Below are 57,671 nucleotides of genomic sequence, written 5' to 3'. Positions count from 1 at the left end.
TTACCGAAGAGTGGTACGACGGCCTGTTCCGTCTGGCCGAAGGCGAAAGCATGAACGACGAGTTCTGGGCCGAGCTGCTGAAAGTGCGCGGCGAAGTCAACAAGGTGCTGGAGCAGGCGCGTGCCGACAAACGTCTGGGCGGTTCGCTGGAAGCGTCCGTCACGCTGTACGCCGACGATGCGCTGGCCGCACACCTAAACAACCTGCAGGATGAGCTGCGTTTCGTACTGCTGACCTCCGGCGCGCGCGTCGCGTCGCTGGCGGATGCGCCGGCGGATGCGCAGCAGAGCGAACAGCTGAAGGGGCTGAAAATCGCCTTTGAAAGCGCTGAAGGTGAAAAATGTCCGCGCTGCTGGCATTACACCACGGATATCGGCAAGGTGGCGGAGCACGCAGATCTTTGCGGCCGCTGTGTGAGCAACGTAGCCGGCGACGGCGAAAAACGTAAATTTGCCTGATGAGTAAACCGATCTGTTCGACCGGCCTGCGTTGGCTGTGGTTAGTGGTTGTGGTGCTGGCGTTGGATTTTGTCAGCAAGCAGTGGATTCTGAGCCATTTCGCGCTGGGCCAGTCCCAGCCGTTGGTGCCGTTCTTCAACCTGTACTACGCGCGTAACTATGGCGCGGCGTTCAGCTTCCTGGCCGACCACGGCGGCTGGCAGCGCTGGTTCTTCGCCGGCATTGCCGTCGCCATCGTGGCGGTGCTGCTGGTGATGATGTACCGCAGCCAGGCGCAGCAAAAGCTGAACAACATTGCCTATGCGTTTATTATCGGCGGCGCGCTGGGCAACCTGTTTGACCGCCTGTGGCACGGCTTTGTGGTCGACTTTATCGATTTCTACGTCGGCAACTGGCATTACCCGACCTTCAATCTCGCAGACAGCTTTATCTGCGTGGGGGCGGCGATGATCGTACTGGAAGGCTTCTTGCCTTCCGGCAAGCGTGCAACGAGTAAAGGTGAGTAACATGACGGTCCAGGTACAACCCAACAGCGCAGTGCTGGTGCATTTCACGCTGAAACTGGAAGATGGTTCAACGGCGGAATCCACCCGCGGCAACGGCAAACCGGCGCTGTTCCGCCTTGGCGACGGCAGCCTGTCTGCGCCGCTGGAGCAGCAGCTGCTCGGCCTGGCTGCCGGCGACAAGTGCGCCTTTACGCTGCAGCCGGAAGACGCGTTCGGCGCCAACAACCCGGATCTTATCCAGTTCTTCCTGCGTCGTGACTTTGCCGAAACCGGCGTGCCTGAAGTCGGCACCATCATGCTGTTCACCTCGATGGACGGCAAAGAGATGCCGGGCGTGGTGCGCGAAGTGGCTGAAGAGTCGGTCACCGTTGATTTTAACCATCCACTGGCGGGACACCCGATCACCTTCGACATTGAGGTGCTGGAGATCGATCCGCAGCAGGAGGAGACGCATGCAAATACTGCTGGCTAACCCGCGCGGTTTCTGTGCCGGAGTCGATCGCGCAATCAGCATCGTTGAACGTGCGCTTGAGATTTACGGCGCGCCGATCTACGTGCGTCACGAAGTGGTGCATAACCGCTATGTGGTCGACAGCCTGCGCGCGCGCGGCGCGGTGTTTATCGAAGAGATTGCGGAAGTGCCGGACGGTTCGATCCTGATCTTCTCGGCGCACGGCGTTTCTCAGGCGGTGCGCGCCGAAGCCAAGGCGCGCGATCTGACCATGCTGTTTGACGCCACCTGTCCGCTGGTGACCAAGGTGCATATGGAAGTGGCGCGCGCCAGCCGCAAAGGCGTTGAAGCGATTCTGATCGGCCACGCGGGTCACCCGGAAGTGGAAGGCACCATGGGCCAGTACAGCAACCCGGAAGGGGGAATGTATCTGGTCGAATCGCCGGACGATGTGTGGCAGCTACAGGTCAAGAACGAAGAAAACCTGTGCTTTATGACGCAGACCACGCTGTCGGTGGATGATACCTCGGACGTGATCGACGCTCTGCGTCAGCGCTTCCCGAAAATCATCGGGCCGCGTAAGGACGATATTTGCTACGCCACCACCAACCGTCAGGAAGCGGTGCGTAATCTGGCCGGCGATGCGGACGTGGTGCTGGTGGTGGGGTCGAAAAACTCCTCTAACTCCAACCGTCTGGCGGAGCTGGCGCAGCGCGTCGGTAAGCCGGCTTACCTGATTGATTCAGCGATGGATATTCAGGAGCAGTGGCTGAAGGACGCCAGCAATATCGGCGTAACCGCCGGCGCCTCGGCGCCGGACGTGCTGGTGCAGGAAGTGATCGGCCGGCTGAAGGCCCTGGGCGGAAAGAACGTGCAGGAAATCAGCGGCCGTGAAGAAAATATCGTGTTCGAAGTGCCGAAAGAGCTGCGGGTCGATATCAAGCAGGTCGATTAAGACAGAGAAATGCAGTAACAGCGGGGAGCCATGGCTCCCCGTTTTTTTTCAGCGCCGCTGCTGCGCGATGTCGGTATCGACACTGGCCGTTGCCATCAGGCGTGGCTCAATGCTGGATGTGAGGTCGCCTTCACCGCTGCGCCAGGCGCTGGGGGAGACGCCGTAAAACTGGCGGAACGCCTTGCAGAAGTGCAGCTGATTGTCATACCCCACCGACAGCGCCACTACCTTAATCGCCGCGCTGCCGTGACGCAGCAGGCTGGCGGCGACGTTCATGCGCACCTGCAGCAGATACTCTTTCGGCCCCAGGCCAAACTCCGCTTTAAACAGACGGCTCAGATAGCTGCGGTTAAGGTTGCAGTAAGCCGCCAGCTGGCCGATAGAGAGCGGTTCGTGGTAGCGGCTTTCCAGGTATTTCACCGCCTTGCTGAGGTGGCGGGTTTTTTCCGCCGGCGCGGCCGGCTGTTCCCGCTGTGCATTGGCGATCAGCGCAGCGAAGAACTGGTAGCTTAAGCCAATGATTTTCAGCCAGGCGTCGTTTTGCTCATGGGCGACGATCTCCGCCAGACAGCGCCGTTCTTCGGCTTCCGGCCGGTAGTGCTGGGGCCGACAGACCGGCATCTGGCGGCTGAGACGGCACTGTTGGAAAATGGTTGCGGCCATCAGGCCGTCGACCTCAATCCACATGTAATGCCAGGGATCCTGCCGGTCCGCGCAATAGGTGGTGACATCGTGGGGGTAGATCAGAAAGCCTTCGCCGGGGCGAATCGTAAACTCGCCGCTGTCGGTGTACAGCGTCCCGCTGCCGGATATCACATAATGAAATAGGTAATGCTGACGCACCGCCGGGCCGAAACGATGGCCGGGCGCGCAATCCTCATGGCCGAACTGAAACACGTTCAGTTCGATACCGGAGGTGTTGGTCAGGGTAAAGCTCTTGTGCATCGCTGCCTACCGCCATTTTTCGCACCGTTTGGCCATAAGATAGCAGCCGAGCTGAATCTGCAACGCCAGCGGAGGCGTGGAGTAGGAGCCAGCTCACACTTTTTTTTTACCGTCGTTTTTACCCATAATGAGGTCACATTTCTACATATACAGTCCGGCGCGCAGCCACTACTTTCACTACAGACCTATCGTTAACCCAGTTCAGGCATGTGGAGAAACAGTATGATCAAAGTGACGTTTATGGGCGCAGGCAGCACAATTTTCGCGAAGAATGTGTTGGGCGACATTATGTGTACGCCGGCGCTGCGGGAAGTGGATATCGCGCTGTACGATATTGACAGCAACCGTCTGAACGAGTCGCTGGCGATGCTGAATAATATCAATCAGAACGTCAACGACGGCAAGGCGATCATTACCCCGTATCTGGGGGAGGAGAACCGCCGCGCGGCGCTGCAGGGCGCTAACTATGTGGTGAACGCCATTCAGGTTGGCGGCTACGATCCGTGCACCATCACCGACTTTGAAATCGCGAAAAAATTCGGCCTGCGGCAGACCATCGCTGATACGCTGGGGATTGGCGGCATTTTCCGCGCGCTGCGCACCATTCCGGTACTGTTCTCTTTCGCCCGCGATATGGAAGAGGTGTGCCCGGACGCCTGGCTGCTGAACTACACCAACCCGATGGCCTCGCTGACCGGCGCCATGCTGCGCCATACCGGCGTGAAAACCGTCGGCCTGTGCCACAGCGTGCAGGTGTGCGCCGACACATTGCTGAAAAGCGTCGATATGCCGACCGACGACGTGCAGTTCCATATCGCCGGCATCAACCATATGGCTTGGCTGCTGGATATCCGTCGTCACGGGCAGGATCTCTACCCGGAAATCAAACGGCGCGCTGCGGCGCTGCAGGGCAAACATGACGATATGGTGCGCCATGAAATCATGAAAACCTTCGGCTATTACGTCACCGAGTCTTCGGAGCATAACGCCGAATATATGCCGTACTGGATCAAGCGCAACTACCCGGAGCTGATCGAACGGTTCAATATTCCGCTGGATGAGTATCCGCGCCGTTGTGTTGAACAGATTGCCCAGTGGGAACAGCAGAAGCAGGAACTGACCCACGACGCGCATCTTACCCATACGCGTACGCACGAATACGCCTCTTACATTATCGAAGCCATGGAGACCGACCGTCCGTACAAAATCGGCGGCAACGTGCTCAACACGGGCCTTATCACCAACCTGCCGAACGAAGCCTGCGTCGAGGTGCCTTGTCTGGTAGACGGTCAGGGCATTACGCCGTGCTACGTGGGGAACCTGCCGGAGCAGCTGGCGGCGCTCAACCGTACCAACATCAATACACAGCTGCTGACCATTGAGGCGGCGGTGACTCACAAACGCGAGGCGATCTACCATGCTGCGCTGCTCGATCCGCATACCTCGGCGGAACTGTCGATCGACGATATCCGCCAGCTGTGCGACGCCCTGATCGAGGCGCACGGAAACTGGCTGCCGGCCTACCACTAATTTATCCCGAGCATCACTTCCACCAATAACATCCCGGGCGCGCGCGTCACGCCCGGGTACAAAGGGATGGCGAGCTATGTTTTATCTAAAAAACAAGAATTTCTGGATATTCAGCGGCTTTTGCTTCTTCTACTTTTTTATTTTGGGTTCTATCCTGCCTTTTTTCCCGCTCTGGCTGCATGACGTCAACCAGCTCGATCAGCGACAGACCGGCATTGTGTTCTCCTTTATGGCGTTCTTTGCGCTGGTGTGCCAGCCGGTGTTCGGCTTTATTACCGACCGCTTCGGCCTGAAGAAACATCTGTTGTGGTTGATCATCGTACTGCTGATGTTTTTGGCGCCGCTGTTTATCTACGTGATCTCGCCGCTGCTGCAGAGCCATTTTATCGTCGGCGCGCTGCTGTGCGGCCTCTATCTAGGGCTGGTGGCCAGCGGCGGCTCGCCGGCGATCGAAGCCTATGTGGAAAAGGTCAGCCGGCGCAGCCAGTTTGAATACGGGCGGGTGCGGCTGTTCGGCTGTATCGGCTGGGCGATTTGCGCCTCAATCGTCGGCTACACCTTCACCATTAATAATCAGTTTTCGCTGTGGCTGGCTTCCGGCTGCACGCTGATTCTGGCGCTGCTGCTGTGCCTGTTTCGGCCGGAAAAAAGCGGCACGGTCGCGGTGGCGGAAGGGTTGGCGCTGAACAAGAACCCGGTCAGCCTGCGTTCAGCGTTGCGGCTGCTGCGGATGCGCAAGTTCTGGTTCCTGGTGATGTATATCGTCGGCGTCGCCTGCGTGTATGACGTGTTCGATCAGCAGTTCGCCAACTTCTTCACCTCTTTCTTCCGCGACCGCCACAGTGGTACGCAGGCATTTGGCTATGTCACCACGCTGGGCGAATTCCTCAATGCCTTCATTATGTTTTTTGCACCGCTGATCATTAACCGTATCGGCGGCAAGAATGCGCTGTTGATCGCCGGGGCAATCATGTCGCTGCGCATTATCGGCTCTTCGTTTGCCGATTCGGTGACGGCGGTGATCGTGCTCAAGACGCTGCATATGTTTGAAGTGCCGTTCCTGCTGGTGGGCATTTTCAAATACATCACCACCCAGTTTGACGTGAAGCTGTCCGCGTCGATCTACCTGTTCGGCTTCTGCTTTTTCAAACAGTTTTCCGCCATCGGTATGTCCTATGCGGCGGGGATGATGTATGTGGCGTACGGCTTTAAAACCGCCTACCTGATGCTCGGCTGCATTGCGCTGCTGTTTACCGTGATTGCCGCCTTCACCCTGAGCGGCAGCCCGCTAACGGCGCGGGCGGGTAAACCTCTGGTGGCACCGTCGCAAACTGCATGATTATGTAGCCGTGGGGATATAGCGTTACTGATAACCCCCCGGCGATATCATAAATTTCTTATCATGATGGAAATCCTCTGGCGATGAACCGGCGGGGCGGTTAACCTGATCCGATAGCCTGGGATAGGCATTTCATTGATAAGAGAGCGAAGTATGACTGATTCACAGATCCGCATGGCGGTTGTGGGCGCCGGCGGCCGTATGGGGCGTCAATTGATTCAGGCGGTGCAGCAGGCGCAGGGCGTGGTGCTCGGGGCGGCGCTGGAACGCGCCGGCTCCTCGTTAGTCGGGGCGGATGCGGGCGAACTGGCCGGCGTCGGCGCGCTTGGCGTTATCGTTAACGACGATCTGGCCAAGGTGGCGGATGACTTTGATGTGCTGATCGACTTTACCCGTCCGGAAGGCACGTTGGCGCATCTGGCGTTTTGCGTTTCCCACCATAAGGCGATGGTGATTGGCACCACCGGTTTTGACGATGCCGGCAAGGCGGCCATTAACGCCGCTGCGCAGCAGATCGGTATTGTGTTCGCCGCCAACTTCAGCGTCGGGGTCAACGTGGTGCTGAAGCTGCTGGAAAAAGCCGCCAAAGTGATGGGCGACTATACCGATATTGAAATTGTTGAAGCTCACCACCGCCACAAGGTGGATGCGCCGTCCGGCACCGCGCTGGCGATGGGCGAAGCGATTGCCGATGCGCTGGGGCGCGACCTGAAGCAGTGCGCCGTCTATGCGCGCGAAGGCCACACCGGCGAGCGCGATCCGCAGAGTATTGGCTTCGCCACCATTCGTGCCGGCGATATCGTCGGTGAACATACCGCGATGTTTGCCGATATCGGCGAGCGGGTTGAGATCACCCATAAGGCCTCCAGTCGGATGACCTTTGCCAATGGCGCCGTTCGCGCGGCAGTTTGGCTGTCTGAGCGTGATAATGGGCTGTTTGATATGCGAGATGTGCTGGGATTAGACCAGTTGTAATGGTTTTTATATCCGTGTGATGTGGTTATATTGATCGTATGGCTATGATACTGGGACAATATTTTTATTGTCCTTTTTTTTAACATGATAAATATGGTGTTGGTTGTATTTTTGCACCATCATTTCTATTTTTGTAAGTTTGTTCCTTTAAAACATCCATTTTCTTCACTGTTAAACGATTAAAGCCTGTTTTTAGCGTATTAAATCGCCCGTTTTACCACATCCTATCTGGCAACCGTTTACTCGCTCGGGTTTAGCTGTATTTTTGTGGCTGTGAAGCCTATTAAACCGCGTAGTCAGTAAAAATAAGTGAAAAAATGGCGCTTTAAGTAGACAAACGGGGTGCCCATCATTAAAATGCGCCCAATTTGCCAAAAATTAGCCTTGAGGGCGGTTTTTGCATTGATTTAGATCGCGATATCTGAATTAATATGCAAATATTGTGATTTATTATTCCTCGGAGGGTGTTTTGATTAAGTCAGCGCTATTGGTTCTGGAAGACGGAACCCAATTCCACGGTCGGGCCATTGGGGCAGAGGGTACGGCAGTGGGGGAAGTGGTCTTCAATACGTCGATGACCGGTTATCAAGAAATCCTCACTGATCCTTCCTATTCCCGCCAGATCGTTACTCTTACTTATCCTCATATCGGCAATGTCGGCACCAATGCTTCCGACGCAGAATCCTCCGCTATTCACGCTCAAGGCCTGGTCATTCGCGACCTTCCGCTGATTGCCAGCAACTACCGCAGTGAAGAAAACCTGTCCGACTACCTCAAGCGCAACAATATTGTGGCGATTGCCGATATCGATACCCGCAAGCTGACGCGTCTGCTGCGTGAGAAAGGCGCGCAGAACGGCTGCATCATCGCCGGCGACGCGCCGGATGCCGCGCTGGCGCTGGAGAAGGCCAAAGCCTTCCCGGGCCTGAAAGGCATGGACCTGGCAAAAGAAGTGACGACGCAGGAAGCCTACGGCTGGCGTCAGGGCAGCTGGACGCTGGCCGGCGAGCTGCCGGAAGCCAAAGCGGAATCCGAGCTGCCGTTCCACGTGGTGGCCTATGATTTCGGCGCGAAGCGCAACATCCTGCGCATGCTGGTCGATCGCGGCTGCCGCCTGACGGTGGTGCCGGCGCAGACCCCGGCGGATGAAGTGCTGAAAATGAATCCGGACGGCATCTTCCTGTCCAACGGCCCGGGTGACCCGGAGCCGTGCGACTACGCGATCGCCGCCATTCAGCAGTTCCTGACCACCGACATCCCGCTGTTCGGCATCTGCCTGGGCCACCAACTGCTGGCGCTGGCCAGCGGCGCGCAGACGGTGAAAATGAAGCTCGGCCACCACGGCGGCAACCATCCGGTGAAGGATCTGGACAGCAATACGGTGATGATCACCGCGCAGAACCACGGTTTTGCGGTGGATGAGAACAACCTGCCGGCCAACCTGCGCGTGACGCACAAGTCGCTGTTCGACCACACGGTGCAGGGCATTCACCGCACCGACAAAGCGGCGTTCAGCTTCCAGGGCCACCCGGAAGCCAGCCCTGGCCCGCACGATGCCGCGCCGCTGTTCGATCACTTTATCGAACTGATTGAGTCTCACCGTTCCAACGCTAAATAATCAGGAGCCATAACAACCATGCCAAAACGTACTGATATAAAAAGCATCCTGATCCTCGGCGCTGGCCCGATCGTTATCGGCCAGGCCTGTGAATTTGACTACTCCGGCGCGCAGGCGTGTAAGGCGCTGCGCGAAGAGGGTTACCGCGTTATTCTGGTGAACTCCAACCCGGCGACCATCATGACCGACCCGGAAATGGCCGATGCGACCTACATTGAGCCGATCCACTGGGAAGTGGTGCGTAAAATCATCGAAAAAGAGCGCCCGGATGCGGTGCTGCCGACCATGGGCGGCCAGACCGCGCTGAACTGCGCGCTTGAGCTGGAGCGTCAGGGCGTGCTGGAAGAGTTCGGCGTGACGATGATCGGCGCGACCGCCGATGCGATCGACAAGGCTGAAGACCGCCGCCGTTTTGACGTGGCGATGAAGAAAATCGGCCTGGACACCGCACGTTCCGGCATTGCGCACACCATGGAAGAAGCGCTGGCGGTAGCCGCCGATGTCGGCTTCCCGTGCATTATCCGTCCGTCCTTCACCATGGGCGGCACCGGTGGCGGCATCGCCTATAACCGCGAAGAGTTTGAAGAAATCTGCGAGCGCGGCCTGGATCTGTCGCCAACCAACGAGCTGCTGATTGATGAATCGCTGATCGGTTGGAAAGAGTACGAGATGGAAGTGGTGCGTGATAAGAACGACAACTGCATCATCGTCTGCTCGATTGAAAACTTCGACGCTATGGGCATCCACACCGGCGACTCGATTACCGTCGCGCCGGCGCAGACCCTGACCGACAAAGAGTATCAAATCATGCGTAACGCCTCGATGGCGGTACTGCGTGAAATCGGCGTGGAAACCGGCGGTTCTAACGTGCAGTTTGCGGTGAACCCGAAAACCGGTCGCCTGATCGTCATCGAAATGAACCCGCGCGTATCGCGCTCCTCGGCGCTGGCGTCGAAGGCCACCGGCTTCCCGATCGCCAAGATCGCCGCCAAGCTGGCGGTGGGTTATACGCTGGATGAGCTGATGAACGACATCACCGGCGGCCGTACTCCGGCGTCGTTTGAGCCGTCCATCGACTACGTGGTGACCAAAATCCCTCGCTTCAACTTTGAGAAATTCGCCGGCGCCAATGACCGCCTGACGACGCAGATGAAGTCGGTCGGCGAAGTGATGGCGATTGGTCGCACCCAGCAGGAGTCGATGCAGAAAGCGCTGCGCGGCCTGGAAGTGGGCGCCACCGGGTTTGACCCGAAAGTGAGCCTGGACGACCCGGAAGCGCTGACCAAGATCCGCCGCGAGCTGAAAGACGCCGGCCCGGATCGCATCTGGTATATCGCCGACGCGTTCCGCGCCGGGCTGTCGGTGGACGGGGTGTTCAACCTGACCAATATCGACCGCTGGTTCCTGGTGCAGATTGAAGAGCTGGTGCGCCTGGAAGAAGAGGTGGCGACGAGCGGCATCAACGGCCTGACGGCGGAATTCCTGCGCACCCTGAAGCGCAAAGGCTTTGCCGACGCGCGCCTGGCAAAACTGGCCGGCGTGACCGAAGGCGCGGTGCGCAAACTGCGTCAGGGCTATGGCCTGCATCCGGTGTACAAACGCGTGGATACCTGCGCGGCGGAATTCTCCACCGATACCGCCTATATGTACTCTACCTATGAAGACGAGTGCGAAGCCAACCCGAACAATGACCGGCCGAAAGTCATGGTGCTGGGCGGCGGGCCGAACCGTATCGGCCAGGGCATCGAATTCGACTACTGCTGCGTACACGCTTCGCTGGCGCTGCGCGAAGACGGCTACGAGACCATTATGGTCAACTGTAACCCGGAAACCGTGTCGACCGACTACGACACCTCCGACCGTCTGTACTTCGAACCGGTGACGCTGGAAGACGTGCTGGAAATCGTGCGTATCGAACAGCCGAAAGGGGTGATTGTTCAGTACGGCGGCCAGACGCCACTGAAACTGGCGCGCGATCTGGAAGCGGCCGGCGTGCCGATTATCGGCACCAGCCCGGACGCCATCGATCGCGCGGAAGACCGCGAGCGCTTCCAGCAGGCGGTTAACCGTCTGAGCCTGAAGCAGCCGGCCAACGCCACGGTAACGGCGATTGAGCAGGCGGTAGAGAAAGCGGCGGGCATCGGTTATCCGCTGGTGGTGCGTCCGTCTTACGTGCTGGGCGGCCGTGCGATGGAAATCGTCTATGACGAAACCGACCTGCGCCGCTACTTCCAGACCGCGGTCAGCGTGTCCAACGATGCGCCGGTGCTGCTGGATCGCTTCCTGGACGACGCGGTTGAAGTCGACGTCGACGCGATTTGCGACGGCGAGCGCGTGCTGATTGGCGGCATCATGGAGCATATCGAACAGGCCGGCGTACACTCCGGCGACTCCGCCTGTTCACTGCCGGCCTACACCCTGAGCAAAGACATTCAGGACGTGATGCGTCAGCAGGTGGAAAAACTGGCGTTTGAGCTGCAGGTGCGCGGCCTGATGAACGTCCAGTTTGCGGTGAAGGACAACGAGGTCTACCTGATTGAAGTCAACCCGCGCGCCGCGCGTACCGTGCCGTTTGTCTCCAAAGCCACCGGCGTGCCGTTGGCGAAAGTGGCGGCGCGCGTGATGGCGGGCAAAACGCTGGCCGAACAGGGCGTGACGGAAGAGGTGATTCCACCGTACTACTCGGTGAAAGAAGTTGTGCTGCCGTTCAACAAATTCCCGGGCGTCGACCCGATTCTGGGGCCGGAAATGCGCTCCACCGGGGAAGTGATGGGCGTTGGCCGCACCTTTGCCGAAGCCTTCTCCAAGGCGATGCTGGGCAGCAACTCCGGCATGCGCAAGCAGGGCCGGGCGCTGCTGTCGGTACGTGAAGGCGACAAGGCGCGGGTGGTCGATCTGGCCGCCAGCCTGCTGAAGCAGGGCTTCGAGCTGGATGCGACCCACGGCACCGCGGTGGTGCTGGGCGAAGCGGGCATCAACCCGCGCTTGGTCAACAAGGTGCACGAAGGCCGTCCGCACATTCAGGACCGTATCAAGAATGGCGAGTACACCTACATCGTGAACACCACCGCCGGCCGCCAGGCGATTGAGGACTCCAAGCTGATTCGCCGCAGCGCGCTGCAGTATAAAGTGCATTACGACACCACGCTGAACGGCGGCTTTGCCACCGCGATGGCGCTGAAGGCCGATCCGACCGAACAGGTCACCTCGGTTCAGGAGATGCACGCGCGCATCGGCAAATAAGCCCCGCGCCCGTACCGTTGTTCAAGGCCCTGCATGCAGGGCCTTTTTTTATACCTTACCCCCGCGCAAAGTCATTCAGCTTGCTTGTTGATGCAGGTTAAAAATTTCCGCTATCAATCAATTTGCCCGCTGTCATGCTAGACGGCTGGTATATGCTTGATGTATTGGCAAGGAACGACGAGATAAACATGATTCTAATAATCTACGCACACCCTTATCCCCGGCACTCGCACGCCAACCAACGGCTGCTGCAGGCGGTGAAAGATATTCCCGAGGTGGAAGTCCGCTCGCTGTATGAGCTGTATCCCGATTTCAGCATCGATATCCATGCGGAACAGCAGGCGCTGGAACGCGCCGATATGGTGGTGCTGCAGCATCCGATGCAGTGGTACGGCCTGCCGCCGCTGCTGAAGCTGTGGATCGACAAGGTGCTGGAGCACGGCTGGGCCTACGGCCACGACGGCAACGCGCTGGTAGGGAAAGACTGCCTGTGGGCGGTGACCAGCGGCGGCGACCGCCACCACTTCGAGCTGGGCGACTACCCGGAGTTTGCCGTGCTGGCGCAGCCGCTGCAGGCGACGGCGCTGTACTGCGGCATGCGCTGGCAGCCCTACTTTGCGCTGCATAATACCTTCACCTGTAACGAAACGGCGCTGCTGGCGGCGGGAGAGGCCTACCGGCAGCGGCTGATTGATTACCTACTGGCGCAGCAACCGCAAACGCAGGAGAACCAACATGGATAATCACGGCATGATGATCGAAGGGCTGATCTATCTGGGATCGGCCGGTCTGCTGGTGCCGATTGCGGTGCGTCTGGGGTTGGGATCGGTGCTGGGCTACCTGATCGCCGGCTGTATCATCGGGCCGTGGGGGCTGAAACTGGTGTCCGACGCCGAATCGATCCTGACCTTTGCGGAAATCGGCGTGGTGCTGATGCTGTTCGTTATCGGTCTGGAACTGGACCCGAAACGGCTGTGGACGCTGCGCGCTTCGGTATTCGGCGGCGGCGGCATGCAGATGGCCGGCTGTGGCCTGGTGCTTAGCGCCTTTTGCTATTTCCTCGGGCTGAACTGGCAGGTGGCGCTGCTGATTGGCCTGACGCTGGCGCTTTCTTCCACCGCTATCGCCATGCAGGCGATGAATGAACGTAATCTGACTTCGTCACCGACCGGACGCAGCGCGTTCGCGGTGCTGCTGTTTCAGGATATCGCCGCGATTCCGCTGGTGGCGATGATCCCGCTGCTGGCCAACAGCGGCGCCTCGACGTCGCTCGGCGCCTTTGCCATTTCCGCCGCCAAGGTGGTGGGCGCGCTGACGCTGGTGGTGCTGCTCGGCCGCTATGTGACGCGGCCGCTGCTGCACTTTGTCGCCCGCTCCGGCATGCGCGAAGTCTTCAGCGCCGTCGCGCTGTTTCTGGTATTCGGTTTCGGCATTCTGCTGGAAATGGCCGGCCTGTCGATGGCGATGGGCGCGTTTCTGGCCGGCGTGCTGCTGGCCAGCTCGGAATACCGTCATGCGCTGGAAAGCGATATTCAGCCGTTTAAGGGGCTGCTGCTGGGGCTGTTCTTTATCGGCGTCGGCATGTCGATCGATTTTGGCACGCTGTTCAGCCACCCGCTGCTGATTGCCACGCTGCTGCTCGGTTTTATGCTGCTGAAGGCGGCCATGCTGTGGCTGCTGGCGCCGCTGCTGGGGGTGCCAAAGCGCCAGCGCGGGCTGTTTGCCATTTTGCTGGGGCAGGGCAGTGAGTTCGCCTTTGTGGTGTTTGGCGCGGCGCAGACGGCCGGCGTCTTGCCGCAGGAATGGGCCAAATCGCTGACGCTGGCGGTGGCGCTGTCCATGGCCGTGACGCCGCTGCTGCTGGTGCTGGCATCCCGGCTGGAGAAGCGTGCGCCGCAGGATGATCGTCCGGCGGATGTGATCGACGAAGAGAACGCCAGCGTGATCGTCGCCGGTTTCGGCCGCTTCGGCCAGATCGCCGGCCGTATGCTGCTGGCCAACGGCGTGCGCACCGTGGTGCTGGATCACGATCCGGATCATATCGAAACCTTGCGCAAGTTTGGCACCAAAGTGTTTTATGGCGACGCTACCCGCGCCGACTTGCTGGAGGCCGCCGGTGCGGAAAAGGCGCAGGTGCTGATTAACGCCATTGACGACGTTGAGGCCAACCTGCAACTGACCGAACTGGCCAGACGCCACTTCCCGCACCTGAAGGTGGTGGCGCGCGCCCGCGACGTTGACCACTGGTATCAGCTGCGGCGCCTCGGGGTGGAGAAACCGGAGCGCGAAACCTTTGAAAGCTCGCTGCGTATCGGCCGTGAAGCGCTGGAGCTGCTGGGGATGGACGCCTACGAGGCACGGGAAAAGGCGGATATCTTCCGTTGCTATAACCATAAGATGCTGGAAAGCACGGTGGAGCATTACGAGGATACCGAGTTCCGTATCGCCAGCCTGCAGCGCGCGAAAGAGATGCTCAGCAACGCCATTGAGCAGGACCGCTCACGCCTGTCGCGGGAACAGGAGACCGGCTGGCGCGGCAGTATTGACGGTAAAGCACCGGAAGATGAGGTTGTGGAAGCCAAAGGATAATGATTATGCCCCTCTCTTATTCGGAGAGGGGCTATGCGTATAAATAAAGCCAAGCGCTAATGCTTTATTATTAACGGAACGATTAACGAATAATAACCACGCTGGAAATAGAAAAGATATTTTATTAACGGTTTTATTTAATTGCCCCATTAATTAATTGGCTTTTTTGGTGGTTTATTTGGGTGTTCGAGTAACGTGTTCCAGTAATTAATCCGGTTTTTTTGTCTTTTGTAGATAAAAATGTATGGCAATACCTTTCGGGTGGTGTAATATCGTAAAAAATGAGTGACGGACAGTCTGTAAGGTTATTTCCCTCAGGGAATAATCGCGTCGCCGCTTATTTTTAACTTAATAAATTAAATCTACATATCAATTTTATATATTTAGCACAGGATGGCGCTAATGAGATTGATTACTCTATCAACGGAAGATCTCGAACCTTACCAGTTTTCCCGCATTTTTAACCCTAACTCGGCGCGTTATGCGCTGGAGGCTAAATACCTGTTCGGGGCGTCAGCGCTGCCTTCGATCTGCCGTCGCTACCCGGTCTCCCGCTGTGAGATTTCTGGCGTGGGCGTGTCGCAGTACCGGGAAGACCGACAGGTTAAGCAGCAGGTGCTGGCCGAGTTGAACAGCGGTCAGCTGCTTGCCATCGATGACGACTGCTTTGGCTGGTCGCCGGTGCGCCACCTGTTCTTTATCGATCAGGCCGGCCGGCTGGCGCTCTATCCTGCCATTCTGCCGCCGCTCTATCCGACGCAGCAGATAATCCGCCGCTATGAGGCGATGGTTGCCCGCTATTGCACCCGCCCGGCTCCAACGGTGCTGCCGCCCAGCTACCGGCCGCAGCAGAAAGCGCCGGTTGCCGTAGCGGCGGCCACGGCGGTGGCGGTACGCCGGGATCCGCTGGCCGCAATGCGTGCGATGAGCAAGCGCGAACGCTGGCAGGCCCGGCAAAACCTGATTGGCCGTGGCCAGCGCAGCATCTACCCCGATGCGCGCATCGCCGCGACGCGTCTGGGCGAGAACAATATTGCCGTTGAAAAGGCCAGGCTGGCGCAAAATGTGTATGGCATTGATGGACGGCCGATTAACGCGTTGGAAACGATGCCGAACGTGCCCGAAGGGTGGCGCGATATTAGTAATGATGACAAAGCGCTACAAAAGCTGGGTTTAAAATCCACGATGTTATATAGCAGTGTAAATGATCCTGATTTTTTCTCCCGAGTATATGCCCCAGATAAATCGGTATTTGGTAATGAGATGGCACCGACCGTGGTATTCAGAGGTACACGGATGGAGAATATAACGGACTGGCTGAACAATGGTCAGCAAGGGATTGGTGTGAACTCAACCTATTATGAACAATCAGTATCTATCGGTAATCATTTAAAAAAGGTTCCTAGAAAGGTTGGTGTTGCCGGGCACTCACTAGGCGGCGGCCTTGCCTCTGCGGCGGCGATTGCCAGCGGTAAGCCCGCCTGGACGTTTAATGCCGCGGGGCTTAATGCCGGTACGGTGGAAAAATATGGCGGTACCGCCATCGGCGACGGCTCAAAAATTGCTGCCTACCGGGTGCAGGGCGAGGTGTTGACGCGCTTGCAGGAGTTCCACCTGTTAGAGGATTTAAAGAGCGTTTATTACAACATTCCGCTGCTGATGGTGAAACATCAGCTCTCTGCACTATTGCCCAGCGCGGCGGGCAACGCGAAATGGCTGCCGGGCGGGGAGGGCGGCACCGTTGATAAACACGGTATGCAGCAGGTGATCGACAGCCTGGAGCTACAGAAAGAGGCGGATATGACCACCATTACTAACAGGTTATAACCATGCGTACCCGATGGTTAGGCATTGCCATAATAATGTTTGGCATAATTTGGTTGGCAGGATGCAACGGCATGAAAAAAATTGAACCTGAAGACTACTTTACCGGCCAACAGCTGATATTGGCCAAGGCCATTGAGGCGGGGGACCTGGGCAGGGTAAAACAACTGGCGCCGGAAACGGATTTAAACACCCCGGGTGAACAGGATTTAACCTTATTATTCTTCGCCTTGAATGAGACGTACTACAATAATAATCCCAAACCACGTTTGCAAATTGTGACCGTGCTGGTTAAAGCGGGAGCTGATCCTTTGCAACCACTCCCCAGAGGGATGGCCAGCCCGGCGGAAATGGTCTCAATGGGGGATAAGGATATCTGGCTAAAGGCATTGCTAGATGGTGGTTTGGATCCGAATGCCAGAGACAGAAATCATAATGAAGCGATTATTTATAATACGTTACAAGCCAAGAATACGGATACGCTAGCATTATTGATCATGCGCGGGGTTGATGTCGATGCGCGAGACTCTTTAGGTGAAACACCGCTAATGGCAGCCTTTTTTAGCAACCGTTTTGAGCATGTTAATTACCTGCTGGATCACGGTGCGGATCCTAATCCGGTAAATAAATTGGGCTGGGTATTTGCTGCTCTGGTGCAAGACGGCATCAAGGACAGCCGGCCGGAAACTGAATACCACCAGAACTGTCTGCGGCTGCGCGACAAGCTGATCGCGTTGGGCGTAAAGTGGCCGCCGGAGGCGTAACGTGCGCGATGAGCATGACGGAGGCCATCCGGCGGCTTAGCTGAAAAACGTCGATAGCGACATCAATATGCAGATGGTGACCGAGGTGCAGCATATTGTGATATTGGCCGAACACCGGCTGGCGGTAGCGCGCCCGGATCCGGATTGCTAACTATCCTAAATGACTGGCAGGTTCTGCCCGAATGCTGGCAGGGCCTGCCTGATAGTGTAATATCGTCGCTACGTCAGGGGCTAATCTGGCCGCTGCTTATCAAGTTTATATACTTAGCACAAGCACAGGACGGCGCTAATGAGATTGATTTCACTATCAACGGAAGAGCTCGAACCTTTTCAATTTTCCCGTATTTTTCATCCCAGTTCGGCACGTTATGAGTTGGAGTCAAAATATCTGTTCGGGGCGTCATCGATGCCCTCGATCAATCGTCGCTATCCGGTCAGCCGCCGTGAGATTTCCGGCGTGGGTGTGTCGCAGTTCCGGGAAGACCGGCAGATAAAAAATCAGGTGCTGGCTGAGCTGGAATCGGGGCAGCTGCTTGCCATTGATGACAACTGTTTTGGCTGGTCGCCGGCGCGGCACCTGTTCTTTATCGACCAAACCGGCCGGCTGGTGCAGTACCCGGCCATTTTGCCGCCGCTCTACCCAACGCAGCGGATAATTCAGCGCTATGAGGCGATGGTTGCCCGCTATCACGTCCGTCCGCCGGCGACGGTGCTGCCCCCCAGTTACCGGCCGCAGCAGAAAACGCCGGTTGTCGCTGCGGCAGCTACTGCGGCGGCGGTTCGCCGGGATCCACTGGCCGCGATGCGCGATATGAGCAAGCGCGAACGCTGGCAGGCCCGGCAAAACCTGATTGGCCGTGGCCAGCGCAGCATCTACCCCGATGCGCGCATCGCCGCGACGCGGCTGGGTGAGAACAATATCGCCGTTGAGAAGGCCAAGCTGGCGCAAAATGTTTACGGCGTTGACGGGCGACCGATTAATGCACAGGAAACGATGCCGAACGTGCCCGAAGGATGGCGCGATATTAGTAATAATAGTAAAGCGTTAGATAAGATCGGTTTATCTCCGGAAATGTTATATGACAAAGTCGATGAGCCTGATTTTTTATCCAGAGTGTACTCGCCTGACAGTGCTGTATTTGGCAATGATATGACCACGACCGTCGTCTTTCGGGGGACGAGGATGGAAAAGTTGACTGATTGGAACAACAACGCTCGTCAGGGGATTGGTGTTAACTCTGCTTATTATGAGAACGCGGTCGCTGTAGGTAATTATCTTAAGAATACTCGTCACCAGGTCGATATTGCCGGGCACTCATTGGGTGGAGGCCTTGCCTCTGCAGCGGCCGTTGCCAGCGGTAAGCCCGCCTGGACGTTTAATGCTGCAGGCCTTAATGCCGGCACGGTGGAAAAATATGGGGGCACCGTAACCGGCGATGGTTCAAAAATTGCCGCCTACCGGGTGCATGGCGAGGTATTAACGAAGCTGCAGGAATTCCACTTACTGGATGATTTAAAGAGCGTGAACTACGATATTCCGCTGCTGATGATGAAACGGCAGTTCTCTGCGCTATTACCGAGCGCATCGGGTGCCGCGAAATGGCTGCCGGGCGGTGAGGGTAGCGCCATTGATAAGCACGGTATGCAGCAGGTGATCGACAGCCTGGAGGAGCAGAAAGAGGCGGATATGACCACCATTACTAACAGGTTATAACTATGCGTACACGATGGTTAGGTATTGCCATAATGATGTTTGGCATAATTTGGTTGGCAGGATGCAACGACATGAAAAAAATTGAACCGGAAGAATACTTTACGGGCCAACAGCTGGTTTTGGCCAAGGCCATTGAGGCGGGTGACCTGGAGAGGGTAAAACAGCTGGCGCCGGAAACGGATCTGAATACTCCGGGCGAACAGAGCTTAACCCCGCTGTTTTTCGCCCTAAATGAAACCTACTACAACAATAATCCCAAACCACGTTTGCAAATTGTGACTGCGTTGGTTAAAGCGGGAGCCGATCCTTTGCAACCGCAGTCTAACGGGATGGCCAGCCCTGCTGAAATGGTTACCATGGGGGATAAGGATATCTGGCTACAGGCGCTATTGGATGGTGGGTTATCAGCAAATGCAAAAAATAAACAGTGGGGAACCGCTATTATCTTTGACACGCTAAGAGCAAAGAACACGGCAACTCTGGCTCTATTAATAGAACGTGGAGTAAATATAGATTCCCGCAACTCATTAGAAGAAACACCGTTAATGGCAGCCTTTCTTCGCAACCGCTTTGAACACGTAAACTATCTGCTGGATCATGGTGCTGACCCAAACCCGGTAAATAAACAGGGCTGGGTATTTGCTTCGCTGGTGCAAAACGCCATCAAAGACAGCCGGCCGGAAACTGAATACCACCAGAACTGTCTGCAGCTGCGCGACAAGATGATCGCGTTGGGCGTAAAGTGGCCGCCGGAGGCATAACAGGGGCTGTGGCGATGGACTGCCTGCACTCATCAAAGGGATAATCATGCGTAACCGATGGATAAGTATCGCCGTTGTTTTTTGGGGGCTAATCTTGCTGGCAGGATGCAACGGCATGAAAAAAATTGAACCTGAAGACTACTTTACCGGCCAACAGCTGATATTGGCCAAGGCCATTGAGGCTGGCGACCTAGAGAGGGTAAAACAGCTGGCACCGGAAACGGATCTGAATACCCCCGGCGAGCAGAAATTAACCCCGCTGTTTTTCGCCATCAACGAGGCAATGTATAACGATAATCCGGGCGATCGACTAGAAATTATTACGGTGCTGGTCAGTGCTGGCGCGGATCCTTTACCACAAAGAGGGAACAAGCCGGCTTTATGGATGGCCAAGGCCGATAAGGATATCTGGCTTAAGGCAATGCTGGACGGAGGTCTATCTCCGGATGCCAGAGTTAAGAGCACTGACTATCCCATGATCTATGAAACCATTTATGCCAAGACTACCGATACGTTGGCATTATTAGTTGTGCGCGGTGCCGATATTGATACGAGGGATTCTTTAGGCCAAACGCCGCTAATGGCAGCTTTTTTCAGCAATAGCTTTGAGCACGCCAATTATTTACTGGACCACGGCGCTGATCCAAATCCGGTAACTAAGAAGGGATGGGTATTCGCTTCACTGGTGCAAAAGCGCCTTAATAAAAGCCAGCCAGATACTGAATACCACCAGAACTGCCTGCAGCTGCGCGACAAGATGATCGCGCGGGGGGTGAAGTGGCCACCGGAGGCGTGATGGATGCGGCGGAGGCCAGCCGGCGGCCCCCGTCTTTCCTAGGCGGTTTAGCTGAGCGCCACCTTAATGCCAAGGGCAATCAGCATGCCGCCGAGCAGTTTATCCACCACCTTCTGGGCTTTCTCCAGCCCGCGTCGTACCGGGCCGCTTTGAATCAGAAACACCAGCAGCGGCCACCACAGGACGGACAGCCCTAAAATAATCCCCGCGTACCACAGTTTCTCGCCGATCCCGGAATCTATCTGCAGCACCTGGGTAAACACCGCCAGGAAAAACAGCGTCGCCTTGGGGTTGAGCAGGTTGCACAGGTAGCCCTGTACGAAAGCGCTCTTCAGGCTGACCTGCTGCTGTGGCAGGTTGCCGACGTTCATCTTGCCGCCGCCGCGCGACAGCAGTGCCTGCACGCCGACCCAAATCAGATACGCCGCCCCGGCGTACTTCAGCAGGTTGAACAGCCAGGGCGTGGTGGTAATCACCACCGCCAGCCCGGCGACGCAGTAGGACATATGGGTGGCGACGCCGCAGATAACGCCCAGCGCGGTGATCAGCGCGGGCAGCCGCTGATAGCGCGCCGCATTTTTAATCACCAGAAAGAAATCCGGCCCCGGCGACAGCATGCCCAGCGTGGCGATGCCGGCGACAAATAACGAGGTTTCAAGCATGTTCACAATCTCGGGAAAAAATGAGGACGGCATCGATAATAACGCCGCCGACCCTGATGCGCATCAATCCACCACCGCTATCTTCAGCAATATGATGAATATTCATGGAGCAGAGTGAGTGGGGCGGTATGGGGCAGGATCATAACATGAGCAGGCAGCAGCAACGTGAAGTGACGCGCCTGTGCATCCAGTGCGGGCTGCTGCTGTTGCAGCACGGCGCGGAAAGCATGCTGGTGGAGCAGCTGTCCGGCCGTTTGGGCCTGGCGCTGGGGATGGAGCGGGTAGAAAGCTCGATCTCGGCGAATGCCATCGTCCTGACCACCATCAGCCACGGTGAGTGCCTGACCAGCACGCGTAAAAACGTCGACCGCGGCATCAATATGCAGATGGTGACCGAGGTGCAGCATATCGTTATTTTGGCCGAGCACCGGCTGGCGGATGCGCAGGACGTCGCCAGACGCTTTGAAAAACTGCGGCCGCTGCGCTATCCGCGCCCGCTGGTGGTGCTGATGGTGGCGCTGTCCTGCGGCTGCTTCAGCATGCTGAACGGCGGCGGCCGGGACGCCTTTGCCGTGACTTTTGTCGCCAGCGGTCTGGCGATGTGGGTGCGGCAGTGGCTGACGCAGCGGCAGATGAATCCGCTGATTAACTTTTGCCTGACGGCGTTTGTTGCCACCTCGGTATCCGGCCTATTGCTGCGCCTGCCGCTGTTTAGCCAGACGGCGGGCGTGGCGATGGCCGCCAGCGTGCTGTTGCTGGTGCCGGGTTTTCCGCTGATCAATGCGGTAGCAGATATGTTTAAAGGCCATGTGAACACCGGGCTGGCGCGCTGGGCGATGGCCAGCCTGCTGACGTTGGCGACCTGTATTGGCGTGGTGATGGCGATGTCGCTGTGGGGGCTGCGGGGATGGGCATAAGTTTGCTGTGGGCGCTGATGCAGGACATGCTGCTGGCCGCCGTACCGGCGCTGGGGTTCGCGATGGTGTTTAACGTGCCGCGCCGCGCGCTGCGCTATTGTGCGCTGCTGGGGGGCCTCGGGCACGGCACACGCATGTTGCTGATGTGGCTGGGGATGAATATTGAGTGGGCCTCTTTTTTGGCGGCGGTGCTGATCGGCATGCTCGGCATCTCCTGGTCGCGTTGGCTGCTGGCGCATCCCAAAGTCTTTACCGTGGCGGCGGTTATTCCGATGTTCCCCGGCATTCCGGCCTATACCGCGATGATCTCGGTGGTGGAGCTGTCCCATCAGGGTTACAGCGAGGTGCTGATGGGGGTAGTTGTCAGCCATTTTCTTAAGGCCTGCTTTATCGTCGGGGCGCTGTCGATTGGCCTGTCGCTACCGGGGCTGTGGTTATATCGTAAACGGCCCGGCGTTTAGTTTATTGTTCGGTGTCATTAGCGATTCTGATAAGAGCTGTCTTATATATTCATATTGCTTGTTTACCCTATCGACGGCCGATGGGGCTTTACGTATAGTGTGTCCAATTTGAGCGGCTGGCGCTTTTAAGCTTGAGCGACAGGGAATATAACTGGCCGATTGGCGGTGGTGTACCGCGTTGTTCTCAGCCTGCTACAGCATATCCATTAGGTTTATACAGGGTTAAATAATGATCATTAGCCTGATCGCTGCGTTGGCGGCGGATCGCGTAATCGGCATGGAAAACGCCATGCCGTGGCACCTGCCGGCGGATTTAGCGTGGTTTAAACGTAACACGCTGAATAAACCGGTCATTATGGGTCGTAAGACCTTTGAGTCGATTGGTCGTCCGCTGCCGGGCCGTCACAATATCGTGCTGAGCAGTCGGCCGGGCAGCGAAACCGGCGTCACCTGGGCGACCTCGCTGGACGAGGCCCTGGCGGCGGCCGGCAATGTGGAAGAAGTGATGATCATGGGCGGCGGGCATATCTATACCCAATTTCTGCCGCGCGCCGACCGCCTGTATCTGACGCATATTGATGCGGAGATCGGCGGCGATACCCACTTCCCCGATTATGAGCCTGACGAGTGGGAAACCTCGTTCAGCGAATTTCATGATGCGGATGCGCAAAACTCCCACAGCTACTGCTTTGAGATTTTAGAGCGCCGTTAATTCCCCGCCATCCGATGACTTCAGCAGCCAGGGCGCAATGTATTTGCGCCCTGGCTGGTTTTGGCGCGTAAATTTTTTGCCGCCCGTTGCTTGTAACATTTTCGTCACACTTCCTGATTAGTATGAAGCCCAACTTTGAGCGCCCGGCCACTCTGGTGACTTTGAACCGTGGCGTCAGCTAACAGGAAGCGAAATCATGACGAATAACATTGAGCAATTAAACGCCGACCGCCTGATCGATCCGACCCGTCGTAAACTGTTATTGGGCAGCGCCGGCGCGGTGGGGCTGGCGGGCTTTCTCGGCGGCGGGATTTGGTCGGTATCCGGCGATGCGCTGGCGGCGGACCTGCCGGTCAACAAGCTGTTGGGCTTCAAAGGCATTGCCGCTTCGACCGCGGACGATATTGCTATTGCCGAAGGCTATAACGCCGAGGTACTGATTTCCTGGGGCGAACCGCTGGTCGACGGCGCGGCGGCGTTCGATCCGAACGGCGGCAACAGCGCGGCCGAGCAGGAGAAACAGTTCGGCGACAATAATGACGGCATGAGCTTCTTCCCGATTGACGATAACCACGGCGTGATGGCGATTAATAACGAATACGTCAACGAGCAGTATCTGTTCGCCCACGGCGGCGACAAGGCCACCAGTCTGGAAGACGTGCGTAAGTCGCAGGCGGCGCATGGCGTGTCGATCGTGGCGGTCAAACGCGTCGGCGATACGCCGCGTTGGGAAGTGGAGCGCCCGTCGCGCTATAACCGCCGTATTACCGCCAATACGCAGATGCAGTTCAGCGGCCCGGCCGCCGGCCATCCGCTGCTGCAAACCGCCGCCGATCCGAGCGGCCGCAAGGTGCTGGGCACTTTTGGCAACTGCGCCAACGGCAAAACGCCGTGGGGCACTTACCTGACCTGTGAAGAAAACTTCGATACCTACTTCGGCACCCAACAGGCGGATTACCAGACCACGCCGGAGCAAAAGCGTTATACGCTGAAGGCTAACGAGCCGGAACGCAACTGGCCGGACTTTGACGAGCGCTTCGACGTGGCGAAGAACCCGAATGAATTTAACCGCCACGGCTGGATTGTGGAAATCGATCCGATGAACCCGACCTCTACGCCGATCAAACACACCGCGCTGGGGCGCTTCAAGCACGAGAACGCGGCGGTCACGGTGGCGAAAAACGGCCGCCTGGTGGTGTATATGGGGGATGACGAGCGCGGTGAGCATATCTATAAATATGTCTCCAAAGGTAAAGTGGACAACGCCAATCCGGCCAATAACCGCAGCCTATTGGATGAGGGCACGCTGTTTGTGGCGCAGTTCGACGGCGATGCCAACGGCACGCCGCTGAAGGGAAAAGGGCGCTGGATCGCGCTGGAGTTCGGTAAAAACGGTCTGACGCCGGAAAACGGCTTCCGTGACGCTGCCGAAGTGCTGATTTTTGCCCGCAAGGCGGCGGCGCAGGTCGGCGCCACCAAGATGGACCGTCCTGAGTGGATCGCGGTGAACCCGCACGACGGGCGGGCTTACTGCACCCTGACCAACAACAGCAAACGCGGTGACGAAGGCATGCCGCTGAACCCGGCCAACCCGCGGCCGAAAAACATCTACGGCCAGATTATCCGCTGGGATGAGGGCGGCGACGCCACTGCGGAGCACTTTTCCTGGGATATGTTTGCGCTGTGCGGCAACCCGATTGCCCACCCGGAAGGCATGTATCGCGGCACGCCGAATATTACCGCCGAGAATACCTTTAACAGTCCGGACGGGCTGGGGTTCGACAGCGCGGGACGGCTGTGGATCCTGACCGACGGGAAGTACAGCAATAAGGGCGACTATCAGGGGCAGGGGAACAACCAGATGCTGGTGGGGGATCCGCAGAGCGGTGAAATCCGCCGCTTTATGGTCGGGCCGAAATCCTGTGAACTGACCGGCGTCACCTTCGCCCAGGATTACAAAACGCTGTTCGTTAACGTTCAGCATCCGGGGGAAGAGGGGGATTCTCACTTCCCGCACAACAGCCCGCGGCCGCGTTCGTCGGTGATTATGATTACCCGTAAAGACGGCGGCGTGATCGGCGCCTGACATCGGGAAAAAGAAAAGGGCGGAATATTTTCCGCCCTCTCTTCAGGATGCCGCCAGCGTATCGCCGCCTTTCTCACTGCGCCGCGTCGACGGTTGAGTGAAGTAGCGTTTATCCTCCCAGCGCAGCATGGTCAGATCGCCCCCCCAGCAGCAGCCGGTATCCAGCGCGATGACGCCGTCCGGCGTGCCTTTGCCTTCCAGCGACGCCCAGTGGCCGAAAATAATGGTGTATTGTTCGTCCAGCAGTCGCGGCAGCTCAAACCAGGGCTTGAGCGGCGCAGGCGCGGTGCCGGGTGCGTCTTTGCTGATCATATCCAACTGGCCGTGCGGGAAACAGTAACGCATCCGCGTCAGCGCGTTGGTGCTAAAGCGCAGGCGGGCCAGACCGCTCAGCTGCGGCGTCCAGTTATTCGGCATATCGCCGTACATGGCGTCAAGGAACAGCGGATAGCTGTCGCTGCTGAGGACGGCTTCCACTTCGCGCGCGCACATTTTGGCGGTATCGAGATCCCACTGCGGCGTGATGCCGGCGTGAGCCATCACCAGTTTTTGCCGTTCATCAACCTGCAGCACCGGCTGACGGCGCAGCCAGTTGATCAGCTCATCCGCATCCGGCGCCTCCAGCAGGGGCGAAATGCGGTCTTTGGGCTTGTTGCGGCTGATGCCGGCATATACCGCCAGCAGATGCAGGTCATGATTGCCTAGCACCATGCGTACCGCCGGCCCGAGCGAGCGTACGTAGCGCAGCACCTCCAGCGAATCCGGGCCGCGGGCCACCAGATCGCCGGTTAACCACAGCGTGTCCTGCTGCGGGTCGAAAGAAACCTGGGCTAATAGCGACTGCAGTTCATCGAAACAGCCATGAACGTCGCCGATAAGATATGTCGACATGTTAGTGAATCAGCGTTGGGATGGCTAAGCGAAAGACCGGAATCGCAGTGCGGAACGGCTGACCCAGGTGGTCAACCATTTCATAGTGGCCTTCCATGGTGCCCAGCGGCGTTTCAAGCACCGCGCCGCTGGTATATTGGAATTCACCGCCGGGCAGGATCAGCGGCTGTTCGCCGACGACGCCTTCGCCCTGAACTTCGGTTTGGCGGCCGTTGGCGTTGGTGATCAGCCAGTAACGGCCCAGCAGCTGCACGTTGAAACGCCCCAGGTTGCGAATGGTAATGGTATAGGCAAAGACATAGCGTTCCTCCTCAGGCAGAGACTGGGATTCCACATACAGACTTTGCACCTGAATACATACGCGGGGTGAATCAATCATGACCACTTACTCCTTACTGCTGCGGCGCCGGATTGGCCGATAGCCAGTTTGCCAGCTTACAGTACTGCGCCACAGAAATATTTTCTGCTCTCAGTGCCGGATCGACCCCCAGCTCGCTCAGCTGCTCCGGGGTAAACAAATCGCCCAGGCTGTTGCGGATGGTTTTGCGGCGTTGGTTGAAGGCCTGGGTGGTAATGCGGCTCAGCATGCGCACATCGTCGACCGGGTGTGGCATCTCGCGGTGCGGCACCAGACGCACCACGGCGGAGTCGACCTTCGGCGGCGGCGCGAAGGCGGTCGGCGGGACTTCCAGCACCGGGATGACGTTGCAGTAGTATTGCGCCATCACCGATAAACGGCCGTACGCCTTGCTGTTCGGGCCGGCAACCAGGCGGTTGACCACCTCTTTTTGCAACATAAAATGCATGTCGCGGATAGCCTGAGTATAGCTGAAAAGGTGGAACATCAGCGGGGTGGAGATGTTGTACGGCAGGTTGCCGAACACCCGCAGCGGCTGGCCCGCCTGCTCGGCCATTTCGGCGAAATCCACCGTCATGGCGTCCTGCTGACGAATGGTCAGTTTGTCTTTCAGCTGCGGGTGGCTTTCCAGGCGTGCCGCCAGATCGCGGTCCAGCTCCACTACCGTCATGCGGTCCATACGCGCGCCGACCGGTTCGGTCAGGGCGCCAAGGCCGGGGCCGATTTCTACCACGGCTTCGCCCGGCTGGGGATGAATGGCCGAGACGATGCTATCGATGACAAACTGATCGGTTAAAAAGTTTTGTCCAAAGCGTTTGCGGGCAAAATGCCCTTGGTGGACTCTATTGTTCATTACAGTTATTTATCATTTTAATGGCGAGATTTAAGGCGGTTTTAAAACTGCCCACATCGGCGGTACCGGTGCCGGCCAGTTCCAGCGCGGTGCCGTGATCCACCGAGGTACGAATAAACGGCAGGCCGAGGGTGATATTCACCGCGCGGCCAAACCCTTGGTATTTTAGCACCGGCAGCCCCTGATCGTGATACATCGCCAGCACCGCATCGGCATGTTGCAGATATTTGGGCTGGAACAGCGTATCGGCCGGTAACGGCCCGATCAGGTTAATGCCGCGTTCGCGCAGCGTTTCAAGCGCCGGAATAATGACGTCCAGCTCTTCACGGCCCATATGGCCGCCTTCTCCCGCGTGCGGGTTCAGCCCGCAGACGTAGATGTGCGGCTGCGCGATGCCGAATTTGGTTTTTAAATCATGGTCGAGAATGGTGATGACTTCGTGCAGGCTCTGCTCGCTGATGGCGCCCGGCACCGCCAGCAGCGGCAGGTGGGTGGTCGCCAGCGCGACGCGCAGCTCTTCGGTCGCCAGCATCATCACCACCCGATCGCAGTGGCTGCGATCGGCAAAAAATTCTGTGTGGCCGCTGAACGGCACGCCGGCGTCGTTGATGACGCCCTTGTGTACCGGCCCGGTAATCAGCGCGGCGAATTCGCCGTTCAGGCAGCCGTCGCAGGCGCGCGCCAGGGTATCCACCACATAAGCGCTGTTGGCGACGTTGAGCTGGCCGCAGACCGTCGTCTCTGCCAGCGTAACCGGCAGCACCGTCAGCGTCGCGGCAGCCTGCGGCTGCGCCGGCACGTCCGGCTGATAGTCGCGTAACGTCAGCGGCAGCCGTAGCTGCCGCGCGCGTTCAATCAACAGGGCCGGATCGGCGCAGACAACCAGTTCAACGGGCCACGCCTGTTGCGCCAGTGCTACGACCAAATCCGGCCCCACCCCGGCAGGTTCGCCGGGGGTTATCACGATACGTTTATTGTGCATTGCTGCCATCAAGAATTTTGACATAGGCGGCGGCGCGCTGTTCCTGCATCCAGGTCTGCGCTTCTTCAGCAAACTTGCGGTTGAACAGCATACGGTAGGCGCGCTCTTTTTGCGCCGCGTCGGTTTTGTCCACCTTGCGGGTATCCACCAGCTGAATCAGGTGCCAGCCGAAGGAGGAGTGCACCGGCTTGCTGATTTCGCCTTTTTTCAGCTTCAGCAGCGCATCGCGGAACGCCGGATCGTAGATATCCGGTGATGCCCAGCCCAGATCGCCGCCCTGCAGGGCAGAGCCAGGATCCTGCGACAGCTGTTTGGCCTCGTCGGAGAATTTTGCTTTACCGCTGGCGATCGCCGCAGCGACTTCCTGTAGTTTGGTGCGAGCCTGATCGTCGGTCATTACCACGGACGGCTTCAGCAGAATATGGCGTGCGTGCACTTCGGTCACGGAAATAGACTGGTTGGCGCCGCGGACATCATTCACTTTCAGGATGTGGAAACCCACGCCGGAGCGGATCGGGCCGACGATATCGCCTTTTTTGGCGGTGACCAGACGCTCTGCGAACAGCGTCGGGATCTCCTGCAGTTTACCCCAGCCCATATTGCCGCCTTTCAGCGCCTGCGAGTCGGCGGAGTAGGTGATCGCCAGTTTGCCGAAGTCGGCGCCGCTGTTGATTTCGCCCACCAGGCGTTTCGCCAGCGTTTCCGCTTCATCAACCTGCTGCTGCGACGGGTTCTCCGGCAGCGGGATCAGGATGTGGCTGATGTTCATTTCGGTATCGCTGCCGTTCTGCGCGCCGACCTGTTTGGCCAGAGAATCCACTTCCTGCGGCAGAATAGTGACGCGGCGACGAACTTCGTTGTTACGCACTTCGGTGATCAGCATCTCTTTGCGGATCTGCGAACGGTAGGTGTTGTAGTTCAGGCCTTCGTACGCCAGACGGCTGCGCAGCTGATCCGGCGTCATACGGTTTTGCGCCGCGATATTGGCGATAGCCTTGTCCAGATCGGCATCGTTGACGTTGATGCCCATCTTTTGCGCCATCTGCAGCTGGATGTTATCCATGATCAGGCGCTCAACGATCTGATGGCGCAGCGTTTTATCATCCGGCAGCTGTTGCCCGGCCTGTTGGGCATTGAGTTTGACCGACTGCAGTAAACCATTGACGTCGCTTTCAAGTACTACGCCGTTATCCACGACGGCGGCGACTTTATCAACTTCTTGGGGTGCAGCGAACGCGGTATTGGCGCAGACCACCAATCCGAGAATAAGCGTTCTCCAGTTATTCATACATTTCCCATTATGTAATCCGCAAGTGCGGGTTAAAGTTCTCGTTTTTCAAAGCATTACAAAGCATCAGAACGCGCGCTGGTAAGGCAGAATGCCTGAGCGCAGCATTTCGCTGGTGCCAAGGCTGTGGTCGCTGCTCAGACCGCGAAGTTCGATGTTGAATGAAACTTTGTTGTCATATTTGCTGGTCTGGTTGCCGCGATCCCAGTCGGTGATCTTGCGCTCATAACCGATGTTAACCGCCCAGCAGCAGGTGTTATAACGCAGGCCGACCAGCTGATCGGCGGACTGTTGCGCACGGGTATCATAGTAATACGCGCCAACCACGGCCCAACGGTCGGCAATCGGCCAGCTGGCGGTGACGCCCACCTGCGAGATACCGTCCTGATAGCCAGGGCTGGTGATCTGCGGCAGAGTGGCCTGAATATATTCCGGGCTGGCGTAGCGGTAGTTCAGCTGCACCATGCGTTCGCCGTCCTGACGGTACTCCAGCACCGCGTCGCCCAGGGCTACGCTGTCGAGGCGCGTATCGTACTGTACGCCGCCGCGCAGGCCCCAGCGATCGTCGATCTTCCAATAGGTGTCGCCGGCCCATACCACGCTGCCGGTGTCATCATTCTTGTCGTAATCGGAGTTGTTGTCTCCGGTACGCGAACGGCTGAAGTAATAGATTTGACCCACGGAAACGTTGAAACGTTCAACCAGCGCGTCATCATAAATGCGCGAGGTCAAACCGGTCGCCAGACGGTTCTGCGAAGCGATACGGTCCAGGCCGCTGTAGCTGCGGTCGCGGAACAGGCCGGAGTAGTCGGTCTGCAGCAGCGTTGAGTCGTAGGAATAGATGTTGCTCTGGTCGCGGTATGGCACATACAGGTACTGCATGCGCGGCTCCAGCGTCTGGGTATAGCCTTGCGCCCAGTCCATATTGCGGTCGAACACCATTTTACCGTCGACCTTGAACTGCGGCATTACGCGGTTGACGGAGTCGTCCAGTTCCGGCGCGTCGCGGCCGTTACGGCTTTTATAGTTGGCCTTGAAGCCGTCCGGGATATCCTGCTGATAGTGGGTCGCCAGCAGTTTGACTTCGCTGTTCAGCGAGCCCCAGCCGTTGGTCATCGGCAGGCTCAGCGTCGGCTCCAGGTGCAGACGGGTGGCGTCCGGGCTGTACGGGTTGATATTGACGAACTTCGCCGCCTGACCGTACACGCGCAGATCGAACGGCCCCAGATCGTTTTTGTAGTAGTTCAGATCGATCTGCGGCAGCACCTTGTAGGACTCGGTGCTGGTGCGGTTGACGTCGTCATAGATCTGGAACTGCTTGGAAGCGATGGTGGCGTCGAAGTTTTCATCGGCGTAACCGGCGCTGAATTTCTGCGTGGCGTAGCCGTCGGTGGTGGAACCGTATTGGGAGTCCAGATCGTTGAAATACTGCGAGTCGCTGACTTTGGTGTAGTCAACGTTGAAACGCCACACCTGATCCATCACGCCGTTGTGGTTCCAGTAGAACAGCCAACGGGTGTCGTCATCCTGCGGATGATCCTTGTTGTACTCGTTATCGCTCGGCAGCCAGTCCAGTTCGATGGTGCCCATGCCCGGCTGAGTCAGGTAGCGGAATTCGTTCTGCCACTGCAGGCCGCGTTTGGTCATATAGTGCGGCGTGATGGTGGCGTCGAAGTTAGGCGCAATATTCCAGTAATACGGCAGCATAAATTCGAAGCCGTTGTTACTGCCGTATTTCGCATTCGGGATCAGGAAGCCGGAGCGGCGCTTGTCGCCCACCGGCAGCTGCAGATACGGGCTGTAGAACACCGGAACGCCGGCGATTTTAAAGCGCGCGTTCCAGATTTCCGCCACCTGTTCTTCGCGGTCGTGAATGACTTCGGAACCGACCACGCTCCAGCTGTTGTCGCCCGGCAGACAGGAGGTGAAAGAGCCGTTTTCCAGAATGGTGTAACGGTTCTGGCCGCGCATCTTCATTTTGTCTGCGTCGCCGCGCCCCTGACGGCCGACCATCTGATAGTCGCCCTGATAGACGTCGGTGTCTTTGGTATTCAGGTTTGACCAGGCCTTCGGCCCTTTCAGTTTGATCTGGTTATCGTCATAGTGCACGTCGCCGGTGGCGGTGACGGTGCGTACCGGATCGTTCTTACCGGCGGCCTGCACCTGGTTAAGTTCTACCTGTTTGGCGGTCAGCGTGCTGTTGCCCTGTTCGATCTTGACGTTGCCGCTGAAGACGGCGTTGCCTTGATCGGCACGGGAATCATCAGAGTTGATGGTGACCGGCAGGGAATTGGGATCGCCGCTGACAAGCGGTTTATCATAAGTCGGTACGCCGAGCATGCACTGCTCGGCGAGATCGGCCAGCGCGTGCTGACTGTAAAGTGCCGTCCAAATCATTGTGGCCAGCAGTGTTGGGAAACTTTTTTTCATACGCGGTTTTGGTGTTCCGTCATCAGAGGCGTCATGTCCGGCAAACGGTCAGAGACTATATCACTCATCTACGTTGCGCTACTGTTAAATCCTGCCGTTTCACTGCTCTGTTGTTAGGTGCTGCAGTAAATGACAGGTATGATAATCGAAATCTTGGGAAAAATCGCCTAACCCTTAGCTGATTACGGCGACGGGCAGCGTGCTGAAAGTAATATAATTGAGGAGTATATGCAGTATTGGGGAAAACTGCTCGGAGTCATTGTCGCCGTTTGGGCTGGCGCGGGCTTCTGGGGCGTAGTTTTGGGGCTGATTATCGGCCATATGATCGATACTGCGCGCAACAATAAGCGCAGCCGGGGCTTTTTCGCCGGTCAGCAAACGCGGCAAACGCTGTTTTTCCGCACCACTTTTCAGGTCATGGGGCACCTTACCAAATCAAAAGGGCGCGTGACCGAAGCCGATATTCAGGTCGCCAGCCTGTTTATGGATCGCATGCAGCTGCATGGCGAATCGCGCACCGCGGCGCAGCAGGCGTTCCGCGAGGGCAAGGAGAGCCATTTCCCGCTGCGCGAGACGCTGCAGCAGTTCCGCAGCATCTGTTTCGGTCGTTTCGACCTGATTCGGATGTTTCTGGAAATTCAGATCCAGGCGGCCTTTGCCGACGGCTCATTGCACCCTAATGAACGCCAGGTGCTGTATGTGATCGCCGAAGAGCTGGGGATTTCGCGCGCGCAGTTTGACCAGTTCCTGCGCATGATGGAAGGCGGCCAGCAGTTTGGCGGCGGTTATCAGCAACAGGGCGGTTATTCGCACGGCGGCTACCAGCAGGCGCAGCGTGGCCCGACGCTGGAAGACGCTTGTAAGGTGCTGGGGGTCAACAGCAGCGACGACGCGGCAACCATTAAGCGCGCCTACCGTAAGCTGATGAGCGAGCACCATCCGGATAAGCTGGTGGCGAAGGGGCTGCCGCCGGAAATGATGGAAATGGCCAAGCAGAAGGCGCAGGAAATTCAGTCGGCGTACGATCTGATCAAGCGCGAGAAAGGCTTCAAGTAAGGCATGCCTGCAGGTTTCCCGGCAAGGGCGTCATTGGGCCGTTGCCGTGGAAGCCGTACAGCGTCAGAAATCTGCTTCGGCGCGAAAGTGCATCGGCGTCTGAAATACCGGATGGGTGATGCGTAGCTCCTGTGCGTGCAGCTGCAGACGCGACGCCATGGCTTTGGCCGCCGGCGGCGCGTAAAAGCCGTCGCCGAGGATCGGATGGCCGAGCGCCAGCATATGCACCCGTAGCTGGTGCGAACGCCCGGTGATCGGCGTCAGCAGCACCCGGGTGCTGCCGTCGGCGTCGCGCGACAGCACCCGGTATTCCGTTTGCGCCGCCTTGCCGGTTTCAAAACACACCTTTTGCAGCGGGCGATTCGGCCAGTCGCAAATCAGCGGTAAATCCACCAATCCTTCATCCTGCGCCAGATGTCCCCATACGCGGGCAATGTAGGATTTTTTCGGCTCGCGTTCGCGGAACTGACGTTTGAGTTCGCGCTCCGCCGCTTTGTTCAACGCCACGACGATCACGCCGCTGGTGGCCATATCCAGCCGGTGCACCGATTCGGCCTCGGGAAAATCGGCCTGAATGCGTGTCATCAGGCTGTCTTTGTTTTCCGGCGCCCGCCCCGGCACCGACAGCAGGCCGCTGGGTTTGTTGACCACGATAATATGCGCATCCTGATACAGGATGTGCAGCGGGTCGGTAGGGGGATTGTAGGGTTCCATGTTGGCTCCGCGGAGAAAGGCCGAACGGGGAGCTTGTGCTCCCCGTGCATCGCCGGTTATTGGTGAGTGACAACCACCAGACGAATGGCGTCCAGACGCCAGCTGGCGTCGTTAAGGTTTGCCAGCACCTGCTTACGGTTGAACTCCAGCGTTTCGACTTCGTCGTCGCGGATGTTCGGGTTGACCGCCTTCAGCGCTTCCAGACGCGCCAATTCGTTGCTCAGCTTATCGTCGGCCTCTTGTTTGGCCTGCTCGATCAGCGTACGCGCCTCGGCTTCCACCAGGCTTTCCGCCTGCTGCAGCATGGCGTGTACGTCCTGCTGGACGGCGTTGACCAGCTTGCTGGAGGTATGGCGGTTAACGGCGTTCAGCTGGCGGTTAAAGCTTTCAAATTCCACCTGCCCCGCCAGATTGGTGCCTTTGCGGTCCAGCAGCATGCGGATCGGCGTTGGCGGCAGGAAGCGCGTCAGCTGCAGATGCTTCGGCGCCTGCGCTTCGACCACGTACACCAGCTCCGCCAGCAGCGTACCGACCGGCAGCGCCTTGTTCTTCAGCAGCGACAGCGCGCAGCTGCCGGTATCGCCGGAGACGATCAGGTCCAGTCCGTTGCGGATAATCGGATGTTCCCAGCTGACGAACTGCGCGTCTTCACGCGACAGCGCCTGCTCACGATCGAAAGTCACGGTGCAGCCGTCCTGCGGCAGGCCCGGGAAATCCGGCACCAGCATATGGTCGGACGGCGTCAGCACGATCAGGTTATCGCTGCGGTCTTCCTGATTGATACCGACAATATCAAACAGGTTCAGCGCGAAGCTCACCAGATTGACGTCGTTGTCCTGTTCGGCGATGGCGTTCGCCAGTGCCTGCGCTTTGTCGCCGCCGTTGGAGTGCATCTCCAGCAGACGGTCGCGTCCCTGTTCCAACTGGGCTTTCAGCTGGTCATGCTGCTGGCGGCACTCGTGGATAAACTCGTCCAGCCCGGCCTGCTCGGTCGGTGCGGCGAGGTAGCCGATCAGGCGCTCGTAGCTGCTGTCATAGATGGTGCGGCCGGTCGGGCAGGTGTGTTCAAAGGCGTCCAGGCCTTCATGGAACCAGCGTCCCAGCACCGCCTGCGCGGTGTTTTCCAGATACGGCACCATGATCTGAATATCGTGCTGCTGGCCGATACGGTCCAGACGGCCGATGCGCTGCTCCAGCAGATCCGGGTTGAACGGCAGATCGAACATCACCAGCTGGCTGGCGAACTGGAAGTTGCGTCCTTCAGAGCCGATTTCAGAGCACAGCAGCACCTGGGCGCCGTCCTCTTCGGAAGCGAAGTAGGCGGCCGCCCGATCGCGTTCGATGATGCTCAGCCCTTCGTGGAACACCGCGGCGCGGATGGCTTCCCGCTCGCGCAGCACCTGTTCCAGCTGCAGGGCGGTGGTCGCCTTGGCGCAGATCACCAGCACTTTTTCATGGCGGTTGGCGATCAGGTAGTTCAGCAGCCACTCAACGCGCGGGTCAAAGTTCCACCAGGTGGCGTTTTCGCCCTCAAACTCCTGATAGATCTGCTCCGGGTACAGCATGTCGCGCGCGCGGGCTTCCAGGCTCTTTTTCGCGCCCATGATGCCGGACACTTTGATCGCCGTCTGGTACTGGTCAGGCAGCGGCAGCTTGATCTGGTGCAGGTTACGGTGCGGGAAGCCTTTGACGCCATGGCGGGTGTTGCGGAACAGCACGCGGCTGGTGCCGTGGCGGTCCATCAGCATGGTCACCAGCTCCTGACGAGCGGACTCGCTGTTTTCGCCGTCGCCGTTGGCCGCTTTCAGCAGCGGTTCGATATCCTGCTCTTCGATCAGCTCGCCCAGCAGGTTCAGTTTGTCGTTGGCCAGATGCTCACCGCTCAGCAGCAGGGTGACGGCGTCGGCCACCGGACGGTATTTTTGCTGTTCGGTGACGAACTCCTGATAGTCGTGGAAACGGTTCGGATCCAGCAGGCGCAGGCGGGCGAAGTGGCTCTGTTGCCCCAGCTGTTCCGGCGTTGCCGTCAGCAGCAGTACGCCGGGGGTATGTTCCGCCAGCTGCTCGATGACCTGGTATTCGCGGCTCGGGGCGTCCTCGCTCCAGGCCAGGTGGTGGGCTTCATCGACCACCAGCAGGTCCCACTGGGCGTCGGACAGCTCTTCCAGGCGCTGTTTGTTGCGGCGCACAAAGTCCAGCGAGCAGATCACCAGCTGTTCGGTTTCGAACGGGTTGCTGCTGTCGAGCTTGGCTTCGGCGTAGCGGCTGTCGTCGAACAGCGAGAAGTACAGATTGAAGCGGCGCATCATCTCCACCAGCCACTGATGCTGCAGCGTTTCCGGCACCACGATCAGCACGCGCTCGGCGCGGCCGGCCAGCAGCTGCTGGTGGATAATCATGCCGGCTTCGATGGTTTTGCCCAGGCCGACTTCGTCCGCCAGCAATACGCGCGGCGCATGGCGCTGGCCCACTTCATAGGCGATGTGCAGCTGGTGCGGGATCAGGCTGGCGCGCATGCCGCGCAGGCCGGCGAACGGCAGACGATACTGCTCGCTGAGGTATTTGCGCGCGCGGAAGCGCAGCGCGAAACGATCCATACGGTCAATCTGACCGGCGAACAGGCGGTCCTGCGGTTTGCTGAAGGTGAGCTTGCTGTCCAGCAGCACTTCACGCATCGCCACGCCGCTTTCCTGCGTGTCCGTGCGGGTGCCGATATAGGTCAGCAGCCCGTTGTCCTCTTTCACTTCCTCTACCTGAAGCTGCCAGCCTTCATGGCTGGTGATGGTATCGCCCGGGTTAAACATCACGCGGGTGATGGGTGAATCATTTCTGGCGTAGAGACGGTTTTCACCGGTGGCGGGGAAAAGCAGGGTAATCATGCGCGCATCCAGCGCCACGACGGTTCCCAGACCTAATTCGCTTTCCGTGTCGCTGATCCAGCGTTGACCAAGAGTAAAAGGCATATATTATCGGCTCGATTCTTTTAAGTAAGTCTTCTCGCTGCGGCGCAGCGCCTGTTCATACCCGTTTATTCTGATTGGGCGGGCAATAGCTGTTCACTCCATGCGGACGTCGCAAGACGGCATGGTCAGTGGTTAAGAATTTGGGAAGGGCGCTATGGTAATGGAAGGCGGCGCGTTCGTCACCTGCAAAACCGGAGGAATTTTATCTTCCCGCATTCTGTCCTAACACGCCCGTTCCGTGGGGTTTTCCCGATCCGTGCTGGTATCAAAACAATCCCATCTGCCCGGTAACCAGGGTGGTAAAATCATCGTGCAGGAAGGGAAGTATAGCGTCTGCCACCGGTTGCAGCTGGCGCTCCAGGTAATGTTGGTAGTCGAGCGGCGAACTTTGCGTTTCCAGCGGCTCCGGCCCGGCCAGGGTGATCACATAGCTGATCCAGCCGCCGTTTTGGTACTGCAGCGGGCGACCCTGCCGGCGGTTATAGTCGTCGGCGATGCGCGCCGCCCGGACGTGCGGCGGCACGTTGCGCTGATAGTCGTCCAACTGGCGCCGCAGGCGTTTGCGGTATACCAGCTGATCGTCAAATTCGCCGGCCAGCGTTTTGGCGACGTAGTCGCGCACAAAGTCCTGATACGGCTGGCGCAGGAAAATACGCTGATACAGCTGCTGCTGGAACTGCTGCGCCAGCGGCGTCCAGTCGGTGCGCACCGTTTCCAGCCCTTTATACACCATCTGCGGTTCGGCGCCGGGCCTGGCGATCAGGCCGGCATAGCGTTTTTTACTGCCCTGTTCCGCGCCGCGGATGGTGGGCATCAGAAAACGGCTGTAGTGGGTTTCAAACTCCAGCTCCAGCGCGCTGGTCAGCCGGTAGTTCTGCTGCAGATGCTGTTGCCACCACTGATTGACATATTGCACCAGCTCGCGGCCGATCTGCGTCGCCTGCTGTTCGTCGTGCGCCTGTTTCAGCCAGACGAAGGTGGAGTCGGTATCGCCGTAAATTACCTGATAGCCGCGGGCTTCGATCAGTTCCCGGGTTTGCCGCATGATCTCATGGCCGCGCAGGGTGATCGATGACGCCAGCCGGGGAGCGAAGAAGCGGCAGCCGCTGGCGCCAAGCACGCCGTAGAAGGCGTTCATAATTATTTTCAACGCCTGCGACAGCGGCTTGTTGTGCTGTTGTTTCGCCTGTTCGCGCCCCTGCCAGATCTGGCTGACGATCGCCGGCAGGCTGTGTTTGCTGCGTGAGAAGCGCGCGTTGCGAAAGCCGGGCACCGAATCGGCATCGTCCGGGTGCAGCATGCCCTCCACCAGCCCGACCGGGTCAATCAGGAAAGTACGGATGATCGAGGGGTACAGGCTTTTGTAATCCAGCACCAGCACCGAGTCGTACAGGCCGGGCTGTGAATCCATCACGAAGCCGCCGGGGCTGTGCTCTTCCGGCAGTTCGCCGAGGTTGGGTGCCACATAGCCCTGGCGATGCATGCGCGGCATATACAGATGGCTGAAGGCCGCTACCGAACCGCCGCTGCGGTCCGCCGCCAGCCCGGTGACGGTGGCGCGCTCCAGTAAGAAGGGCAGCAGTTCGGTGGCGGCGAAAATCCGCGTCACCAGCTCGCAGTCTTTCAGGTTGTAGCGCGCCAGCGCCGGTTTATCTTCGGCAAACTGCCGGTCGATTTCCGCCATGCGCTGATAGGGATTATCGATGGACTTGCCTTCCCCCAGTAGGGTCTGGGAGACGTATTCCAGACTGAAGGAGGGGAAGTTCCAGGTGGCGGACTTCAGCGCCTCAATGCCGTCGATAATCAGCCGGCCGGCGGCGGAGCAAAAGAAGTGGTTTTGTTTAAAGCCGTGCTCGCGCCACTCCAGCGGGCTGCCGCCGCGGCCGAAAAGCAGCGGGATCTGGTAGCGTTCGGCGTGTTTTTGCAGCACGCGCAAATCAAACTGGATCAGGTTCCAGCCGATGATGGCATCCGGGTCGTGGCGCTCCAGCCACTGGTTCAGGCGCTCCAGCAGCTGCGGCCGGCTGGTGCAGTACTCCAGCGCGAAATCCAGCGGCTCGCTGCCGCCGTTGGGCGGCCCGAGCATATATACCTGCCGCTGGCCGCAGCCTTCCAGCGCAATGGAGTACAGTTCGCCGTGGGCGGTGGTCTCAATATCCAGCGATGCCAGTTTCAGCTGCGGACGGTAGTCCGGCGCCGGCTTCATCTGGCCGTTAAGCCATACGCCGTCGCCGCCGGAGCGCCCGCTGAACCAGACCGGCGCGGTGATAAAGCGCTCCATCAGATAGCGCTCCGGCGGACGGATATCGGCCTCATAGACGCTGACGCCGTTCTCCTTCAGCACTTTTTCCAGCTTGATCAGCTGACGATGCTGGCGGCAATACAGCCCCAGCACCGGTCGGGCGTGAAAATCCTGCAGCGGCAACGCTTTCAGCTCCCAGTGCCGTTCGCCGCGCAGCAGCAGTTCCGCCCGCTGGCGCTGCTCTGCGGGAATAAACGCTACCGAGGTCTGCGGCGGCAGGCGCAGCCGTTGCGGGCCGCGATCCGTCGCCAGCCAGAATTCGACTTCGGTGCCGGCTGGCGTATCGCGCCAGTGGCGGGTGAGCAGGAAACCCTGCATCGGGGATGCGGCGTTATCGTTCAAGGCGGTATTTATCTGCGTAGCCGAATAGGAAGGCATCGCGCGGGCGGCGCCGATGCGTTGTCAGACGTAAAGTATAACATGGTTTTTTATACAGTATTGCATCCCCTGTGGCCGCGCTGCCAAAAACGCATACAATTCAGGAGTTGACTCACTCTGGCCCGCACCGGACAATCCTTCGCCCAGGCGCTTTAGATAACGAACAGAGGTTTGATGGAAGCCTATTTACAACATTTGCTCGCTCAATCATTGGCTTTCACTCTGATGGTCATTTTTTTGGTGACCTTCCTGGAATCGCTGGCGCTGGTGGGGTTGCTGCTGCCGGGCACCGTGATGATGGCCAGCGTTGGCGCACTGATCGGCAGCGGCCAGGTGGATCTGTATCTGGCCTGGGCGGCCGGCGGCATCGGCTGTTTCCTCGGCGATTGGATCTCCTATTTTATCGGCCGGGCGTTTAAAGAGCCGCTGCACCGCTGGTCGTTCCTGCAGAAGCATAAGGCGATGCTTGACCGCACCGAACATGCGCTGCATCAGCACAGCATCTTTACCGTGCTGCTGGGGCGTTTCGTCGGGCCGACGCGGCCGCTGGTACCGATGGTGGCCGGCATGCTCGATTTACCGCCGTATAAATTTGCGTTGCCGAATATTATCGGCTGCATTACCTGGCCGCCGGTCTACTTCTTCCCCGGCATTCTGGCGGGGGTGGCGATTGATATTCCGTCCTCGGACAACAGCGCGCTGTTTAAGTGGCTGCTGTTTGGTTCGATAGTCCTGCTGTGGCTGGCCGCCTGGCTCAGCTGGCGCTGGTGGCGGGAAGACAAACGCGGCAGCGACCGACTGAGCCGCTGGCTGACGCCGCTGCGGCTGCGTATGGCCTGCGTGGTCGGCTGGATCGCCGCCGCTGTCTGCTGTTACCTCATGAGCCAGCAGCCGCTGATGCCGGTATACCGCCATCTGTTGTGGCAGGTGCTGGCCGGGTGACCTGAGGGGCGGAGTGTTCCGCCCCGTTTCATTACTGGAAAAACGCTTCCAGCTGTTCAAACACCCGCAGGTCTTCGCTGTGGCGTTTTACCTGCAGCACATCCTCCAGCTTTTCCACCTGACTGATCATCTGCACCAGCCGCTGGTCATCGGCCACCAGCAGCCAGATGCGGCTCTGCCTGCCGTCTTTCAGCGGCATACACAAAATGCCTTCCACGTTAAACGCACGGCGGGCGAACAGGCCGCAGACGTGCGACATCACGCCGGGATGGTTGCGGACCGCCAGTTCGAGAATGACCTGTGATTTCTGTTGGGGTTGTAGCATGGCTTATTCTCCAATCATGTCGATGTTGGCGGCGCCCGGCGGCACCATCGGGAAGACTTTTTCGTTAGTGTCGATCAGCGCGTGGATCAGGCACGGGCCGGGGCGCGCAATGGCCTCCGCCAATGCGGCCTGCGGATCGGCGGCGGCGTTCAGGTCGCAGGTGTCCAGCCCGAAGCCGGCGGCAATGGTCAGGAAATCGGTACGCTGCGGATAAGCGGCGGCAAAGATGCGCTGCTGATAGAACAGGGTTTGCTGCTGATGCACCAGTCCCAATGCCTGGTTGTTCATCAGGATGATTTTGACGTCCAGATGGTGCTCGGCCGCGGTGGCCATCTCCTGAATGTTCATCATCAGGCTGCCGTCGCCGGAAAAACACAGCACTTTACGCTGCGGTTCGGCCAGCGCCGCGCCGATCGCCGCCGGCAGACCGAAGCCCATGGTGCCCAGCCCGCCGGAGGTCAGCCACTGGCGCGGACGGCGCAGCGGATAGGCCTGCGCCACCCACATCTGATGCTGGCCGACGTCGGTGGTGACGATGGCGTTTTCATCCACGCAGCGCGCGGCGGCCAGCACCAGCCCGTAATGGCTGAGCGGTTCGTCGGCGTGCGGCATGCTGAACGGAAATTCGCGCTTGAGGTCGTTGACGGTATTCAGCCAGGCGCTGCGCGGCTGGGCGTCGATCTGCGGCAGCAGCTGTTGCAGCACCTGTCCGACATCGCCGTGGATCGCCACCTGCGGCTGTTTTACCTTGCCCAGCTCCGCCCGGTCGATATCTACGTGGATGATTTTGGCGTTCGGGCAGAACTGCTCGGTTTTACCGATGGCGCGGTCGTCAAAGCGTGCGCCCAGCACCACCAGCAGATCGGCCTCCTGCAGGATAAAGTTGGTGCTGCGCGCGGCGTGCATGCCCAGCATCCCCAGCGATAACGGATGGTCGACCGGCATGGCGCCCAGCGCCATCAGCGTCATGGTGGTCGGCAGGCTGGCGCGCTCGGCCAGCTGCAGCGCGGCGCGGTGCGCGTCGGCGCAGATAATGCCGCCGCCCAGATAGAGAATCGGCCGCTGGGCCTGATTGATCATCGCCGCCGCCCGGGCCACGTCGGCGGGGTTGAAGGCCGGCGCGACGTCCGGCTGCGCCAGCGGCGGCAGCTGGTCCAGCTCAATCTCGGCGGTTTGAATATCCTTCGGCACGTCGATCCACACCGGGCCGGGGCGGCCGGATTCGGCAATGCGGAATGCATCGCAGATTACCTGCGGCAGTTCGCGGATGTCGCGCACCAGATGGTTGTGTTTGGTGATCGGGATGGACATGCCGTAGGTGTCCACTTCCTGAAAGGCGTCGGTGCCGATCATTGAGGAGGGCACCTGGCCGGTAATGCACACCAGCGGAATGGAGTCGAGCTTGGCGTCGGCGATGGCGGTGACCAGATTGGTGGCGCCCGGGCCGCTGGAGGCGATGCAGACCGCCGCTTTACCGTTGGCGCGCGCCATGCCCTGCGCCATAAAACCGGCGCCCTGTTCGTGACGCGCCAGCACGTGACGGATGGTGGCGCTTTGGCTTAACGCGTCATACAGCGGCAGCGCAGCGCCGCCGGGAATGCCGGCGACGGTGGTGATGCCCTGACGCTCCAGCAGATGAACGATCAGCTGCGCGCCGGTAAAGCGTTTGCCTGCGTGAGGCGTGCCCGTAATTGCCATGTTCCTGTCCTTTCTCAAGGCCGGTGAGCTTTGGCGGGCAGGGTGCTAAAACAAGAAACCCCGCCCGGTTTGCGCCGGCGGGGTTTGGGAATCGATGCGTTGATTCGGACCCTACGGCGCATTGCCGACGACCACCACCACACGCACGACGACCACCGCGGCTGGTAGCGCGGTAACTAGTAGGGTCGAAGTCAGCGAGGATGCGATCACAGGGAACCTTATCATCAGTAAAAAACTCAGGATTTTATAAAAGCACAGGTGCAAAATTCGCACAACCGCTTTATTGCCGCAGCATAAAAAACGCGCGTCAGATCACGCTTTTCCGTTGATGCCCAAGATATGCGCTGCGGGGGCGCTGCCGTCCAGCAGCGGCTGCGTCGGGCCGTCATAATAGATGCGGCCGTCCACCACCAGCAGCGTGCGCGGGGCGATGCGCGCGGCGTCGTCCAGGTTGTGCGACACCATCAGCAGCGTCAGTTCGCGCTGTCGGCACACCGTATCCAGCAATTGCAGCATCTCGCCGCGCAGCGCCGGGTCGAGCGCAGAGAAAGGTTCGTCCAGCAGCAGAATCGGCCGCTGGCGGATTAGACAGCGGGCCAGCGCGGCGCGCTGGCGCTGGCCGCCGGAGAGCTGCGACGGCAGGCGCGGCAGGTGTTCCGTCAGGCCGACCTGATCGGCTATCTGCGCCAGCTGCCGTTTTTGCCCGGCGTTCAGCCTGAGACCGGGATCCAGCCCCAGCCCGATGTTTTGTTCCACCGTCAGGTGGGCGAACAGATTGTTTTCCTGAAACAGCATTGACACCGGCCGCTGCGCCGGCGGCGTGCGGGTATGGTCGTCGCCGTCAAGACGCAGGCTGCCGCCGTCCGCGCTCAGAAAGCCGGCAATCAGGCTGAGCAGGGTGCTTTTCCCCGCGCCGCTCGGCCCGAGCACCGCCACGCGTTCGCCCGGGCGGATGCGGAGATCAAAGCGCATCGGCAGGTGCTCATACAGGTAGGTCAGTTGGTTAAGTTCTATCATCGCGGCCCGGTAAACGTTCAATCAGGGTAAAGAGCAGGAAGCACAGTAATAACAATAACAGGGCGGTGACCGCACCGTCATTGCTGCGATAGGCGCCGATCTGCTGGTAAAGATAGAACGGCAGGGTGCGGAACTGCTCGTTGCCGAACAGCGCCACCACGCCGAAATCGCCGATCGACAGCACGCAGGCGAAGGCCAGCGCCTGTGCCAGCGGGCGACGCAGGGCGCGCAGTTCGATCCAGCGCAGCCGCCGCCAGCCCTGCATGCCCAGCGACAGGCACAGCGGGTTGTAGCGCTCCGCCACGTCGCGCATCGGGTTTTCCAGCACTTTCAGCGCATAGGGCACCGCCATCAGCGCGTTGGTCAGGATCACCAGCGCATAGGGCGACTGCGGCAGCCCGACGGTGTCGTTCAGCAGCAGGAAAAAGCCGGTAGCCAGCACGATGCCGGGCATCGCCAGAATCAGCATGCCGCTCAGTTCCAGCGCCTGGCCCCAGCGTCGCTGTTGGCGCAGTTTCAGCTCGCGACTGCTCCACAACAGCATCATGGTCAGCAACAGGCATAGCAGGCCGGCGCCGACGGCGATGCGCAACGAGGTGAACAGCGCCTGCCACAGCGCCGGCTGCTGCAGCACGCTGGCGATTGCCTGATTGGCGCCGTCGACCACCACCGCCAGCAGCGGCGGCAGCAGTAATAGCAGAGCGGCGACGATCAGCAGCGCATCGGTCAGACGCCGGCGGCGGCTGTCCTGCGGGTTGCGCCATTGCATCGCCTGCGTTGCGCCCACCGGCAGCGCCTGGCTGAGACGCTGGCTGAGCATCACCAGCCCCAGACAGCAGGCCAGCTGGATCAGTGCCAGCAGCGCGGCGTGGCTAAGGTCATAGTCGTAGCTCAGCGCCTGGTAGATGGCCAGCTCGATGGTGGTGGCCTGCGGCCCGCCGCCCAGCGAGAGTACGGTGGCGAAACTGGCGAAGCAGAGCATGAAGATCAGCGCGCCGCCCGGCAGGATCTGCCGGCGCAGCGCCGGCCATTCGACAAAGCGGAACTGCTGCCAGCCGTTCATGCCCAGCTGTGCGGCAAGCTGGCGCTGTTCAACCGGCACGTTTTCCAGCGCCTGCAGCAGCAGGCGGGTCGCCAGCGGCAGGTTGAAGAACATATGCGCCAGCAGAATCCCCTGCAGGCCGTAAGGCGAGAACTGATAGTCGAGCCCCAGCCAGGCGCACAGCGCCGCCAGCCAGCCCTGCCGGCCGTAGACGCTGAGCAGGCCGAACACCGCCACCAGCACCGGCAGCACCAGCGTCATGGCGCATAAACGCAGCAGCAACGCGCGGCCGGGGAAGCGGCGGCGGTACAGCGCCCGCGCCAGCAGGATGGCGGGCAGCACCGAGATCAGCGCCGACAGCAGCGCCTGCCAGAAGGTGAAGCGCACCACGTGCCACAGGTAGTCATCCTGCCATATCGACAGGGCGTCGCTGTGCGGCGCATGGTTCAGCAGCGAACCGAAGGCCAGCGCGGCCACCAGCAGAATCAGGCCGGCGGCCAGCAGCCCCGGCCACAGCCAGTGGGGGATTAACGGCTGACGGCGCTTTGCCATGAACGGATCCAGTTGCCTCGCTGTTTTGCCACCTCATCCGCGCCATATTGCAGCGCGGTCTGCGGCACCGGCAGTTGCGCAAAGCCGGCCGGCAGAGGGGTTTTGATCGCCGGATACATCCAGTTGCCGGTCGGGATGGCGTTCTGGAACGCCGGCGTCAGCATAAACTGCATAAAGCGCTCCGCCAGCTGCGGATGGCGGCTGGCCTGCAATTTAGCGGCGACCTCGACCTGCAGGTAGTGCCCTTCGCTGAAGTTGGCGGCGGCGTAAGCGTCTTTTTTCTCTTCAAGCAGATGGTAGGCCGGCGAAGTGGTATAGCTCAGCACCAGATCGCCTTCTCCTTTCAGGAACAGACCGTAGGCTTCGCTCCAGCCTTTGGTGACGGTGACGGTTTTCTTCGCCAGCTTCTGCCAGGCCTGCGGCGCGGCGTCGCCATAGACTTTCTGCATCCACAGCAGCAGGCCGAGACCCGGGGTGCTGGTGCGCGGATCCTGATAGATCACTTTCCATGGCTGGTCGCTTTCCACCAGCTCTTTCAGGCTCTTCGGCGGGTTTTTCAGCCGGTCTTTGTTGTAGACAAAGGCGAAGTAGCCGTAGTCATAGGGGATAAAGGTGCTGTCCTGCCAGCCGCCGGGCACGTTCAGCCGCGAGTGGTCCACCGTGCTGGCGGCGAACAGTCTGGTCTGGCGCGCCGCCTGCAGCAGGTTGTTATCCAGCCCCAGCACCACGTCCGCTTTGCTATTTTTGCCTTCCATCCGCAGACGATTAAGCAGTGAGACGCCGTCTTCCAGCGCCACGAATTTCAGTTCGCAGTTGCAGTCGGCCTCAAAGGCTTTTTTGATTGCCGGGCCAGGGCCCCAGTCGGCGGCGAAGGAGTCGTAGGTGTAAACCGTCAGCGTGTCTTTCGCCAGCGCCGGCGCGGCGGCCAGCAGCAACAGGCAAGGCAGGAATTTCTTGATCACTTTGCACTCCTGATAGTTAGGGCAGCAAAGGCATCTGAGGGGCTCCTGGGGAGCCGGTTGGCTGGCACTCAAATCCCTCCGCCGGTATTAGCCGGTTCAGGTTCGACGGGTTTGCTCTCAGCGAAAACCTTGTTCCGCACCCCGTTGAGACGGCGCTATTGTAAAGAGTTAGCGCCGCCGGCGAAAGATGCTTATGTCTCCGGCGGCGCGAACCAGGCGGATTTGAAGTCGAACCAGCCCAGCGTATTCATCCGTACGCCGCGCATGCTGCGCTGGCCGTGCAGCTGCAGCCAGTGATGGAACAGCGGATGCAACTGATGCTGGCTGACCAGCCGGCGACAAAATTCCGCCAGCGGCAGGCGGTTGTCGCGCCACAGCGCGGCGTCCTGCGCCAGATCTTCGCTCATGCAGTGTTGCAGCAGCGGCAGCTCATACAGGGTGGCGAACAGTGAGAATTCCAGCGGCAGGGTGAAATTGGCGCTACCGAGCCACAGATCGCTCTGCGCCTCTCCCCGGTGCCAGACGTCGTAATCGACGATATTGACCGTCAGTTCTACACCGTGCTGCGCCAGCAGCGGCTGCAGGGCGTCGCCGATGGCGTTGAACTCCGAGTGTTCGCCGTAGTAGGTCAGCGTCAGCCGGCGCAGAGCGGCGGGTTTCAGCCTCTGGGTCAGTTCGCGGTTATGGTGCCAGCGCGGCAAAATGCCGTAGGCCGGCGACCAGTAACGCTGGCTGACCGGCCCGGAGAGGTTCAGCAGGGCAATAGGATTGAGCAGTTCGCACAGCCAGCTGCGGATGGCCGGATCGTCGCCGACGGGCGAACGCCGGTCGAACAGCAGAAAGTAGCAGCCTTCCTCCAGCCGGCTTTCCAGCTCATTTTTGCCGGTATCGTCGGCCTGCAGCTGCACGCCGGAGTGCATCAGCTCTTCGGTAATATCCGGCAGGACCCAGATATTCACTTCATCGATCAGGGCGCGATAGCCGAAGTAATCGTCAAACGCCTGGATCTTCAGTTGGCTCTGCTGGTTATGCACCACGCTGTACGGGCCGGTGCCGATCGGATGGCGGGCAAAATCCGGCAGAGTGCGCCATTCCTGCGGCAGAATCATGGCCGGCACGCTGCCAAGCAGCCAAGGCAGCCAGTAATCGGGGCTGTGCAGATGCACATCGATCACATGGGGCGTCGGCGAGTCGACGCGTGCGATATGGGCGAACAGCGGCTGCGACGTCAGGCGCGTCAGCGTCTGGATAACGTCTTCCATCTCCAGCTCGCGTCCATGATGAAAGTGGATAGCGGGGCGCAGATAGAAGCGCCAGTGCAGCGGGGTCAGCGCCTGCCAGTGGTGGGAAAGGTCGGACTCCAGTTCCCCGTTTTCCTCATTTATCCGCGTCAGGCCGCTGTAAATCTGCCGGGCCAGGTGCGTCTCCGAACGGCGCAGCGCCGAACCGGGCAGCAGATTGGACAGCGGCCGGTAGTAGAGCACGCGCAGGATATGTTTACCCTGGCGGAAACTGCGTCCCAGTTGGGACAGCAGCATCTGTCGCACCACTTTTTTATCGCCGACCAGCTGCACCAGCTGGTCGATGCGATCCTGTTCCAGCAGCGTTTCCGCCCGCTGTTGCTGCAGCGCCAGGCCGGTGTAGTGAAACTCCAGCCGCGAACGCTTGCCGCGCCCGGCCTCTGCCTGCCAGGTCAGCCACCCCTGTTGCTGCATGGCGCCAAGCAGCGAGCGTACATGACGGCGCGAACAGCTGAGCGCGTCGGCCAGCTCCTGCAGCGTGGTATCGCGGGCTTCGCCCTGGCAGCGTTGCCAGAGACGAATAAACTGCTGTTGCAGGCGTGGCGTGGACATAAAAGAGGAACTCCCCGACAGTAATCCGACAATTTATCTTTCCCTATATTACGCCGATAATTTGCTCAGACGAAAGAGAGGAGGGCGGGCTTATGAACGTTTTATTGTCGAAACAGTTTTATCAGCGCTATTTCGCCGCCGTTCGCCGCCAGCACGCCGACTGGCTGACCCGGCTGGTGCCGGAGCAGGCCAGGCTGGAAATATTGTCCCATTTAACCCAGTGGGATATGCCGACGCTGAGCGACGAAGCCTATCGCAAGCGCCTCTGATCTTTCCCCGCTATCCGTGGGTTTTCAGGCGACGCCTGAAAACCTGGGGAGACCAAGTGTTTCTGAGTAATGGTGCTTTTCACCAGCCAGTGGGGCGACCCACTGGCATTTTTATTTGCGGCGGGTGATTGCCGTTGTCGGGCGGTGCTTTTACTATTCGCTGACTTCTTCTACGCTGATTTTTTTATTGCGCCGTTTTCGCCTTGTTCAGGAATGCCGCTATGAATAACCGTTGGTCGCTACGCCGTTTTAACCCCGTTTTCGCCGCATTCCTTGCCGTCGCTTTTCTGGCCGGTATCGCCGGGGCGTTGCAGACGCCGACGCTCAGCCTGTTTCTGACTTCGGAAGTCAAAGTGCGGCCGCTGTGGGTCGGGCTGTTTTATACCGTCAACGCGGTGGCCGGCATCGTGGTGAGCTTCCTGCTGGCCAAACGCTCGGACACCCGCGGCGACAGGCGTAAGCTGATTTTAGGCTGCTGTCTGATGGCGGTAGGCAACTGCCTGCTGTTCGCCTTTAACCGCGACTATCTGACGCTGATTACCGCCGGCGTGCTGATGGCGGCGCTGGCCAATACCGCGATGCCGCAGATTTTCGCCCTGGCGCGGGAATATGCCGACAGCAGCGGCCGTGAAGTGGTGATGTTCAGCTCGGTGATGCGTGCCCAGCTGTCGCTGGCCTGGGTCATCGGCCCGCCGCTGTCGTTTATGCTGGCGCTCAATTACGGTTTTACCACCATGTTCCTGATCGCCGCGGGGATCTTCGTTGTCAGCGCGCTGCTGGTGGGGTTTTGCCTGCCTTCGGTGCCGCGCGAGGCGCAAACCGGCAGCCTGAATGTGACGCCGGTCGCGCCGCCCAGCGCCTGGCGCAACCGCGACGTGCGCCGGCTGTTTGTCGCCTCGATGCTGATGTGGACCTGCAACACCATGTATATCATCGATATGCCGCTGTATATCACCCGCGATCTCGGGCTGCCGGAGCGGCTGGCCGGCATTCTGATGGGCATCGCCGCCGGGCTGGAAATCCCGGCTATGCTGCTGGCGGGCTATGTGGTCAAGCGTTTCGGCAAGCGCCGGATGATGCTGTTCGCCGTGGCGGCGGGCCTGCTGTTTTATCTTGGACTGACGCTGTTCACCGCTAAACTGGCGCTGATTGGCCTGCAGCTGTTCAACGCGATCTTTATCGGCATTATTGCCGGCATCGGCATGCTCTATTTTCAGGATTTGATGCCGGGGCGTCCCGGCGCGGCGACCACCATGTTTACCAACAGTATTTCCACCGGCGTCATTTTAGCCGGGGTGCTGCAGGGGGCGCTGGTGGAGAATCTGGGACACTACGCGGTGTATTGGCTGGCGGTGGCGTTGGCGGCGCTCTCCTGGTGGCTGTGCGCCCGCGTGCGGGAGGTTTAACCGCTATTTTCGTTAACATTGATGTAAATCATTGAGAACATTAGCCCATAGTCGCAAGCTAAACGGACATAAGGCGTCGGCGTCGTTGATTTTGCTCCACGCCGCCGCCGCGCCTCTCCGTTGAATCTCGTGGGTATGTTATGGATAAACTAACGCCGCTCAAGCCTGTTCCCTCCCTGATTGCCGTTGCCGCCACGCTGCTTATCTGGTTTGTCATCCCGGTTCCTGAGGGCGTTGAACCCAACGCCTGGCAACTGCTGGCGCTGTTTATCGGCACCATTATCGCCATTATCGGCAAGGCGATGCCGATTGGCGCGGTATCGGTGATCGCCATCGCGCTGGTGGCGGTGACCGGCGTCACCAACCCCGGCAAGCCGGGGGCGGCGCTCGGCGATGCATTGAGCGGCTTTTCCAATCCGCTGATCTGGCTGATCGGCTTCTCTATCATGATCTCGCTCAGCCTGAATAAAACCGGGCTGGGCGGGCGTATCGGCTATTACTTTATTTCGCTGTTCGGCAAAAAGACGCTGGGCATCGCCTATGCGCTGACGCTGGCGGAGACCACGCTGGCGCCGGTGACGCCGAGCAACACCGCGCGCGGCGGCGGGATTATCCACCCGATTATGAAATCGATCGCCGACAGCTTCGGCTCCAGCCCCGGCTTGAACACCAGCGGCAAGATCGGCCGCTATCTGGCGCTGGTGAACTACAACATCAACCCGATCACCTCGGCGATGTTTATCACCGCCACCGCGCCGAACCCGCTGGTGGTCAGCCTGATCGCCAAAGGCACGCACAACAGCGTGGAGCTGAGCTGGGGCATGTGGGCGCTGGCGGCGCTGTTGCCGGGCCTCTGTTCGCTGATCGTAATGCCGCTGGTGGTGTATTTCCTCTATCCGCCGGAAATTAAAAGCACCCCGGATGCGCCGAACTTCGCCAAACGGCAGCTGCAGGCGCTGGGGCCGGTGACGCTGCCGGAGAAGATTACGCTGGCGGTGTTTGCGCTGCTGCTGGTGCTGTGGGCCGGTATTCCGGCGATGATTTTTGGTCCGGCGCTGGCGGTGAACCCGACCACCGCCGCCCTGATCGGCCTGGCGATTTTGCTGGCCAGCGGCGTACTGAGCTGGGATGACATCCTGAGGCAGAAGGGCGCCTGGGATACCGTGGTCTGGTTCTCCGCGCTGGTGATGATGGCGACCTATCTGGGCAAACTGGGGCTGATTAACTGGCTGTCGCAGACGGTCGGCGCCGGTATTGCGCATATGGGGATGAGTTGGGTGGGCGGCACGCTGCTGCTGACGCTGGTGTATCTCTATTCTCACTACTTCTTCGCCAGCACCACGGCGCACGTGACCGCCATGTTTGCCGCCTTCTTCGCCGCAGGCGTGGCGCTTGGCGCGCCGCCGGCGCTGCTTGGCCTGATTCTGGCGTTCTCTTCTTCGCTGATGATGTCGCTGACTCACTATGCGACCGGCACCGCGCCGATTATTTTCGGCTCCGGTTACAGCACGCTGGGCGAGTGGTGGAAAACCGGTCTGGTGATGAGCGTGGTAAACCTGCTGATTTGGCTGACGATTGGCGCCGCCTGGTGGAAGTGGCTGGGATATTGGTAAGGGCGGCGAGGGGCCGGTGATGAAGCAGGGGCGGAATATCCGCCCCTGCTGTGCGTCAGCGTGGCCGGATCAGTTGAGAAACGCCGGCTGATTGGCTTCGTAACGGGCGATATCCGCGTCGTGCTGCAGCGTCAGGCCGATGCTATCCAGGCCGTTGATCATGCAGTGGCGGCGGAAGCTGTCGATCTCAAACGGGTAGCTGTGGCCGCCGGCGTTCACCGTCTGCTGTTTCAGGTCGACGGTAAACTCGATGCCTTCGTTGGCTTCCACCAGCTTGAACAGCGTATCCACGTCTTGCTCGCTCAGCGTGACCGGCAGCAGCTGGTTGTTGAACGAGTTACCGTAGAAAATATCGGCAAAGCTCGGCGCAATCACCACTTTGAAACCGTAGTCGGTCAGCGCCCACGGCGCATGTTCGCGCGAGGAGCCGCAGCCAAAGTTCTCCCGTGCCAGCAGGATACTGGCGCCCTTGTAACGCGCTTTATTCAGCACGAAGTCCGGGTTGGGCTGCTGGCCGGCATCGTCCAGAAAGCGCCAGTCGTTAAACAGGTGCTGGCCGAAGCCGGTGCGCGTCACCTTCTGCAGAAACTGTTTCGGGATAATGGCGTCGGTATCGACGTTGGCCGCATCCAAAGGCACCACTAAGCCGGTATGTTGAGTAAATTTAGCCATGGTGATGCTCCTTAGTGCAGTTCACGAATATCGGCAAAGTGGCCGCTGACGGCGGCGGCGGCGGCCATGGCCGGGCTGACCAGGTGGGTGCGCCCGCCGCGTCCCTGACGCCCTTCAAAGTTACGGTTGCTGGTGGAGGCGCAGCGCTCGCCCGGGTTCAGGCGGTCATTGTTCATCGCCAGACACATGGAGCAGCCGGGCAGACGCCATTCAAAACCGGCTTCGATAAAGATTTTATCCAGCCCTTCGGCCTCCGCCTGCGCTTTCACCGGGCCGGAGCCGGGCACTACAATCGCCTGGACGCCGCTGGCGACTTTGCGCCCTTTGGCAATGGCCGCAGCGGCGCGCAGATCCTCAATGCGTGAGTTGGTGCAGGAGCCGATAAACACTTTGTCGATCGCCACTTCGGTCAGTTTGATGCCCGGTTGCAGATCCATATAGGCCAGCGCTTTTTCGGCGGAAGCACGTTCGACCGGATCGCTGAACGACTCCGGCGCCGGGATGATCTGGTTGACGGCGATCACCTGCCCCGGGTTGGTGCCCCAGGTAACCTGCGGCGCGATATCTTCGGCGCGCAGCGTCACCACGCTGTCAAACTGTGCGTCGTCATCGGACTTCAGCGTGCGCCAGTAGGCGACCGCCTGTTCCCAGTTATCGCCGGTCGGCGCGAACTGGCGGCCTTTCAGGTAGGCGAAGGTGGTGTCGTCCGGCGCGACCAGCCCGGCTTTGGCGCCCATTTCAATCGCCATGTTGCACAGCGTCATACGGCCTTCCATGCTCAGCGCTTCGATAGCCTTGCCGCAGAACTCGACCACATGGCCGGTGCCGCCGGCGCTGCCGGTTTTGCCGATCACCGCCAGCACGATGTCTTTGGCGGTGATGCCCGCCGCCGCGTCGCCGGTGACCTCGATTTTCATGGTCTTGGCGCGCCCCTGTTTCAGCGTTTGGGTCGCCAGCACGTGTTCTACTTCTGACGTGCCGATGCCGAACGCCAGCGAGCCGAAGGCGCCGTGGGTGGCGGTGTGGGAGTCGCCGCAGACGATGGTCATCCCCGGCAGCGTCATGCCCTGCTCCGGGCCGATCACGTGAACGATGCCCTGGAACGGGTGGTTCAGGTCATACAGCGATACGCCGAACTCCGCGCAGTTCTTGATCAGTTCCTGCATCTGAATGCGCGCCATCTCGCCGCTGGCGTTGATGTCTTTGGTCTGCGTCGACACGTTGTGATCCATGGTGGCGAAGGTTTTGCCCGGCTGGCGCACCTTGCGGCCCATGGCGCGCAGGCCGTCGAAGGCCTGCGGCGACGTGACTTCATGCACCAGGTGGCGGTCAATATACAGCAGCGGCGTTTCGTTCGGCGCTTCGTACACCACGTGGGCATCATACAATTTCTGATATAACGTCTTAGCCATGTTATGCCCCCTGTGCCACAAAGCGGGCGATGATATCGCCCATTTCATCGGTGCTGACCGCCTTGCCGTCGCCGGCCAGATCGGCGGTGCGGTAACCCTGTTCCAGCGCCTGGTTGATGGCGCGCTCAATCGCATCGGCGGCTTCACCGGCCTCCAGGCTGTAGCGCAGCAGCAGGGTGAGCGACAGGATCTGGGCTACCGGGTTGGCAATACCTTTACCCGCGATATCCGGCGCAGAGCCGCCCGCCGGTTCGTACAGGCCGAAGCCCGCTTCGTTCAGGCTGGCGGAAGGCAGCATGCCCATTGAACCGGTGATCATTGCGCACTCGTCCGACAAAATATCGCCGAACAGGTTGGAGCACAGCAGCACGTCGAACTGTGCCGGATCTTTGATCAACTGCATGGTGGCGTTGTCGATGTACATGTGCGACAGCGCCACGTCCGGGTAATCTTTGGCAACCTCGTTCACCACTTCGCGCCACAGGATCGAGCTTTGCAGCACGTTGGCCTTATCGATGGAGGTGACCTTATTGCGGCGTTTGCGCGCCGATTCAAAGGCGATGCGCGCGATGCGTTCGATCTCGAAGCGGTGATACACCTCGGTATCATAGGCGCGCTCCTGCATGCCTTGGCCTTCGCGCCCTTTCGGCTGGCCGAAGTAAATGCCGCCGGTCAGCTCGCGGACGCACAGGATATCGAAGCCGGCGGCGGCGATGTCGGCGCGCAGCGGACAGAAGTTTTCCAGCCCCTGGTACAGGCGGGCTGGACGCAGGTTGCTGAACAGTTTGAAGTGTTTACGCAGCGGCAGCAGCGCGCCGCGCTCCGGTTGTTCCGCCGGCGGCAGATGTTCCCACTTGGGGCCGCCCACCGAGCCGAACAAAATGGCGTCCGCCTGCTCGCAGCCGCTCAGCGTCGTCGCCGGCAGCGGGCTGCCGTGGCGGTCGATGGCGATGCCGCCGACGTCGTATTCGCTGGTGGTGATGCGGATATCAAAGCGCTGGCGTACCGCCTCCAACACTTTCTTTGCCTGCGCCATTACTTCCGGGCCGATTCCGTCTCCGGGTAAGACGGCAATATGGTAATTCTTCGTCATGTTCACACCGTTTCCTGATTATTTTGATGTTTGGTTTGCTGCAGACGCTGTTTTTCTTTTTCTACCTGTTGGGAGCGCCAAATATTATTTAATGCGTGGATCATCGCCTTGGCGGAGGATTCGACGATATCGGTCGCCAGGCCGACGCCGTGGAAGCGGCGGCCGTTGTAGGAAACCACAATATCCACCTGGCCCAGCGCGTCGCGACCCTGGCCTTTCGCCGTCAGCTGATATTTCACCAGTTCGATCGGGAAGTCGGTGATGCGGTTGATGGCCTGATAGACCGCATCGACCGGGCCGTTGCCGGTGGCCGCTTCGGCTTTTTCTTCGCCGCCGCACATCAGTTTGACCGAGGCGGTGGCCATAATGCTGCTGCCGGACTGCACGCTGAAGTAACCCAGATTGAAGTGTTCCGGTTCTTCCTGCTGCTTATTGATAAACGCCAGCGCTTCCAGATCGTAGTCGAACACCTGGCCTTTCTTGTCCGCCAGTTTCAGGAAGGCGGCGTACAGATCGTCCAGGTTGTAGTCCTGATCTTTGTAGCCCATTTCTTCCATGCGGTGCTTCACCGCCGCGCGGCCGGAGCGCGAGGTCAGGTTCAACTGAACGTCTTTCAGACCGATGGTCTGCGGCGACATGATTTCGTAGTTTTCACGGTTTTTCAGCACGCCATCCTGGTGAATGCCGGAGGAGTGGGCGAAGGCGTTAGAGCCGACGATCGCTTTGTTGCCGGGAATTGGCATATTGCACAGCTGGCTGACCAACTGGCTGGTGCGGTAGATTTCCTGGTGGTTGATATTGGTGTGCACGTTCATGATGTCCTGGCGCACTTTAATCGCCATGATCACCTCTTCCAATGAGGTATTGCCCGCGCGCTCGCCGATGCCGTTGATCGTGCCTTCCACCTGACGGGCGCCGGCCTGCACTGCCGCGATTGAGTTGCCGACCGCCATGCCTAAATCGTCATGGCAGTGTACGGAGATAATCGCCTTGTCGATGTTCGGCACCCGATCGTACAGCGTGCTGATAATGCCGCCAAACTGGTTCGGCGTGGTGTAGCCGACGGTATCGGGGATATTGATGGTGGTGGCGCCGGCGTTGATGGCTGCTTCAACCACGCGGCACAGATTGTCGATCGGCGTGCGTCCGGCGTCTTCACAGGAGAATTCGACGTCGTCGGTATAGTTGCGTGCGCGTTTCACCGAGCGTACGGCCATCTCCAGCACTTCATCGAACGAACGCTTTAATTTTGACTCGATATGCAGCGTTGAGGTGGCCAGGAAGACGTGGATACGGAACGCTTCGGCGACGCGCAGCGCCTCGGCGGCGACATCGATATCGTTGTCGACGCAGCGCGCCAGGCCGCAGACGCGACTGTTTTTGATTTGGCGTGCAATAGTTTGCACCGATTCAAAGTCACCCGGTGAAGAAACCGGGAAGCCAACCTCCATTACGTCGACGCCCATTCTCTCCAGCGCCATCGCGATCTGAATCTTTTCTTTTACGCTCAGGCTGGCCTGCAGCGCCTGTTCACCGTCGCGCAATGTGGTATCGAAGATAATGACTTGTTGGCTCATCGCTTGGTTCCTTATCGTGTTTTTCACGCTAAGCGGGCAAAAAAAAACCCGCGCAGTAGCGCGGGTTTGTTATAGCTGAGTGGCTGAATCAGGACCGATCGCCGCCCACTGGCATACCGCGCAAAGAAGATGCGTTTAGTAGTAGGCCTAGTAGACGAGTAATACGGATCATGTGATTCCACTTCTCTAAAATGTTTGCGTTGCCTAATTTGATACGTTATCGCTCAGGCGATGTCAACACCTGATTTTAAAACCCATGCTGAATTAAGCCTGATGCGTTCCCGCGCTATTCAACAGCAGATAATGTTGAAAAAAAATCGGTTGTTAGTTTAAAAGAGTATTGGAATTGGGACGACCTTAGCATAAATGAATTGAATAGTGAGATATGGCGTTGATTCTGGAGTGGGGTGGGGTAATATTTAACCGCTTCGCGATGGTTGGCGCATATCCCGGAGGTGAATCATTCATAATTTTAATTCATTATTATAATAAATAGAGTGAGGGAATGGCTAAGCGTATATAATCGACAGGTATGGAATATAACTGTCCTAAAAATCACTGCTTTTAATATTGTGTGATTGTCCATTGTCTATTTTTATGTTCTGATTCATCTTGTGTGGGGCGTTTTTTTAATCACCGTTTCGGCTTATTCCTATTGAGATTTATGACGTTTTTTCAATGGGGCCGATAAAGTAGTTGGCATAAATTTTAGTGTTGTATTTATATTGGATGATTCTTGGGTTTTATCTTTTATGGATAATTCCCCAAGAGGACTAACTTTACCGATAGGGAAAATGGAATGCTATTTCTGACACCATTCTTAGTGGTGCGTCGGTGAAGTTATCTACATAGGACTTAGTGGAGTTGGATATGTCTGGATATGAATCGGGAAATGTCTTAGGGAAGGGGGGCGGCGATATTCATCTGCGCAGCGTCGATCTTAATCTGCTCACCGTGTTTGATGCTGTGATGCAAATGCAAAATATTACGCGTGCGGCGAATGTACTTGGTATGTCACAGCCTGCGGTAAGCAATGCGGTCGCCCGGTTGAAAGTGATGTTTAACGATGAGCTGTTCGTGCGTTTTGGGCGCGGCATCCAGCCGACAATGCGTGCCAGACAGCTGTTCGGGCCGATTCGCCAGGCGCTACAGCTGGTGCAAAATGAACTGCCGGGGGCCGGGTTTGATGCCTTGACCAGCGAGCGTATTTTCCCAATCTCCATTTGTAGCCCGCTGGATTTGCGCCTGACGGCGAAAGTCATCAACAGCGTTAAGGAAATGGCGCCTCATGTCCGCCTGCAAATAAAATCGTACCTCAATAATAATATTGAGCATCAGCTGCGTTATCAGGAGATGGAGTTTGTTATTGGCTATACGTATTTTGAGCATGGTGAGTTTAAGCGTTATGCGCTGTTTGACGATGAGCTGGTGATTGTGGCCGCGGAAACCCATCCGCGGATAATGAACGGCATTACGCGTGAACAGCTGATGCAGGAGCAGCATGCGGTGGTTTCTCTGGAAAGATTCTGTTCTTTCAGCCGTCCGTATTATATCGACGACACAATGCAACGTGTTGTCTCTCAGCAGTGTACGGATTTATATAGCGTGATGAATCTGGTTTCCCGTACCGACATGCTGGCCATTGCTCCCCGTTGGTTTGCCCAGCAGTATGCGGCGAACCTGCAGCTGAAATTACTCCCTTTACCGCTGGATAAAA

49 protein-coding genes, 1 pseudogene and 1 riboswitch (2 of these 51 running past the window's edge) are annotated in these 57,671 nt (G+C 58.9%); of the genes and pseudogenes, 27 read left to right on the top strand and 23 right to left on the bottom strand.

The window, feature by feature from the left end; translation table 11 throughout:
- The 4 genes in view from ileS to ispH are tightly spaced (at most 1 nt apart) and all read left to right on the top strand, a layout consistent with a single transcriptional unit that may run on beyond the window.
- On the top strand, positions 1-458 hold the final stretch of the coding sequence (gene ileS, locus HF675_RS20060) for an isoleucine--tRNA ligase (RefSeq protein WP_105229716.1). Its footprint begins 2,359 nt before the window's first position; only the last 458 of its 2,817 coding nucleotides appear in the window; its start codon lies off the left edge, out of view; it ends in the stop codon at positions 456-458.
- Positions 458-964, top strand: coding sequence for a signal peptidase II (lspA, locus tag HF675_RS20055; protein WP_054305905.1), 507 nt, complete (start codon positions 458-460; stop codon positions 962-964). The genes ileS and lspA overlap by 1 nt, the downstream gene beginning before the upstream one ends.
- A 1-nt stretch (position 965) precedes the next feature.
- Positions 966-1,436, top strand: a complete 471-nt coding sequence (gene fkpB / locus HF675_RS20050; protein WP_105229717.1) for an FKBP-type peptidyl-prolyl cis-trans isomerase — start codon at positions 966-968, stop codon at positions 1,434-1,436.
- On the top strand, positions 1,417-2,370 hold the full coding sequence (gene ispH / locus HF675_RS20045) for a 4-hydroxy-3-methylbut-2-enyl diphosphate reductase (RefSeq protein WP_105229718.1): 954 nt from the start codon (positions 1,417-1,419) through the stop codon (positions 2,368-2,370). The genes fkpB and ispH overlap by 20 nt, the downstream gene beginning before the upstream one ends.
- Positions 2,371-2,418: 48 nt before the next feature.
- On the opposite strand, the gene HF675_RS20040 is transcribed toward ispH, so the two are convergent.
- Positions 2,419-3,315, bottom strand: coding sequence for an AraC family transcriptional regulator (locus HF675_RS20040; protein WP_187043646.1), 897 nt, complete (start codon positions 3,313-3,315; stop codon positions 2,419-2,421).
- Positions 3,316-3,537: 222 nt separating this feature from the next.
- On the opposite strand from HF675_RS20040, the gene HF675_RS20035 reads away from it, so the two are divergent.
- The 13 genes and pseudogenes from HF675_RS20035 to HF675_RS19980 all read left to right on the top strand — a co-directional run bounded on the left by HF675_RS20035 (position 3,538) and on the right by HF675_RS19980 (position 20,468).
- Positions 3,538-4,845 carry an alpha-glucosidase/alpha-galactosidase gene (locus tag HF675_RS20035; protein WP_105229720.1) on the top strand — a complete coding sequence of 436 codons (1,308 nt, stop codon included), beginning with the start codon at positions 3,538-3,540 and terminating at the stop codon, positions 4,843-4,845.
- A 76-nt stretch (positions 4,846-4,921) separates the two neighbouring features.
- A complete protein-coding gene (locus tag HF675_RS20030; protein WP_105229721.1) occupies positions 4,922-6,184 on the top strand; it encodes an MFS transporter in 1,263 nt (420 codons plus the stop codon).
- Positions 6,185-6,337: 153 nt separating this feature from the next.
- Positions 6,338-7,159: a 4-hydroxy-tetrahydrodipicolinate reductase gene (gene dapB, locus HF675_RS20025; RefSeq protein ID WP_105229722.1), complete on the top strand. Its 822-nt coding sequence runs from the start codon at positions 6,338-6,340 to the stop codon at positions 7,157-7,159.
- Positions 7,160-7,628: 469 nt separating this feature from the next.
- Positions 7,629-8,777 carry a glutamine-hydrolyzing carbamoyl-phosphate synthase small subunit gene (gene carA / locus HF675_RS20020; RefSeq protein WP_370569822.1) on the top strand — a complete coding sequence of 383 codons (1,149 nt, stop codon included), beginning with the start codon at positions 7,629-7,631 and terminating at the stop codon, positions 8,775-8,777.
- Positions 8,778-8,795: 18 nt separating this feature from the next.
- Positions 8,796-12,020 carry a carbamoyl-phosphate synthase large subunit gene (gene carB, locus HF675_RS20015; RefSeq protein ID WP_187043644.1) on the top strand — a complete coding sequence of 1,075 codons (3,225 nt, stop codon included), beginning with the start codon at positions 8,796-8,798 and terminating at the stop codon, positions 12,018-12,020.
- A gap of 188 nt (positions 12,021-12,208) precedes the next feature.
- A complete protein-coding gene (kefF, locus tag HF675_RS20010; RefSeq protein ID WP_111737744.1) occupies positions 12,209-12,763 on the top strand; it encodes a glutathione-regulated potassium-efflux system oxidoreductase KefF in 555 nt (184 codons plus the stop codon).
- The gene (gene kefC, locus HF675_RS20005; RefSeq protein ID WP_105229726.1) at positions 12,756-14,609 is read left to right on the top strand and encodes a glutathione-regulated potassium-efflux system protein KefC; all 1,854 of its coding nucleotides are present in this window, start codon (positions 12,756-12,758) and stop codon (positions 14,607-14,609) included. The genes kefF and kefC overlap by 8 nt, the downstream gene beginning before the upstream one ends.
- A 402-nt stretch (positions 14,610-15,011) precedes the next feature.
- Complete coding sequence (locus tag HF675_RS20000; RefSeq protein WP_187043643.1) at positions 15,012-16,436, top strand: lipase; 1,425 nt, start codon at positions 15,012-15,014, stop codon at positions 16,434-16,436.
- A 71-nt stretch (positions 16,437-16,507) separates the two neighbouring features.
- On the top strand, positions 16,508-17,197 hold the full coding sequence (locus tag HF675_RS19995; protein WP_187043642.1) for an ankyrin repeat domain-containing protein: 690 nt from the start codon (positions 16,508-16,510) through the stop codon (positions 17,195-17,197).
- A 43-nt stretch (positions 17,198-17,240) separates the two neighbouring features.
- A pseudogene (locus tag HF675_RS23890) lies at positions 17,241-17,330 on the top strand (threonine/serine exporter); the annotation flags it as partial.
- A 156-nt stretch (positions 17,331-17,486) separates the two neighbouring features.
- Positions 17,487-18,911 (top strand): DUF2974 domain-containing protein, encoded by a 1,425-nt coding sequence (locus tag HF675_RS19990; protein WP_111737741.1) that lies wholly within the window; start codon positions 17,487-17,489, stop codon positions 18,909-18,911.
- Between the two features lie 71 nt (positions 18,912-18,982).
- A complete protein-coding gene (locus HF675_RS19985) occupies positions 18,983-19,672 on the top strand; it encodes an ankyrin repeat domain-containing protein (RefSeq protein WP_111738112.1) in 690 nt (229 codons plus the stop codon).
- A gap of 115 nt (positions 19,673-19,787) precedes the next feature.
- On the top strand, positions 19,788-20,468 hold the full coding sequence (locus HF675_RS19980; protein ID WP_255427306.1) for an ankyrin repeat domain-containing protein: 681 nt from the start codon (positions 19,788-19,790) through the stop codon (positions 20,466-20,468).
- A gap of 47 nt (positions 20,469-20,515) precedes the next feature.
- Here HF675_RS19980 and HF675_RS19975 read toward each other — a convergent pair whose 3' ends face one another.
- Positions 20,516-21,130: a LysE family translocator gene (locus HF675_RS19975; protein WP_160028447.1), complete on the bottom strand. Its 615-nt coding sequence runs from the start codon at positions 21,128-21,130 to the stop codon at positions 20,516-20,518.
- A gap of 128 nt (positions 21,131-21,258) precedes the next feature.
- Here HF675_RS19975 and HF675_RS19970 point away from each other — a divergent pair, with 128 nt between their 5' ends.
- The 4 genes from HF675_RS19970 (at position 21,259) to HF675_RS19955 (ending at position 25,306) form a co-directional block, all read left to right on the top strand.
- Entirely contained in the window at positions 21,259-22,047 is a 789-nt protein-coding gene (locus tag HF675_RS19970; protein ID WP_105229731.1) for a threonine/serine exporter ThrE family protein, read from the top strand.
- Positions 22,038-22,508: a threonine/serine exporter gene (locus tag HF675_RS19965; protein WP_187043640.1), complete on the top strand. Its 471-nt coding sequence runs from the start codon at positions 22,038-22,040 to the stop codon at positions 22,506-22,508. The genes HF675_RS19970 and HF675_RS19965 overlap by 10 nt, the downstream gene beginning before the upstream one ends.
- 232 nt (positions 22,509-22,740) lie before the next feature.
- Positions 22,741-23,220 (top strand): type 3 dihydrofolate reductase, encoded by a 480-nt coding sequence (gene folA / locus HF675_RS19960; RefSeq protein WP_172606351.1) that lies wholly within the window; start codon positions 22,741-22,743, stop codon positions 23,218-23,220.
- 196 nt (positions 23,221-23,416) lie between these two features.
- Positions 23,417-25,306, top strand: coding sequence for a PhoX family phosphatase (locus tag HF675_RS19955; RefSeq protein WP_187043639.1), 1,890 nt, complete (start codon positions 23,417-23,419; stop codon positions 25,304-25,306).
- A 42-nt stretch (positions 25,307-25,348) separates the two neighbouring features.
- On the opposite strand, the gene apaH is transcribed toward HF675_RS19955, so the two are convergent.
- The 6 genes from apaH to lptD form a co-directional block, all read right to left on the bottom strand.
- The gene (gene apaH, locus HF675_RS19950) at positions 25,349-26,197 is read right to left on the bottom strand and encodes a bis(5'-nucleosyl)-tetraphosphatase (symmetrical) ApaH (RefSeq protein ID WP_105229735.1); all 849 of its coding nucleotides are present in this window, start codon (positions 26,195-26,197) and stop codon (positions 25,349-25,351) included.
- A 1-nt stretch (position 26,198) separates the two neighbouring features.
- Complete coding sequence (apaG, locus tag HF675_RS19945) at positions 26,199-26,576, bottom strand: Co2+/Mg2+ efflux protein ApaG (protein WP_105229736.1); 378 nt, start codon at positions 26,574-26,576, stop codon at positions 26,199-26,201.
- A 13-nt stretch (positions 26,577-26,589) separates the two neighbouring features.
- Positions 26,590-27,408 carry a 16S rRNA (adenine(1518)-N(6)/adenine(1519)-N(6))-dimethyltransferase RsmA gene (rsmA, locus tag HF675_RS19940; RefSeq protein ID WP_105229737.1) on the bottom strand — a complete coding sequence of 273 codons (819 nt, stop codon included), beginning with the start codon at positions 27,406-27,408 and terminating at the stop codon, positions 26,590-26,592.
- The gene (pdxA, locus tag HF675_RS19935; protein WP_187043638.1) at positions 27,398-28,390 is read right to left on the bottom strand and encodes a 4-hydroxythreonine-4-phosphate dehydrogenase PdxA; all 993 of its coding nucleotides are present in this window, start codon (positions 28,388-28,390) and stop codon (positions 27,398-27,400) included. The genes rsmA and pdxA overlap by 11 nt, the downstream gene beginning before the upstream one ends.
- A complete protein-coding gene (surA, locus tag HF675_RS19930) occupies positions 28,380-29,678 on the bottom strand; it encodes a peptidylprolyl isomerase SurA (RefSeq protein WP_105229739.1) in 1,299 nt (432 codons plus the stop codon). Before surA ends, pdxA begins: the two co-directional genes overlap by 11 nt.
- A gap of 66 nt (positions 29,679-29,744) precedes the next feature.
- A complete protein-coding gene (gene lptD / locus HF675_RS19925) occupies positions 29,745-32,108 on the bottom strand; it encodes an LPS assembly protein LptD (RefSeq protein ID WP_187043637.1) in 2,364 nt (787 codons plus the stop codon).
- Positions 32,109-32,336: 228 nt separating this feature from the next.
- Between lptD and djlA the strand changes: the two genes are divergently transcribed.
- Positions 32,337-33,164 carry a co-chaperone DjlA gene (gene djlA, locus HF675_RS19920; protein ID WP_111737736.1) on the top strand — a complete coding sequence of 276 codons (828 nt, stop codon included), beginning with the start codon at positions 32,337-32,339 and terminating at the stop codon, positions 33,162-33,164.
- A 63-nt stretch (positions 33,165-33,227) separates the two neighbouring features.
- Here the strand turns inward: djlA and rluA are convergent, their stop codons facing one another.
- The 3 genes from rluA to HF675_RS19905 form a co-directional block, all read right to left on the bottom strand.
- Positions 33,228-33,878, bottom strand: coding sequence for a bifunctional tRNA pseudouridine(32) synthase/23S rRNA pseudouridine(746) synthase RluA (rluA, locus tag HF675_RS19915; RefSeq protein ID WP_105229742.1), 651 nt, complete (start codon positions 33,876-33,878; stop codon positions 33,228-33,230).
- 56 nt (positions 33,879-33,934) lie between these two features.
- Complete coding sequence (rapA, locus tag HF675_RS19910) at positions 33,935-36,841, bottom strand: RNA polymerase-associated protein RapA (RefSeq protein WP_187043636.1); 2,907 nt, start codon at positions 36,839-36,841, stop codon at positions 33,935-33,937.
- A 265-nt stretch (positions 36,842-37,106) separates the two neighbouring features.
- Positions 37,107-39,461, bottom strand: a complete 2,355-nt coding sequence (locus HF675_RS19905) for a DNA polymerase II (protein WP_187044774.1) — start codon at positions 39,459-39,461, stop codon at positions 37,107-37,109.
- Between the two features lie 234 nt (positions 39,462-39,695).
- Here HF675_RS19905 and HF675_RS19900 point away from each other — a divergent pair, with 234 nt between their 5' ends.
- Positions 39,696-40,463, top strand: a complete 768-nt coding sequence (locus HF675_RS19900; RefSeq protein WP_105229744.1) for a DedA family protein — start codon at positions 39,696-39,698, stop codon at positions 40,461-40,463.
- 31 nt (positions 40,464-40,494) lie between these two features.
- Here the strand turns inward: HF675_RS19900 and ilvN are convergent, their stop codons facing one another.
- From ilvN to sgrR, 7 genes are all read right to left on the bottom strand, one after another.
- Positions 40,495-40,788: an acetolactate synthase small subunit gene (gene ilvN, locus HF675_RS19895; protein WP_105229745.1), complete on the bottom strand. Its 294-nt coding sequence runs from the start codon at positions 40,786-40,788 to the stop codon at positions 40,495-40,497.
- Between the two features lie 3 nt (positions 40,789-40,791).
- Positions 40,792-42,486 carry an acetolactate synthase large subunit gene (gene ilvB, locus HF675_RS19890; protein ID WP_187043635.1) on the bottom strand — a complete coding sequence of 565 codons (1,695 nt, stop codon included), beginning with the start codon at positions 42,484-42,486 and terminating at the stop codon, positions 40,792-40,794.
- Positions 42,487-42,597: 111 nt separating this feature from the next.
- Positions 42,598-42,711 carry an ilvB operon leader peptide IvbL gene (gene ivbL / locus HF675_RS19885; protein ID WP_154747116.1) on the bottom strand — a complete coding sequence of 38 codons (114 nt, stop codon included), beginning with the start codon at positions 42,709-42,711 and terminating at the stop codon, positions 42,598-42,600.
- Positions 42,712-42,798: 87 nt separating this feature from the next.
- Positions 42,799-43,503 (bottom strand): thiamine ABC transporter ATP-binding protein ThiQ, encoded by a 705-nt coding sequence (thiQ, locus tag HF675_RS19880; RefSeq protein WP_187043634.1) that lies wholly within the window; start codon positions 43,501-43,503, stop codon positions 42,799-42,801.
- Entirely contained in the window at positions 43,490-45,097 is a 1,608-nt protein-coding gene (gene thiP / locus HF675_RS19875; RefSeq protein ID WP_111737733.1) for a thiamine/thiamine pyrophosphate ABC transporter permease ThiP, read from the bottom strand. Before thiP ends, thiQ begins: the two co-directional genes overlap by 14 nt.
- Positions 45,073-46,059: a thiamine ABC transporter substrate binding subunit gene (gene thiB, locus HF675_RS19870; protein ID WP_105229749.1), complete on the bottom strand. Its 987-nt coding sequence runs from the start codon at positions 46,057-46,059 to the stop codon at positions 45,073-45,075. Before thiB ends, thiP begins: the two co-directional genes overlap by 25 nt.
- A gap of 55 nt (positions 46,060-46,114) precedes the next feature.
- A riboswitch (TPP riboswitch) is annotated at positions 46,115-46,213 on the bottom strand.
- A gap of 37 nt (positions 46,214-46,250) precedes the next feature.
- A complete protein-coding gene (gene sgrR, locus HF675_RS19865) occupies positions 46,251-47,912 on the bottom strand; it encodes an HTH-type transcriptional regulator SgrR (protein WP_105229750.1) in 1,662 nt (553 codons plus the stop codon).
- A 92-nt stretch (positions 47,913-48,004) separates the two neighbouring features.
- On the opposite strand from sgrR, the gene sgrT reads away from it, so the two are divergent.
- From sgrT to HF675_RS19850, 3 genes are all read left to right on the top strand, one after another.
- Positions 48,005-48,181 (top strand): glucose uptake inhibitor SgrT, encoded by a 177-nt coding sequence (gene sgrT, locus HF675_RS19860; protein WP_105229751.1) that lies wholly within the window; start codon positions 48,005-48,007, stop codon positions 48,179-48,181.
- Between the two features lie 221 nt (positions 48,182-48,402).
- Entirely contained in the window at positions 48,403-49,587 is a 1,185-nt protein-coding gene (locus HF675_RS19855; RefSeq protein WP_105229752.1) for a sugar efflux transporter, read from the top strand.
- A gap of 140 nt (positions 49,588-49,727) precedes the next feature.
- Complete coding sequence (locus HF675_RS19850) at positions 49,728-51,200, top strand: DASS family sodium-coupled anion symporter (protein ID WP_187043633.1); 1,473 nt, start codon at positions 49,728-49,730, stop codon at positions 51,198-51,200.
- Positions 51,201-51,269: 69 nt separating this feature from the next.
- Here HF675_RS19850 and leuD read toward each other — a convergent pair whose 3' ends face one another.
- From leuD to leuL, 5 genes are all read right to left on the bottom strand, one after another.
- The gene (gene leuD / locus HF675_RS19845; RefSeq protein WP_187043632.1) at positions 51,270-51,872 is read right to left on the bottom strand and encodes a 3-isopropylmalate dehydratase small subunit; all 603 of its coding nucleotides are present in this window, start codon (positions 51,870-51,872) and stop codon (positions 51,270-51,272) included.
- An 11-nt stretch (positions 51,873-51,883) separates the two neighbouring features.
- Complete coding sequence (gene leuC, locus HF675_RS19840; protein ID WP_111737731.1) at positions 51,884-53,284, bottom strand: 3-isopropylmalate dehydratase large subunit; 1,401 nt, start codon at positions 53,282-53,284, stop codon at positions 51,884-51,886.
- A gap of 1 nt (position 53,285) precedes the next feature.
- Entirely contained in the window at positions 53,286-54,377 is a 1,092-nt protein-coding gene (gene leuB, locus HF675_RS19835) for a 3-isopropylmalate dehydrogenase (RefSeq protein WP_187043631.1), read from the bottom strand.
- 2 nt (positions 54,378-54,379) lie between these two features.
- On the bottom strand, positions 54,380-55,954 hold the full coding sequence (gene leuA / locus HF675_RS19830) for a 2-isopropylmalate synthase (RefSeq protein WP_187043630.1): 1,575 nt from the start codon (positions 55,952-55,954) through the stop codon (positions 54,380-54,382).
- Positions 55,955-56,042: 88 nt separating this feature from the next.
- Positions 56,043-56,126: a leu operon leader peptide gene (leuL, locus tag HF675_RS23995; protein ID WP_111737729.1), complete on the bottom strand. Its 84-nt coding sequence runs from the start codon at positions 56,124-56,126 to the stop codon at positions 56,043-56,045.
- A gap of 698 nt (positions 56,127-56,824) precedes the next feature.
- On the opposite strand from leuL, the gene leuO reads away from it, so the two are divergent.
- On the top strand, positions 56,825-57,671 hold the 5' portion of the coding sequence (gene leuO, locus HF675_RS19820; protein ID WP_105229758.1) for a transcriptional regulator LeuO. It continues 101 nt past the right edge of the window; only the first 847 of its 948 coding nucleotides appear in the window; it begins with the start codon at positions 56,825-56,827; its stop codon lies beyond the right edge, outside the window.

The organism is Serratia sp. JUb9, from assembly GCF_014298095.1.
In the GTDB taxonomy this organism is placed as follows: domain Bacteria; phylum Pseudomonadota; class Gammaproteobacteria; order Enterobacterales; family Enterobacteriaceae; genus Serratia_B; species Serratia_B rhizosphaerae.
Note: the sequence above shows the minus strand (reverse complement) of the source record. Positions and strands in the feature narration are given on the sequence as shown.

Bases quoted from the DNA above. Each gene is read 5' to 3' on its own strand.
- lspA (WP_054305905.1), top strand. From the start codon at position 458: ATGAGTAAACCGATCTGTTCGACCGGCCTGCGTTGGCTGTGGTTAGTG.
- fkpB (WP_105229717.1), top strand. From the start codon at position 966: ATGACGGTCCAGGTACAACCCAACAGCGCAGTGCTGGTGCATTTCACG.
- ispH (WP_105229718.1), top strand. From the start codon at position 1,417: ATGCAAATACTGCTGGCTAACCCGCGCGGTTTCTGTGCCGGAGTCGAT.
- HF675_RS20040 (WP_187043646.1), bottom strand. From the start codon at position 3,315: ATGCACAAGAGCTTTACCCTGACCAACACCTCCGGTATCGAACTGAAC.
- HF675_RS20035 (WP_105229720.1), top strand. From the start codon at position 3,538: ATGATCAAAGTGACGTTTATGGGCGCAGGCAGCACAATTTTCGCGAAG.
- HF675_RS20030 (WP_105229721.1), top strand. From the start codon at position 4,922: ATGTTTTATCTAAAAAACAAGAATTTCTGGATATTCAGCGGCTTTTGC.
- dapB (WP_105229722.1), top strand. From the start codon at position 6,338: ATGACTGATTCACAGATCCGCATGGCGGTTGTGGGCGCCGGCGGCCGT.
- carB (WP_187043644.1), top strand. From the start codon at position 8,796: ATGCCAAAACGTACTGATATAAAAAGCATCCTGATCCTCGGCGCTGGC.
- kefF (WP_111737744.1), top strand. From the start codon at position 12,209: ATGATTCTAATAATCTACGCACACCCTTATCCCCGGCACTCGCACGCC.
- kefC (WP_105229726.1), top strand. From the start codon at position 12,756: ATGGATAATCACGGCATGATGATCGAAGGGCTGATCTATCTGGGATCG.
- HF675_RS20000 (WP_187043643.1), top strand. From the start codon at position 15,012: ATGAGATTGATTACTCTATCAACGGAAGATCTCGAACCTTACCAGTTT.
- HF675_RS19995 (WP_187043642.1), top strand. From the start codon at position 16,508: ATGAAAAAAATTGAACCTGAAGACTACTTTACCGGCCAACAGCTGATA.
- HF675_RS19990 (WP_111737741.1), top strand. From the start codon at position 17,487: ATGAGATTGATTTCACTATCAACGGAAGAGCTCGAACCTTTTCAATTT.
- HF675_RS19985 (WP_111738112.1), top strand. From the start codon at position 18,983: ATGAAAAAAATTGAACCGGAAGAATACTTTACGGGCCAACAGCTGGTT.
- HF675_RS19980 (WP_255427306.1), top strand. From the start codon at position 19,788: ATGAAAAAAATTGAACCTGAAGACTACTTTACCGGCCAACAGCTGATA.
- HF675_RS19975 (WP_160028447.1), bottom strand. From the start codon at position 21,130: ATGCTTGAAACCTCGTTATTTGTCGCCGGCATCGCCACGCTGGGCATG.
- HF675_RS19970 (WP_105229731.1), top strand. From the start codon at position 21,259: ATGGGGCAGGATCATAACATGAGCAGGCAGCAGCAACGTGAAGTGACG.
- HF675_RS19965 (WP_187043640.1), top strand. From the start codon at position 22,038: ATGGGCATAAGTTTGCTGTGGGCGCTGATGCAGGACATGCTGCTGGCC.
- HF675_RS19955 (WP_187043639.1), top strand. From the start codon at position 23,417: ATGACGAATAACATTGAGCAATTAAACGCCGACCGCCTGATCGATCCG.
- apaH (WP_105229735.1), bottom strand. From the start codon at position 26,197: ATGTCGACATATCTTATCGGCGACGTTCATGGCTGTTTCGATGAACTG.
- apaG (WP_105229736.1), bottom strand. From the start codon at position 26,576: ATGATTGATTCACCCCGCGTATGTATTCAGGTGCAAAGTCTGTATGTG.
- rsmA (WP_105229737.1), bottom strand. From the start codon at position 27,408: ATGAACAATAGAGTCCACCAAGGGCATTTTGCCCGCAAACGCTTTGGA.
- pdxA (WP_187043638.1), bottom strand. From the start codon at position 28,390: ATGCACAATAAACGTATCGTGATAACCCCCGGCGAACCTGCCGGGGTG.
- surA (WP_105229739.1), bottom strand. From the start codon at position 29,678: ATGAATAACTGGAGAACGCTTATTCTCGGATTGGTGGTCTGCGCCAAT.
- lptD (WP_187043637.1), bottom strand. From the start codon at position 32,108: ATGAAAAAAAGTTTCCCAACACTGCTGGCCACAATGATTTGGACGGCA.
- djlA (WP_111737736.1), top strand. From the start codon at position 32,337: ATGCAGTATTGGGGAAAACTGCTCGGAGTCATTGTCGCCGTTTGGGCT.
- rluA (WP_105229742.1), bottom strand. From the start codon at position 33,878: ATGGAACCCTACAATCCCCCTACCGACCCGCTGCACATCCTGTATCAG.
- rapA (WP_187043636.1), bottom strand. From the start codon at position 36,841: ATGCCTTTTACTCTTGGTCAACGCTGGATCAGCGACACGGAAAGCGAA.
- HF675_RS19905 (WP_187044774.1), bottom strand. From the start codon at position 39,461: ATGCAGGGTTTCCTGCTCACCCGCCACTGGCGCGATACGCCAGCCGGC.
- HF675_RS19900 (WP_105229744.1), top strand. From the start codon at position 39,696: ATGGAAGCCTATTTACAACATTTGCTCGCTCAATCATTGGCTTTCACT.
- ilvN (WP_105229745.1), bottom strand. From the start codon at position 40,788: ATGCTACAACCCCAACAGAAATCACAGGTCATTCTCGAACTGGCGGTC.
- ilvB (WP_187043635.1), bottom strand. From the start codon at position 42,486: ATGGCAATTACGGGCACGCCTCACGCAGGCAAACGCTTTACCGGCGCG.
- ivbL (WP_154747116.1), bottom strand. From the start codon at position 42,711: ATGATAAGGTTCCCTGTGATCGCATCCTCGCTGACTTCGACCCTACTA.
- thiQ (WP_187043634.1), bottom strand. From the start codon at position 43,503: ATGATAGAACTTAACCAACTGACCTACCTGTATGAGCACCTGCCGATG.
- thiP (WP_111737733.1), bottom strand. From the start codon at position 45,097: ATGGCAAAGCGCCGTCAGCCGTTAATCCCCCACTGGCTGTGGCCGGGG.
- sgrR (WP_105229750.1), bottom strand. From the start codon at position 47,912: ATGTCCACGCCACGCCTGCAACAGCAGTTTATTCGTCTCTGGCAACGC.
- sgrT (WP_105229751.1), top strand. From the start codon at position 48,005: ATGAACGTTTTATTGTCGAAACAGTTTTATCAGCGCTATTTCGCCGCC.
- HF675_RS19855 (WP_105229752.1), top strand. From the start codon at position 48,403: ATGAATAACCGTTGGTCGCTACGCCGTTTTAACCCCGTTTTCGCCGCA.
- HF675_RS19850 (WP_187043633.1), top strand. From the start codon at position 49,728: ATGGATAAACTAACGCCGCTCAAGCCTGTTCCCTCCCTGATTGCCGTT.
- leuD (WP_187043632.1), bottom strand. From the start codon at position 51,872: ATGGCTAAATTTACTCAACATACCGGCTTAGTGGTGCCTTTGGATGCG.
- leuC (WP_111737731.1), bottom strand. From the start codon at position 53,284: ATGGCTAAGACGTTATATCAGAAATTGTATGATGCCCACGTGGTGTAC.
- leuB (WP_187043631.1), bottom strand. From the start codon at position 54,377: ATGACGAAGAATTACCATATTGCCGTCTTACCCGGAGACGGAATCGGC.
- leuA (WP_187043630.1), bottom strand. From the start codon at position 55,954: ATGAGCCAACAAGTCATTATCTTCGATACCACATTGCGCGACGGTGAA.
- leuL (WP_111737729.1), bottom strand. From the start codon at position 56,126: ATGATCCGTATTACTCGTCTACTAGGCCTACTACTAAACGCATCTTCT.